Below are 55,797 nucleotides of genomic sequence, written 5' to 3'. Positions count from 1 at the left end.
GTGCGACTTTCACCGGCAGCGACGGTAACAAGGTCGAGCGCACGGTTTCAATCCACGCACCCGCGTGGGGTGCGACGTGACGGGAGCTGCCTTTCTGTTCCGCCACTGGCTGTTTCAATCCACGCACCCGCGTGGGGTGCGACGCAATGGCGACGTTTGCACAGATACAGGCGGAAATCGTTTCAATCCACGCACCCGCGTGGGGTGCGACAAACCGTCTCGATTTTTTGAGACAGCAGCTTATGAGTTTCAATCCACGCACCCGCGTGGGGTGCGACCCGCGTCGCCTGCTCCATGTACGAGCTGGTAGACGCGTTTCAATCCACGCACCCGCGTGGGGTGCGACGATACCGGGGGCGCATCGCAAACCGCATTGGCATCGTTTCAATCCACGCACCCGCGTGGGGTGCGACCGTTGCACGGGCGCTCTCGATCTCGGCAGGTGGAAGTTTCAATCCACGCACCCGCGTGGGGTGCGACTCGGTCAGCGGCGTGTCAGCCTTGTCCATGACCACCGTTTCAATCCACGCACCCGCGTGGGGTGCGACCCGCAGATGCGGCAGGGTTCGTTCTCGATCATAGCTAGTTTCAATCCACGCACCCGCGTGGGGTGCGACCCGAACCGCAAGCCGCGCATCCTGACCGATGAGGTTTCAATCCACGCACCCGCGTGGGGTGCGACCTCCTGTGATTGTCTTGGTTAGCGAACGTTCTTGCGTTTCAATCCACGCACCCGCGTGGGGTGCGACCGCGGACATTCATCCAGACGGCCAATGTGAGGGCGCAGGTTTCAATCCACGCACCCGCGTGGGGTGCGACGGTCATCGTACCCGGTATAAGGGTCAAGCGCAGACAGTTTCAATCCACGCACCCGCGTGGGGTGCGACTGTTTCCATGTTTTATCCAGTAGATTCCCGTGATTAGCAAATCCTTTTCGAGGATGAAAAAAGATTCAGGTCAAAGGCAGGACGTTTTTTCAAACTGGAAATATATTTTTTAATGATATCAATATATAACAGGCATCGATATCCTGCCGGGAAAAGACGCCCCATAGAGGTCCTCGATCAGAATATCAGCGGACCTTCCGGATCGTAGGCTGCCTTGACGCCGATATGCTCTATCTTGCTTCGCCAGTGGTTCCCCAAAAAATAGAAGCGCAAGCTGTCCCGTTCCGGGTCCATCTCGTCCAGGAGCTGCGCACGCAAGACCTGCCATTGGGCATTATCGAGCAGGCACTCAAAAACAGAAAACTGGACCCGCTGCCCCCAGCTGGTGCAAAGCCTGGCTATGCGGCGCAGCCTGCGCTTGCCTGCGGCATCCTGTGTATTCACGTCATAACTGACAAGGACGACCATGATCACCTCACGACAAAGGGGGGATAGGCTTCCAGATCATCACGAAGGGTCCTGGCCAGCAGGCGGGCCTGGATGAAAAAAACAAGGCCGACAGCCATGCGTTCATGGAGGAAGGGATGCTCCACGTCGTCCTTTTTTCTTTCCTGCCAGGCAACGATGACCTTTTTTCGGCTTTTTTCCTTCATGGTGACAGCTCCCGACGGTGCGCGGATGAAGTCCTTTGCCGTCAGCTGCTGTCGGTTGATGAGCGACAGGGCCAGCCTGTCCGCAAGATACGGACGAAATTCTTCCATGATGTCCAGCGCCAGGCTTGCCCGGCCGGGGCGTTCCCGATGGAGAAAGCCGACGGCCGGATCCAGGCCGACGCTTTCGCACGCGCTGCGGATATCATGGGCAAGCAGGGTATAGAGAAAGGAAAGGAGGCAGTTCACCTCGTTCATGGGAGGGCGCCTGCTCCTTTGTTCAAAGACCATGCCCCCGGCACGGCATTGGGGACGGATGAGCAGATCGAAGGCGCCGAAGTATGTCCGGGCAGCATCGCCTTCCAGCCCTCGCAGGGTCTCCAGGTCGTCTTCCCGGCGGAGCTGCCTGAGGGTATGGCCCAGGGATTCGATGGCGGCGGACAGGGCCGGAAGAGGGGCGTTGCGCGCTTGTCGCATGAGTATGGTCCTGCAGTTGGCCACCTTGCCTATCAGGAAGGAGCGCGCAAGGTCGGCCGTCTGCCGGGGGCTGTCGGTCGCGCGGTACTGGGCCCGACGCAAGAGCACGTTCCCCCTGGTCGGGCCCTGGACAGACGCCATGAAACGGCCGCTCTCGGAAAACCAGGAGACCGTGACGCCCAGTGCCGCACAATGTTCCAGAAGATACGGGCTGCAACTTACCCGGCCAAAGCAGGCGATGGACTGGAGTGTATGCAGGGGGATGGTCCCAAGGCTCTGTCCGTCATGGTGCAGCTCCACACATTCCCCCTGTTTGGAGAGCCAGGTATCCTGCGTGGTGACGAACAAGGTATTCAGATAGCGTTTCATCCCTCTTCCTCACACAGTTTGTCCAGATAGACGGAAACAGCAGGCGGCGAACCGGGCATGCAGCAGGCCGCAAGCGAGCAGGAAGAACAGACGGCGCTTTTTTGTGCGGAGGGCAGCCGGGCGCTTGCCAGCATCTCCCGCACGGCCGCGACGGTCCGCTCCGTTTTTTCCCGAAGCTCCGGGCTGAACCGCACCACCGTACGCCGGTGAGGCGTGCCGTAAAACAGGGCCCCTTCGGGGATGGACGTGGCAAACATCTCTTCCAGACACAGGGCTTGCCCGCAGAGCTGGATACTGTCCGCCAGACAGTCTCCATGGGGAGAGCCTTTTTTATATTCCACCGGGTAGGGCCGCCATCGTCTGCCGTCGCGGTGAAGCTCCACGGCATCAGATTTGCCGCGGAGCCCCAGCCGCGCGGAATGGAGTTCAAGGTCTGTGACGATCCTGACGCCGTCCCGCAGCCGGGTCTCCCCGCTGTGGACGGACTCGTGCAGCAGGCGTCCCGCGGCGGTGTGCTCGTTTTCCGTCCATATCTGTTCCATATGGATGAGCGCGCACTGCCGGGGACAGACCACATAATGCTGCAGGGCGGACAACAGGATGTCGTGCATGGCTACAGGCGTTCTTCCACACTGATGCCTTCAGGGCAGGTGCCTTCCAGCGTGACGGCATAATCCGCAAAGCCGCGGGCCGGGCCTTCACTGGTGCGGCGGCAGTGCACCATGTCGAAAAGCTTTTGTGCGGGCGCGTTGCCCATGCGTTTTTCATGCTTGAAGATGAACAGCTTGCGGGCGCCCATCTTGCCGCGTGCCGCTGAGCGGTCATGCTCGAACATGTTGCTGAGCGCCTCCCACAGCAGGTCCAGGTCGTCATCGGCAAAGCCGCTTTTTTCCGCCAGCGGGACGGAAACAAAGCCCTCCATACGATACAGGCCGTAAGGCACGATGAACTTGCGGCCCATGGTGCGCTCTTTTTCCAGGTCTTTTTCATTGGTCACGGCCATACGCGTGATGCTCACCTCGGCAGGGACGACGGGCTCCACGCTGCGGGCAAAGGTCAGCTGCACCGGGCCGCGTACCTGACCGCAGTTCACTTCCGTGCTCATGACAGCGCCGAAGGTACGGATGTCGAAAAAGTTCTCGCACATCCAGGCCGTGACGGCGCGGGCCTCGTCAGGCTTTTTGGGCAGCTTTTTGGATTCCGCCTTCAGCGACAGGGCCGTGTAGGCCTCCTGGTTCTTCTGGTTGAGCACGGCTTTTTCCTGCACATAGATCCGGTAGCCGGTGGCTCCTTCCTTGGCCAGCTCCACATAATTGCGCACCTTGCGCTTGAGGCAGACGTCCGTCACCAGCCCCAGGCCGGTCTCGGGGTCGATGCGGGGCATGTTGCCGGCGTCGGGATCGCCGTTGGGGTTGCCGTTCTCCACGTCGAAGAAAAGCACGAAGTCATAACGGTTCGTGATGGCAGGCATGGCAGTTCTCCTTAGTTTTCGGCGTCGTCAGCCGTCTTTTTCTGATAGAGTGCGTTGTTCTGATGATAGTAGCCCAGCATGAAGCGGCCCTGATTCTCCAGCGAGAGCACAGGCGGAAAGACCGTCATGCCGTCCATGATCTCGCTTACCAGACGGGAAAAGCGGATGTCGTAGCCGGGATGCTGCTTGGCACTTTTGGAGATGTGGAACTGGGCCGTCTTCAGCAGCTGCGGGAACACCAGGCAGGGCCGCGTCGAGGCCGCGCCGATGTAGCGTTCCCGGAGCGACGCGTTCACGCTGCCCAGCGCGTCGGTCTGGGCTTTTTCCAGGACCGCGAACAGGCGGCCCAGCCGGTAACCCTTGTTCTGTTCTTCCTTGTCCAGTGACATGGTGGCTCCTTTTGCTGTCGTATCGCAAAGATGGGCCTTGATGAGCGCGGCCCGGTAATAGGTGACGTTCTTGTCCGCGTGGATGCGCTGCAGGGCGGCAGTGTACATGCTTTGCGGCCAGGCGCGCCCCAGCAGGATGTTGCGCAGCAGCTGCCCGCCGAGCAGGGGCGGGATGTTTTCGGATTTTTGCAAGGGGGCAAGGTCCCGCAGCAGCTGCCACAGGGCGGGGTGCTCCTCTTCGCCGGGGTAGCGGCGTTCGATGGCCAGGTCGCGATACCAGCGGCCGAAGCGTTGCAGCAGATTGCCGAAGGTGTCCGTCACCCAGAGACGGACGCCCAGCCGGGCGGCATTGGGGGCAAGTCCGAGTACGAAAAAGCGCACGCTGGTGTCGATACCGTCATCTTCGCTGACGGGGCGGCCGCAGGCCATGGCCGTCAGCAGGGAGCGGACCTTGTGCAGCAGGGCGCTGTCCTGCGTCTGCTCGGTGGCGTCGAGACCGTCGAACAGGGCCCCGAGCAGGGATTCCTCCGCGCAGGCCCTGTCCGTCCAGAAGACGATGCTGTCTTCCCCCAGGCGTACGACCTGTTTGTGCTCCTTTTGGAGCAGGTAGTTCAGGGCCGCGGTATAGCCGCGGGCCGCGCGCGGGCTGACAGGGGCATTTTCGCTTTGTTCCTTGCCGAAGGACTGGAACGAGTTGCAGGTGAACGAGATGAGACGGGCCCCCGAGGTCTGGGCGCCTATGACGCCTTTGATGACGGGATGCACTTTCAGGATGGGGCCTTCCCTGCCCGTGACGAGGCACTGTCCCTGCGGGCATTCCTGTCCGTCGAGATTGTCCAGCCAGATCCGCTGCAGGGCGGGGTGTTCGTGCAGGAAGCCCTCTTCGCCCTGGAGCCGGAAGACCAGGTTGCTGTCCAGAAGGGCCTGACGTTCGGGCAGGCTTTGGAGCATCTCCGGCTGCCAGCGGTCCAGAAAGGCCAGCAGGGCGCGGGCGTGTTTGTCGTCCGCATCCTGCAGCAGTTTCCTGTGGAGCGCGTGGAAGGCCGCCGCGGTCTCCGGGCTGGGGCGTGTATCGTCCTTTCCGTCAACGCCCAGCACATACGCCGCGTCATCCCAGAGCATGTTCGGGAGCAGTTCCTTTTTCCGCCGCCGTGCCGCCGGGACGGACATCTTGCGCGGCTTGCCTTTACTGTCGCGCAGGTCGCGGACAGATCTCAGGCAGCCGTCTTCAGCGATGACCAGGGCAAAGGAGATCTCCGCGCTGCCCGTTGCCGGGCCTGCGTCCATGGCCGGTTCTTCGTGGAGGAAGCGGTCTTCGCCTTCAAGCTGGAAGACCAGGCGGCTGCCCAGCAGGGCCTGACGTTCGGGCAGGCTGTGGAGCATCTCCGGCCGCCAGTGATCCAGAAAGGCCAGCAGCGCTTTGGCGTGTCTGTCCGGGCAGGCATCGAAACGCTCATGATGCAGCGCCAGAAAGGCCTGTCGTTTTTCCGGGGAGGGGCAGGAATCGTCACGTCCGTCGATGCCGAGGACGTAGGAGGTCTTGTCCCACAGGAAGTTGGCGGCGACATTGCTTGATCGGCTGACCGCCGCCGGTACGAAACGGCGCAGCGGCTTGCCTTTGCTGTCGCGCAGGTCATGCACGCCTTTCAGGCTGCCGTCTTCGCCGATGACCAGGGCAAAGTGGATGGCTTCGGCGCTCATGCCTTCGGGCGGCATGCCGGACTGGGGATCCTGCGTCATGCGTTCGTAAAAACGGTACAGTTCTGTCAGATACATAGGGTTTCCCTTTTCCAGCGGGCCACGTCGATGATCCCCTGTTCCAGGCGCGGACGATAGAACAGGGGCTTCATGCCGTGGGCATAGTCGATGTCGTACAGCATATAGCCGAGATCGCGCGGCGCATCGTGGGCCAGGCTGGAGGCGGGCATCGCATCCTTTTCTTCCAGAAGGGAAAAATAGGCGGGGAACTCACGGCAACCCAGACAAGGCTGCTGGAAGCACTCGCCATTTCGTGCGCGGCGCCGAAAGATGTCGATGTGCTTGCCTTCGTTGTCCGACGGGCCGGCTTTGTCCGTCAGCTCGAAATGGGCCTCGATGACGTAATCCACATGCCGCAGCAGCAGGGTGGCCCGTTGCTGGCGGCATTCGTCGGCGAACAGGTACAGGGGCGTGCCGTTCTTTGCCGCATTTTTGACGCTTTTCACGCTGGGGCCCTTTTCCGAGACCTCGTTGCGCCGGATGCTGTCGAACACGATGGGGTTCAGGACGTGGATCCTGTCCACGAGCCAGCGTATGGCCGGTTTCCAGTGGATGGCTTCAAGGATGCCGCGCATCGCCGATGGTGTGGGGACATCATAGCTGCAGCGTTCCCCCTTGTTTTCCGGGCGGGTGAACAGGGCATAGTCGCCCCGGACCCGTAATCTGACTCCGATCATGGGAGCCTCCTTTCAGTTGCTGTCCTTGCCGGGATCTTCCCGGCCTGTCTGGCGGATCAGAAAACCAGATCTGCCGAGGAGATGCCGTCCGCCATCCGCACATCCAGTCCGGTGTCCTCCGCATAGCCCAGACCGCCGCTGAGCAGGTACACGCAGTCATGGAGGCACTCCAGCCGGCCGGCCTGTTCCATGGCTTCCCGTTCCCAGCGATAGACCTGGACGCTGTAGGATTGCAGCCTGCGGAATACCCGGGAGGGGAGGGCTTGCTCGTTGCGCAGGCAGGTGCGCAACTCTTCCGGGAGCTGGGATTCGATGACCACGCTATCCGTTTGAGATTCGATAAACTGGAATGTTCTGTCGATCTCCGCAAAATCCGCATCCAGCTTGGGGATGCGGTAAAAGCGCGGGTCCAGGGCGGCATTGGAGGAGGTGACGAGCTTCATCTTCCGGAGGATGGCGTGCTCATCGAGCAGTTCCGGGTGGCTGTACAGGGCCTGGAAATAACGCCGGATGGTCGCGGGCCCGAACAGGTCGTCCGCATCCTGGACAAGGGCACAGGCCTCGCGTCTGCGGTTCAGGTCGGCGGCCCGGAGGGGAACGGGCTGTTCGCCGTCAAAGACGCAGACCTGCCCAAGCTCCCGTTCTCCATGCCTGTTGCAGCGCCCGGCTGCCTGGGCAATGACATCGAGGCCGTTGCGTTCGCGGTAGACCACGGGAAAGCTGATATCCACGCCGCACTCGATGAGCGAGGTGCTGATGACACGGCAGGGAAGGCCGCTGGCCAGCCTTTCCCGTATGGTCTGCAAGGTGCGGCTGCGGTGGCAGGGCGTCATGTACGCGCTGAGATGGAAAAGATCCTCGTTTTTGCCGCATCGCTCGAACAGCGCGCGGGCATGGCGCCGTGAATTCAGGATGCAGAGCACCTGGCGCTCCGCCAGCAGGCGTGCGCCCAGTTCCGCATCAGTGAGCATGGGCTCAAAGGTCGTCCGCACGCGTTCAAAGATCCTGAACAGGGCCGGGAGGGTCGATTCGGGCACCAGGCTGCGGACTTCGTCCGCTTCGAACCCGCAAGGCAGGGCCGTGGAGCGCAGCAGGGCCGGCTGGGTGGCCGTGCAGAGGACGATGCTTGTCCCGTAGTGCCCGGCAAGGCTGCGCAGGGCCTCCACGCAGGGAGCGACAAAGGGCACGGGGATCATCTGGGCTTCGTCGAGGATGACCACACTGCGGGCGATGTTGTGCAGTTTGCGGCAGCGGGAAGGCTTGCAGGAAAACAGGGATTCGAAAAACTGGACGGACGTGGTGACGATGACGGCTGCTTCCCAGTTTTCCGTACTCAGCCGGTATTGCAGGCTGGCCGTGCTTTCGTCATCGCCTTCGTCGGGATGGACGAAATTGCTGTGGTGTTCCAGCACCACCTCATCGCCGAGCGCCTCGCGGAATATTTGGGCGCTCTGCTCGATGATGCTGGTGTAGGGCACCACAAAGATGATGCGGCGCAGATCGTGCCGGATGGCGTGCCGTATGGCGAAAGACAGCGAGGAGAGCGTCTTGCCCCCTCCGGTCGGGACTGTGAGCGAGAACAGGCCGGGAGCGGCGGCCGCAGCCTGTTCGCACTGTTCGCGGATGAAGGAGCGGGCCAGGGCGATGGCCTTTTGGCGTTCACTGCTGCCGCAGGGCGCGGCCGCACCTGCCTCAAGTTCTTCCGGGGCCACACGGCTTTCGTGCAGGAAACCTTTGCGATGCAGATAGTCTTCCAGACGGACGGCCAGCGGCGACAGGGCGGGGACCGCTGGCCGGAGCCGGTAGATGTCGGGGGTGCAGAAACGTTCCGTATCGAGATAGTCAGCATCCACAAGGCAGGAAAACAGCATGCGCAGGGCAAAGCAGATGCGGAAGGGATCAGGATGGCGTCCCTGCTTGCAGATGAGCGGGAGCATCTCCTGGTAGATGTCCATGGGAGAGGCCGGAAGCGGGATGGCCGCGGGGTCCCAGGAGGGGAGATTTTGGATATTGCCGGGAGCAAGGCGGTGGTCGAGACCGGTACCGTATTCGGATCCGGCGTCGGGCAGGCCGCCGTGATGTCCGAGGATGGGATAGGCCAGAAAACGGGACAGCATGGTGCCCAGGGCGGCGGTCTGCCGGGATGGAGACGCTTCCCAGCGTTGCCCGAGCAGTACGGCCCCTGCTGTGGAATGATCGACACGTGGGCCGCCTTCCAGCCTGCGCTGGAATCCTTCTGTGGCTTTTCCGGCATCGTGGTGGGTACCCAGCGTCGCCCCTGTCCTGGCGGCTCCGAACAAGGAGGCAAAGTCCGCTGCCAGCCTGCCGACGTTGTCCAGATGCTCCTGCAAGGTCTGCCAGTCTTTTTTCGGATGGCCGGCGAGCGTATGCGCGTACAGCATGCGTCCCTCCCGAGAGTATGGAAAAATATATGTGTCTTTATTGTATCATTTTATTTGTAATGGCTGCAATACGAACGCTGGAGAAAATCATGCCGGCTTTGTGATGTCTTGTTTTTCTTCTGTGATTCCAGATTATTGAAGGCTGTCGCGTTGTGTGTGAGGGGCTTGGAAGGGCGTCGTGCGTCACTGCTGCGCCGACAGGCTGGAAAGATTGCTGGATCGTCTGCCCTGCGCATGACGGAGAGGGAAAAAGTCCCGTCCCGCAGCTGCATCCGGCATAAAAAAAGCCCGGCATGGAGCATTCCATACCGGGCGTGCCTTGCAGGCGGATGCCGTCAGCCCGTCAGGCCGCGGCGGGGAGGTCCTTGCCGATTAGGCAAAGAACATCTTGGACAGGGTCATGGGATCGATGTACTTGCCGTCCTTGTAGACGCGCATGTTGCCGGAGGCGATCTCGTCGATGAGGATGACCTTGCCGTCGGCGTCATAGCCGTATTCGAACTTGATGTCGTACAGGACCAGGCCCTTTTCCTTCAGGTCGTCGGCCACGATCTGGGTGATCTTCTGGGTCATGTCCTTGATGTCGTCGTACTGCTTGTCGGTCATCACGCCCAGGGCCACCAGGGCGTCCTTGGTGACCAGGGGGTCGCCCAGGGCGTCGTTCTTGAAGGTGGTTTCCACATAGGCGGGCAGGTCGGCACCTTCTTCGATGTAATCACCGTAACGGCGGATGAAGCTGCCCACGGCCTTGTGGCGGCAGATCACTTCCAGGCCCTTGCCGAAGGGCTTGGCAGGCAGGACTTCCATGGTGGTGTCGGCCAGGTTGGCGCTCACATAGTGGGTCTTGATGCCGGCGGCATTGATCTTTTCGAAGAAGTAGATGGACATGCGCAGGTTCACGTCGCCCACGCCGTCGATGGTCAGGCCCACGGAGTTCTCGCCGGGATCGAAAACGCCGTCCTTGCCGGTGCAGTCATCTTTGAACTTCAGCAGATAGTTGCCGTTTTCCAGGGCATAGACGTTCTTCGTTTTGCCAGTGTAGATGAGCTCCATTTTCGATACCTCCGTGAAGCTATGGTGGGAGAAAAATTTTGCTTCGGCCCGGCAGGGCCGGTCAGAATCAAAAAATGTCCGGTATGCATATAATTATTATAGTGTGAAATCAAGCAGGGAATATGGGGGATATTTTTTACTGCATAAAGGCAATGCATTAAGAAAAAGAGTGAGTAAATTTTTTATTTTTTATCTAATTTTATAAAAAAATCCTGTGCGATGGATGAAAAAAAATTCCATAAATGGCATTATTATGTAGTGTTACATTTGTTTTTTCTGTTTTTTGTTGCAGTATGTTGAAAGCATGATGGCTGCATCGGGACCACGCTTTGATTCCCGTACGCTTTTTTCCCTGATGCATGGCCCTGCGGCTGCCTGCGAGGCCTTGAAAAAAAATGAAAAAAGTCCCCTGGCCACGATGGTCAGGGGACTTTTTGTTTCAGGCAGGGACCCTACTTGTTGTCAGCCAGGTTGGCCTGTTCGAATTCGTCCAGGGCCTTGCTCACGACCTTGGCCAGACCGATGAGGGCGATAAGGTTGGGGAAGGCCATGAGGCCGTTGAACATGTCGGCCAGTTCCCACACCAGGTTCACCTGCAGCAGGGAACCCATGACGATGAAGCACATCACCACCACGCGGTAGGGGGTCACGCCGCGGGTACCGAACAGATACTTGACGTTCTGCTCACCGAAGAAATACCAGCCCACGATGGTGGAGAAGGCGAAGAACAGCAGGCAGATGGCCACGAACTTGATACCAAAGGCACCCAGACCGGTGGAGAAGGCCTTCTGGGTCAGGGCGATACCGGTGGTGGTACCGTCCAGAGCGCCGGTGACGAAGATGACCAGGGCGGTCATGTTGAGCACGACGAAGGTATCGATGAACACGCTGACGATACCCATCAGGCCCTGCTGGGCGGGGTACTGCACCTTGGCCACGGCATGGGCGTGAGGCGTGGAACCCATACCGGCTTCGTTGGAGAACAAGCCGCGGGCCACACCGTAGCGGATGGCTTCCTTGACACCGGCACCGATGATGCCGCCGGTGGCGGCCGAAGGATCGAAGGCGCCCACAAAGATCATCTTGAAGGCGGGGATGATCTGGTCGGCATTGCTGAGGACCACGAACAGGCCGCCGATGACATACAGCAGGGCCATGAGGGGCACCATCTTTTCGGTCACGGCAGCGATGCGGCCGATGCCGCCGAAGAAGACGAAGGCACCGCAGGCGGCGATGATCAGGCCCATGACCAGGGGCGGCACGTCAAAAGCGGTCTTGAAGGCGTCGGCGATGGAGTTGGACTGCACCATATTGCCGATGCAACCCAGGGCGATGATGATGGAGACCGAGAAGAACACGGCCAGCTTGTGGCTGCCGAGACCTTTGGAGATGTAGTAGGCGGGGCCGCCGGTGATGTGGCCGGCGTCGTCGCGGGTGCGGTAGACCTGGGCCAGCACGGCTTCGGCAAAGATGGTGGCCATGCCGAAGAAGGCGGCGATCCACATCCAGAAGATGGCGCCGGGACCACCCATGGCGATGGCGGTGGCGGCACCGGCCAGGTTGCCGGTACCCACCTGGGCGGCGATGGCGGTGGCCACGGACTGGAAGGAGCTCATGCCGTGCTTGTCGGCGCGCTTGCCCTTCAGGGAAAGGTCACCGAAGAGCATGCGCACGGCCTGTCCGAACTTGCGGACCTGGATGAACTTCAGCCGGATGGTGAAGTATATGCCCACACCACACAGCAGCGGGATAAGGCAGTACATGCCCCAGATGAAGCTGTTGATGTTGGAGACAAGTTTCGTCAATTCTTCCATGGTTTCCCCCTCAGGCTATCCGGCCTGCATGTCATCCGGCAGGAGAACCCCGTGTCCGTCCGTCGTCTGGCAAGGCATGTCGAATATGGAATGATGGTGTCATGTTCCCGGCAACCTTCGCGAGATTCATGTATGGATGAATGATTTGCATCCATACGGGGCCAAAAAAACAGCGCGTCCTTTTTTCGTTCCGGGGCGGGCCCGGTACGGATGCCGGTACGGTGGTGTCCGGCGGGCAGGGGCGCTGTCGCTGTTCGCTATGGTTGTCGTCGATTTATCTATGCATGTGCGACATTAAACCGTAACGCGGAAAATGTCCATGCCGGAATTGATTGGGAATCATTTCCCAAGCATCGCGTGGAGAGCAAAAAAATATGCGTGATGCCGGCTTGTTGGCTGCCGTTTATGGAAAAAATCCTGCCCGGGATGAGCGGATGGGAGCGCCCTTGCTCTTGCGGTCCGGAGAGGGACATGCAGCCCGTCAGGGACGGGAAAGGCCGGGATCAGGGGCCGGGAGGGCGCGTGCCCTTGGTAGTGGCGGACGCCGCAAAAAAGATCGCCGTCAGGGGAAAGGCATGCCAGGGCAGGGGAAGAGAGGCGGACAAAAGGCGGACGGGGCTGGCGGATCCCGGTGATGGAAAAAATTGATCTGCATCCCGAAAAGGAAAATCAGCAAGGGAAAAAGAAAAAGGGACCGCACGGATGCAGTCCCTAATGGCATCAGTCCTCGTCCCGGACGCTGCTGCGGCGTCTGCGGCGGGGCTTTTCTTCTTCCACTTCTTCAGGCAGGTCGGGCGTGGAGAGCTGTTCCCGGATGCGGTCGCGCTCTTCCCGGGGCTTGGCCACCAGGCGCAACTGCTTGACCAGCACCTTGCCGATGACCAGCACTTCTTCCACATCGGCCAGCTGTTCGAAGTCCGGGGCATCGGGGCTGAAATCTTCGGGAGCGTCCCGCAGTTCTCCAGAAGTCATCCTGAAAATATACATGACGTGCCTCCGTGGCAGCAGTTTTGAGTTTTTCGTATCCAGCTGGACAAAGGGCGACGTGCGCAACAGGGCCAGCCGTTCTTCCGTCATGGCGCGACAGGGGAAATGCCGGCAGGCCAGACAGGCCAGCAGGGGCCGCTGATGCCCCTTGAGCGGGCAGCGGATGGCTTTTTCCGTGGGGTCTGCGTATCTTCCCATGACGAACACCTTTGCCTTGCTATAGCAAAGAGTGCCTTCCGGGCCTAGCCGGGAAGTGGGAAATTTTTTCGCCGTGCCCGGCCTCGGCGCGCGCGACGTGCCCGCCGGAAGATACGGAGGGCCGGAGTGCTGCCCGTCCTTTCCGTACAGGGTCGCCTGCGGGGAGAGGAGCCGGAAAAATTTTATCAAGATGTGTGCAGCTCGCGGGCGGCACACATCGCAGGCCTCGCGGGCGGCGGCGATGGCGTGTGCAGCAAGGGGAGCGGCGGTGCCCCTGGGCAGTGCCCTGCCGGCGCGGGAGGGCAGGGACGCCCGCTGCTGCTGGTTCCTCCGGCGGATCAGCCCCGGCGGGCCCAGGTACAGCGGTCCAGACCGGCCAGATCCTGCTCGGTGCGGGGCGCGCCGTAACCGGCCTCCATCAGCAGACGGCGCACGGCCTCGCCCTGGCGGTAACCGTGTTCCATGGCCATAAGGCCGCCCGGTCTCAGGGCCTGCTGTCCGGCACGGATGACGGCGTGCAGGTGGCGCAGACCGTCCTGCTCGGAAAAGAGTGCGCTGTGCGGTTCGTGGTGCAGGACTTCCGCCATGACCTCGCCTTCTTCCGCAGCGGCGATGTAGGGCGGATTGCTGACCAGAACGTCCAGCCCCTGCGGCAACAGCGGCGGCGTGAACATGTCCCCCCGTACCAGGGCCAGACGGTCAGCGGCCTGCAGGCTGCGGATGTTGCGGGCCGCCACGGGCAGGGCCCCGGCGCTGTATTCCAACAGCAGGCCCCGGCTGTGCGGCAGCTCCAGAGCCAGCGTGATGCCGATGCAGCCCGTGCCCGTGCCCAGATCCGCAAAGCGCACGTCCCCGTGCCCCTCGCATTCCCGCAGCACGATCTCCAGCAGCAGCTCGGTCTCCGGCCGGGGGATGAGGGTCTGCGGGCTGACCTCGAAATCGCGGCCGAAGAACTCGCGCCGCCCGGTGATGTGGGCCAGCGGTTCACCGGCGCAGCGGCGGGCGGTCAGGGCACGGATGGCGGCGGCCGCATCGTCCGCCACAGGGGAGGGCATGGCCAGCATCAGGCCGATGCGGTCAAGGTGCAGCACATGGCCTGCCAGCAGGCGGGCCTCCAGCGCGGGGGCATCCGTGCCTGCGGCGTGCAGGTCGCGGGTCAGCGAGGTCAGCAGTTCCTGAAGGGTCATATCCTTGTCCTGTGTGCGGCTGGGCAAAGCAAAAAGGCCCGGGGCAACGCCATGTCGTCCCGGGCCATCCGCGTCACCGCCTTGCAGGGGCGACAGCGGCGTTATTTCTTTTCCGTGGCCGGAGCGGCTTTCCTGGCACGCGCGGCCGTCTTTTTGACGGGTTCGAAGGCCAGGGCCAGCACATCGTCATAAGTGTGCGCGGGGTGGACCTTGATCTTTTTCAGCAGTTCCTTGGGGACCTCTTCCAGATCCTTGACGTTCTGGCTGGGGATGATGACATGCTTGAGCCCGCGTGCCACACCGGCCAGGATCTTTTCCTTGATGCCGCCCACGGGCAGCACCCGGCCCTGCAGGGTGATCTCGCCGGTCATGCAGGTATCGGCCCGCACGATGCGGCCGCTCAGGGCCGAGATCAGGGCCGAGGTCAGCGTGACACCGGCGGAGGGGCCGTCCTTGGGCACGGCACCGGCAGGCACATGGATGTGGATGTCCTGCGTATCGCTGAAGTCCGCGTCGATGCCCAGGCTGTCGGCCCGGCTGCGGATGTAGCTCATGGCGATGCGGGCGCTTTCCTTCATGACGTCGCCCAGCTGGCCCGTGAGCTGCAGGTTGCCCTTGCCCTTCATGCAGGCGCATTCGATGGTCAGCACCTCGCCGCCGGCCGGGGTCCAGGCCAGGCCCAGAGCCATGCCGGGCATGAGGCGCTTGTCCTTCTCGTCTTCGATGAAGCGCGGCGCGCCCAGCAGTTTTTCCACCATGGCGCTGTCCACGGTGAAGCTGCCCTTCTTGCCTTCGGCACGCTGGCGGGCCAGCTTGCGGCAGATGGAGCCCAGCTCCCGTTCCAGGTTGCGCAGGCCGGCTTCGCGGGTATAGCCGCGGATGACGGCGGTAAGGGCGGTATCGTCCATGATGACGTCACCTTCACGCAGGCCGTTCTCCGTCACCTTCTTGGGCAGCAGGTGGCGTTTGGCGATCTCCACCTTTTCCTGCATGGTGTAGCCGGGCAGGCTGATGACCTCCATACGGTCGCGCAGGGGAGCCGGGATGGTCTCCAGATGGTTGGCCGTACACAGGAACATGACCTTGGAAAGGTCGAAGGGCACGTTCAGGTAGTGGTCGCTGAAGGTGTGGTTCTGTTCGGGGTCCAGCACTTCCAGCAGAGCGGACGAGGGGTCGCCCCGGAAATCGGAACCCAGCTTGTCCACTTCGTCCAGCACGATGACCGGGTTGCGGGTACCGGCCTGCTTGATGGCCTGGATGATGCGGCCGGGCATGGCGCCGATATAGGTGCGGCGGTGGCCGCGGATCTCGGCCTCGTCATGCATGCCGCCCAGGGACAGGCGCTGGAAATGACGGCCCAGTGCCCGCGCGATGGAGCGGCCCAGCGAGGTCTTGCCCACGCCTGGAGGGCCGGCGAAGCAGAGGATGGGCCCCTTGGACTGGGGATTGAGCTTGCGCACGCTAAGGAATTCCAGGATGCGGTCCTTGATCTTGTCCAGACCGTAGTGGTCCTCATCCAGGATGGCCTTGGCATGGGCGATGTCCAGACGGTCGCGGGAAAGCTTCTTCCACGGCAGTTCCACCAGCCAGTCCAGATAGGTGCGCACCACGTTGGCCTCGGAAGAATCGGCGTGCATGCCGGACAGGCGGCGCAATTGCTTGTCCGCTTCCTTGCGCACGTCCTTGGGCAGACCGGCCTTGTCCAGGGCCTTGCGCAGCTCGTCCAGCTCTTCTTCGCCTTCGGAGGCCGCATCGCCCAGTTCGTGACGGATGGCCTTGATCTGTTCGCGCAGGAAGTATTCCTTCTGCGCCTTGTCCATGCCTTCGCGGGCCGTGCTCTGGATGTGGGCCTGCATGGTGGCCACTTCCACCTCGCGTTCGAGCTGGATATTGACCAGCATCAGGCGCTCCACGGGGTTCACGGCTTCGAGGATGCGCTGGGCCTCGGCGGTCTTCATGCGCAGGTTGGCGGCGATGAGGTCGGCCAGACGGCCCGGTTCCTCCACGCCCTGGAGCACGGCCAGGATGTCCGGGGAGGCCACGCCGCGCAGCTGGAGCACCTTTTCGCTCTGCTCGCGGGCGGAGCGCAGCAGGGCTTCTATCTTGGCGTCGCGCGGGGGCGTCTCTTCCTGCAGGACGGTGATGCGGGCTTCCAGATAGGGCTCCACACGGTGGTAGCCTTCCACCTTGGCCCGGCTGGCGCCCTGCACCAGGATCTTGATGCGGCCGTCGGGCATCTTGAGCATGCGCATGACCTGCACCACCGTACCGGCAGTGTAGAGGTCGTTGGGGCCGGGATCTTCGGTGGATTCTTCCTTCTGGGTGCAGACCAGCAGGTGGCGGCCCTTCTTGAGGGCGGCTTCCACGGCTTTGACGGATTTTTCGCGACCGATGAACAGCGGCAGGATCATGTAGTTGAACACTACGACATCCCGAACGGGCAGCACCGGCAGCAGGTCGGAGATCTGCTGTTCGCCGGGGGCCGACGCCTGTTCGTCGCCGCTCGTCCCCTGGTCCTGTCCGGCGGCATCCACCGCCTGGCTCAGGGCATCCTGCAACTGGGACAGCATGTCCTCCAGCGGATGGTCGTTCTTTTTCTGATCAGACATATATACTCCCGGACTGCTTACAGGTGTCTGCACTGGCAGATGCTGTAGCAGCCATTATCGGTGACGATCACATGGTCCAGAAAACGCAGCCCCATGTTGACGGCCAGCTCCCGCACGGTATTGGTGAAGATGAGGTCGGGCTGGGAGGGCCGGGTCTGGCCGCCCGGATGGTTGTGCACCAGGATGATGCCGCTGGCCTTGTAGCGCAGGGCAGGCTCCAGTACATCGCGGGGCAGCAAAGGGACGCTTTCCACATTGCCCTGGCGCAGGCGTTCCCAGGCCACGAGGCGGTTGCCCGCATTGACCATGGCCAGCCAGCATTCTTCCTGCTGGCTGCCGGCCAGACGGGCCCGGGCCATCTCGGCCACTGCCTGGGGCGTTGCCACTTCCACCCCCTGCAACAGGGGCGCGGCCGCATGGCGGGCCAGCACTTCGCGCAGCACCTGCCACATGGAGAGCAGGCCGGGGCCGAAACCCGGCACGGCCAGCAGCTGTTCCGGCGGAGCGTCCAGCACGCCGCGGATATTATGGAAGCGCAGCAGCAGTTCCCGGGCCAGCGGTTTGGTATCCTTGCGCGGCTGCCCGTAGCCCAGCAACAGTTCCAGGATCTCATAATCGGCCACAGCCAGAGGCTCGCGAGCCAGTCGTTGACGCAGGCGGCTGCGGTGACCGCTATGGGGAGAGGCAGAGGATACAGGCATTGCGGTCATAAGGTAAGATGCTTTTTGGCAAGCGCAAGGGGCAGAAAAGAGATTCATTGAGGGGAGGGGGACCCCTCATCTCTGCTGTCGATGCCCGTAAGGCTCCTTTGTCGCTAACGGGCACGGCCTGCGGCCGCCTTCGGTCGCTGCCGGCGCGAGAGGTGTCCCCCTCCCTTCAAATTCCCCCCCTCCCCAGCGCGCTTTACTGGAAGCCAAAGAGGACGCCCCGGGGAGCGTCCTCTTTGGCTTCGTGACCAGTCATAAGCTCGGAAGGGCTGATGATGCAGGCCCTCAACTGCCCGTGGCAGAGAGCCCTGTGACTGTCGTCTGTGATTTTTGGGGATAGAGTGCGCCCGGAGAATTGCAGGCGCCGTGTCATACGTCTTCTTGGAAAGTACGGTCCTTTTGAGTCGAAGGTCTGACCGTCATGCAAAAATTTTCCGGAAGAAAGCGCGTTTGGGGGAGGATGGGGGCTTGGGGGAAGGGACCCCTTTTCGCGCCAGCAAAAGGGGGTCCCTTCCCCCAATAAAAGCGACACGGGCCGAGCCCGTTGCAACGGAGAAAGCTGCGGGCGACAGCGGAACAAGGGGGGCTTCCCCCAAAAAATCAGTGTAGTTGCAAAAATCCCTAGCGCCGGGCAGCGGCGAAGAGTGCCACAAGATCGGTGGCCAGCTTGTCCAGGCTTTGCTCAGGCGTGCAGCGGCCGCTCTTGATGGCCAGCTCGGCGTCCATGATCATGCCCAGGCAGCGGGCCAGGGCGGCGGGGCCCAGACGGCGTGCCAGCTGCTGCTTGGCATTGGCTTCGGAGGGATGGAAGCGGACTTTCTCGCCCGCGCAGGCCTGCCAGAGCTGGCGGAACTCGCGGGCCAGCAGGGAGAGCAGGGGGAAAAGCAGGCCTTCCACGTCCTTGCGGCCCCGGGCCAGCTCTTTCCAGACAGCGGCCAGGTTGCCGGCTTCCATATGGCGGATGCAGGCGAAGATATTGCATTCCGGGGCCCAGGAGCTGGTGGCCAGCATGTCCGTGGTGACGGACCAGGGCATGGCCTGCCCGTCATCCGCCGGGCGCAGGAGCAGGAGTTTTTCCAGTTCGTTCTCCACGGCCTGGGCATCGGGGGGCACGGAGGTGCAGAACTGTTCGAAGGCGTCGGCCTCGAAGGGGATGCCCAGGGCCTGGGCGCGGTCGCGGACATATTTCTTGATGCTGCGCTCGCTCAGGCCTTCGCTGCGCCAGATCCAGCCCTGCTGGTCGGCAAAGCCCAGGCAGCGCAGCTTGGCGATGTGGGCAGGGATCTTGGGCTGGCCTTTTTCCCAGGCCACTTCCAGGCAGAAGAAAGGCCAGCACTGTTCCGAGGGCCGGGCCAGGGCGGCGGAGATTTTTTTCCAGACCGCGGCGGGCCAGAGATGGGCCTGACGCACCACCAGCAGGCGCGGCGTGCCGAACAGCCCCTGGAGGGTGAGCTGTTCCCAGAAGCGCGGCGAAGGCTCCTCGTCCCCCCAGTGGACGTGCCGTTCCCAGCGGCTGCTGTCGCCCTGGGCGCTCACAAGGGCTTCCAGACGGGCCTGCAAAAGGCGGCTGTCCGGGCAGACGAGAAAGGAAAAACCGGGTCTGGGCATGGTACGTCCTGGGTTCGGGATGGAAAACGACGTTGCGGGGAAAAAAGGCGGACGGCATGTCCGGGCCTTCTTCCCCCGCAACGGTTCAGTTCGGTATTGCGGAGCGGGGCTCCCTGCGGGCTAGTTGGCCACCACGTTGACCAGCTTGCCGGGCACCACCACGACCTTGCGGATGGTCAGGCCGCTGGTGTGACGCTGCACGGCGGCGTCGGCCAGGGCCACTTCTTCCATCCGGGCCTTGTCGGCACCGGCGGGCACTTCGATGGTACCGCGCAGCTTGCCGTTGACCTGCAGGGCGATGGTGACGGTATCCTGCACCAGGGCGCTTTCCTCGCACACGGGCCAGGCTTCTTCCTGCAGGGAAGAGGTGTGGCCCATGCGCTGCCACAGTTCCTCGCACAGGTGCGGGGTGATGGGCGAGAGCAGGGTCAGCACCGTGGCCATGGCCGAAGAGAAGACGCGGTTCTCGGCGTCGCTCTTGCCCAGCTTTTCACGGGACAGGTACATGGCGTTGACCAGTTCCATGACCGCGGAGATGGCGGTGTTGAACTGGAAGCGGTTGCCCATGTCCTCGGTGACCTTCTTGACCGTCAGGTGTTCGCGGCGGCGCAGGTCGCGGGCTTCGGGCGTGGTCACGTCGTCGGCACCGGCGCCGCAGGCCTTGACCGCGGACAGGCGCTCGGCCTCGTCCATGAACAGACGCCAGACGCGGTGCAGGAAGCGCGAGGAGCCTTCGATGCCGCTGTCGGACCAGTCGAAGTCACGCTCCGGCGGCGCGGCGAAGAGGCAGAACAGACGCACGGTGTCCGCGCCGTACTTGGCGATCATGGCCGTGGGGTCCACCACATTGCCCTTGGACTTGGACATCTTGCTGCCGTCCTTGAGCACCATGCCCTGGGTGAGCAGGTTGGTGAAGGGCTCGTCCAGGCCTTCGGGGTAGAAGCCCAGGTCGCGCAGGACCTTGGTGAAGAAGCGGGCGTAGAGCAGGTGCAGGATGGCGTGTTCCACACCGCCGATGTACTGGTCCACGGGCAGCCAGTACTTGAGGGCGTCCATATCGAAGGCGCTCTCGGTATTGCGGGCGCCGGTGTAGCGGGCAAAGTACCAGGAGGACTCCACGAAGGTGTCCAAGGTATCGGTCTCGCGACGGGCCTCGCCACCGCAGACGGGGCAGGTGCAGCGCACGAAGGAGTCGGTCTCGGGCAGGGGAGAGCGGCCGTCTTCACGCACATGGGCATCCAGGGGCAGGAGCACGGGCAGGTTCTCTTCCTTCTCGGGCACCACGCCGCACTTGTCGCAGTAGATGACCGGGATGGGGGCGCCCCAGTAACGCTGGCGCGAGATGTTCCAGTCACGCAGGCGGAACTGCGTGGTGGCCTTGCCCTTGCCTTCCTTTTCCAGACGTTCGGCCACGGCCTTCTTGCCGTCGGTGTTGGGCATGCCGTCGAAGTCGCCGGAATTGACCATCACGCCTTCGGTGGTGAAGGCGGCTTCCATGGTGGCGGGGTCGAGGACCTCGCCTTCGGGGCTGATGACCACCTTGACGGGCAGGCCGTACTTGCGGGCGAATTCGAAGTCACGCTGGTCGTGGGCGGGCACGCCCATGACGGCGCCGGTACCGTAGTCGGCCAGGACGAAGTTGCCCAGCCACACGGGCACCTGCCGGCCGGTGAAGGGATGGATCACATAGGCACCGGTGAAGATGCCTTCTTTTTCCAGATTGTCGGACTGGCGCTCCAGACGGTCCATGTTGCGGATGCGGGTCACGAAGGCGCGCACTTCGTCGGCCTTTTCGTAGCCTTCGATGAGCTTTTCCACCAGCGGATGTTCGGGGGCCAGGGTCAGGAAGGTCACGCCGAACACGGTGTCGGGACGGGTGGTGAAGACTTCCAGATGGTCGACGCCGTCCAGGGGGGCGGGCAGGCCGAAGCGCACGGCCGCACCGGTGGACTTGCCGATCCAGTTGCGCTGCATGGAGAGCACGCGGTCGGGCCAGCCGCCTTCCAGCTTCTGCAGGTCCTGCAGCAGTTCGTCACCGTAGGCGGTGATGCGCAGGAACCACTGGGTCAGGTCCTTCTGTTCCACATGGCTGTCGCAACGCCAGCACAGGCCGTCGATGACCTGTTCGTTGGCCAGCACGGTGTGGCAGGAGGGGCACCAGTTCTGGGGCGCCTTCTTGCGGTAGACCAGGCCCTTTTCCAGCAGGCGCAGGAAGAAGCTCTGCTCCCAGCGGTAGTACTCGGGGCGGCAGGTGGCCACTTCGCGGGACCAGTCATAGGAATAGCCCAGACGGCGCAGCTGCGCGCGCATGTTGTCTATGTTGGCATAGGTCCACTTGGCCGGATGGGTGTTGTGCTTGATGGCGGCATTTTCCGCGGGCAGGCCGAAGGCGTCCCAGCCCATGGGATGCAGCACGTTGAAGCCCTGCATGCGCTTGCAGCGGGCCACCACGTCACCGATGGAATAGTTGCGCACATGGCCCATGTGGATGTTGCCCGAGGGGTAGGGGAACATCTCCAGCACGTAATACTTGGGTTTGTCGCTGTGATGGTCGCAGGCAAAGGCATCCTGCTGCTGCCAGCGCTCCTGCCATTTCTGTTCGATGTCCTGCGGGGAATAACGATCTTGCGTCATGACACTTGTCTGCTTTTAGTTGGTGGAATCCTCTCCGGCGGAGAGGGAACCCTTTTCCAGAGCCTTGGCGGCGGCGTCCAGAATACCGTTGACAAAACTGGTGGCGTTGTCTTCGCCGAACTGGCGGGTCAGCTCCAGGGCCTCGTTGATGGCGACCTTGGCGGGGACGTCCTGGCGGTACAGCAGTTCGTACATGGCCAGGCGCAGCAGGGTCAGCTCCACGCGACCCATGCGGTCCACGCGCCAGTTGCGCGAGAAGCGGCTGATGGTCTTGTCCAGTTCATCGCGCCTGCTCCACACGCCCTGCACCAGATCCCAGGCAAAACCGGAAGGCAGCTCGCCTTCTTCGGTCTCCTGATGGTCGGGGGACTGCAGGAAGGCGCGGCGCACGTCTTCCAGCGAGGTGGCGTCGGCGAAGGACAGCCCGTACAGAACCTGAAAAGCCTGGGCGCGTTCGCCCCGGCGGCTGGCGGATTTACCCTTGCTCATGGATTACAGCTGCTCCAGCACGCGGATGGTTTCCAGCATGGCGGCGGCAGCTTCCACGCCCTTGTTGCCGCCCTTGGAACCGGCGCGTTCGATGGCCTGCTCGATGCTGTCGCAGGTCAGCAGGCCGAAGCCGATGGGGGTCTTGTACTGCAGCATCACCTGGGCGATGCCCTTGCTGGCTTCGTTGCACACGTAGTCGAAGTGGGGGGTGGCACCGCGGATCACGGCGCCCAGGGCCACGATGCCGTCATACTTGCCGCTGGCGGCCAGCTTCTGGCAGACCAGGGGCATCTCGAAAGCACCGGGGATGCGCACGATGGTGATGTTCTTGGCATCGAGGCCGTGGCGTTCCAGGTAGTCCAGGGCGCCGCCGGTCAGGCGGTCCACGATGAAGTCGTTGAAACGGGTGGCCAGGATGGCGATCTTGAGGCCTTTGGCATCAAGCATGCCGCTGATGGTAGTGGGATTGCTCATGGTCTGCTCCTAAAGAAAACCGTTTTGCAGTAAAAATTCCTTGTTGATGCCGCTGCTCTTCTGCGGCGTGGCGGGCCCGTCGGCCTGGCACTGCATGATGCGGCGCACGTACTTGCCGATGAGGTCCGTCTCCATGTTCACGCGGCTGCCCGGGCGCCAGTGCAGCATGGTGGTGCGTTTCTGGGTGTCCGGGATGACGTTGACGGTCAGGAAATCCTTGCCGCAGGCATTGATGGTCAGGCTGATGCCGTCCAGCGTGACGGAGCCTTTTTCGATGACTTCCGCCGCAAAGGCCGGCGGGAAGGCCAGCGTGCAGCGCAGGGAAGAACCGGCCTGTTCCACGGAACGCACCGTGGCCACGCAGTCCACATGGCCGCTGACCAGGTGCCCGCCCAGGCGGTCGCCCAGGGCCAGGGCCCGTTCCAGATTGACCAGGTCGCCCTTGCGCAGGTCGCCCAGGGTGGTGCGGGAAAGGCTCTCGCCCGAAGCATAGACAGTGAAGGTGGAACCGCTGTGCCGTTCCACGGACAGGCAGGCGCCGTTATGGGCGATGGACTCCCCGTCCACGATATTTTCCAGAGGGAAGAGGGGGCGCACTTCCATGCGGCACTCCTGGCCGCTGCGGCGCAGGCCCACGATCTCGCCCTGTCCCTGGATGATGCCGGTAAACATGGTCTACTCCTGAGGAATGGCCGGGCGCAGCTGCAGGTGGACGTCGCCGTCGCACAGGGAGGTGCGGCAGACGCGCAGGTCCAGGGCCTCGGCCATGGTGAGGGGGCTGCGGCCGTCGAACAGGGGCGCGGCCTCGTTGTCGCCCAGGATGCGCGGCGCCAGATGCAGCAGGAATTCGTCGGCAAAACCCGCTTCCAGCAGGGAAAGGGCCAGATGCCCGCCGCCTTCGCAAAGCACGTAGGGGCAGTGCAGGTCCTCGTACAGCATGTGGAACATGGCCGGAAAGTCCGGGCAGCCGCGCTGCCCGGGGCCAAGGGCCAGCACGCGCACGCCCATCTGGCGCAGGGCGTGGGCCGCCGTGGAGGCCGCCGCCGCAGGCGAGCAGAGGAAGACCGCCTGGTGGGGACGCTCCTTGAGCAGATGGATGTCGCCCGCGGGATTGGGCAGGCGCGAGGTCAGCACACAGGCCAGCGGCTGCTGTTCCACCGTCTCACCGGGGATGCGGGCCGTGAGGCAGGGGTTGTCGGCCCGGAAGGTGCCGCCGCCCACCAGCACGGCGCCCCCGGCACGGCCGATACCGGCACGCAGGCGATGCACCAGGGCGCGCGAACCTTCGCTGCTGACCCAGCGGGAGTGGCCGGTACGGGTGGCGATGCGCCCGTCCATGGTGGCGGCCATCTTGAGGATCACATAGGGGCGGCCCTGCTGCCAGGCCAGGAAGTCGGCCACCTGGTCGCGGCATTCCCGCTCGCAGACCGGGCCGATGACTTCCACACCGGCGGCACGCAGGCGTTCGGCACCGCCGGCCGCCTTGGGGGTGGGGTCGTACAGGCCGATGACCACGCGCTTGATGCCCGCGGCCAGCACGGCTTCGCTGCAGGGCGGGGTCTTGCCGTAATGGTTGCAGGGCTCCAGCGTGACCACTAGGGTGCACTGGGCGGGGTCGATGCCCTGACGCTGCGCGTCGCGCAGGCATTCCACCTCGGCGTGGGGCTGCCCGGCGGCATGGTGCCAGCCGCGCGCCACCACCTGACCGTCGCGCACCAGCACGGCGCCCACCGTGGGATTGGGACAGGCGCTCCAGCGGCCATTCTCGGCCAGGGCCAGGGCCTCACGCATGAAGGGGGCGAAAATGTTCTCAGACATGCTGCGGTCCTTTGAGCATGTCGGGCGAGAAGGGGATCTGCTCGAAGGTCACACCGGCCTCGCTGAGCATGGCCAGTCCCAGCTCGTCGGGATAATGCTCGCTGTACCAGATATGTTTGATGCCGCAATTGATGAGCATCTTGCTGCACATGGCGCAGGGGAAGGTGGTGCAGTACAGCTCCGCCCCGGCGATGCTCACGCCGTGCACGGCGGCCTGGATGATGACGTTCTGTTCGGCGTGCAGGCCGCGGCAGATCTCGTGGCGCTGCCCGGAAGGGATGCCCATCTGTTCGCGCAGGCAGCCCGTCTCCAGACAATGGCGCACGCCGGAGGGCGCACCGTTGTAACCGGTGGCCAGGATGTGCCTGTCCTTGACGGCGATGGCGCCCACCTTGCGGCGCAGGCAGGTGGAGCGCTCGCGCACCAGATAGGTGATGCTCATGAAATAATCGGGCCAGGGCATTCGTTGCATGACAGTACTCGCAATAAAAAGTTGGACTACCTTACACGCAGCCGGGGCAAAAGCCAAGCCCGCCGGTGGCGGGGACCACGGACGGAAAAGGCCGCCAGAGGCGGCCTTTCCAAAAGAGGGGCTTTCCGCAAGGCACCGTCAGCAGCAGCGACCGGCAGGTCGGGGCCGCCGGCAGGCGCGGCGGAAAAAAAGAGGGAGGGACCCCCATCCCGTACGGGGACGGGGCCTCCTCCCTCCTGTCGTGCATGGTTACCAGGTGAACAGGGGATAGGCGCGGGCGAATTCCTCCACGCGGCTGCGGATGGCGGCCAGGGAGGCAGGCTCGTTGCGCTTTTCGATGGCTTCCACGATGAAGGCCGCCACCTGGCGCATCTCGTCTTCCTTCATGCCGCGGGTGGTCAGGGCAGCGGTGCCCAGACGCACGCCGGAGGTCACGAAGGGCGAGCGGGTCTCGAAGGGGATGGTGTTCTTGTTGACCGTGATGCCGGCGGCATCGAGGGCATGTTCGGCATCCTTGCCGGTCACGTCCTTGTTGGTCAGGTCCACCAGCATGAGGTGGTTGTCCGTACCGCCGGACACCAGCCGGAAGTCCGCATCGGTCAGGCACTGGGCCAGCACGGCGGCGTTCTTGACGATCTGCTGGCTGTAGGTCTTGAAGCCGGGGCGCAGGGCCTCGCCAAAGGCCACGGCCTTGGCGGCGATGACGTGCATCAGCGGGCCGCCCTGGATGCCGGGGAAGATCTGGCTGTTGAGGCTCTTGCCGCGGGTCTCGTCGGAGAGGATCATGCCGCCGCGGGGACCGCGCAGGGTCTTGTGCGTGGTCGTGGTGGTGATGTGGGCGTACGGGATGGGGCTCTCGTGCAGACCGGCAGCCACCAGGCCCGCGATGTGGGCCATGTCCACCATGAGGACGGCACCCACTTCGTCGGCGATGGCGCGGAAGCGAGCGAAGTCGATCTTGCGGGGATAGGCGCTGGCACCGGCCACGATGGCGGCGGGCTTGTGCTCACGGGCGATACGGGCCACTTCGTCATAGTCGATGCAGCCGGTCTCGCGGTTCACGCCGTAGAAAACGTTGTTGAACAGCTTGCCCGAGAAGTTGACGGGGCTGCCGTGGGTCAGATGGCCGCCGTGGCTCAGATCCATGCCCAGGATGGTGTCGCCGGGCTTGAGGAAGGAGAAGTAGGCGCCCATGTTGGCCTGGGAACCGGAGTGGGGCTGCACGTTGGCGTATTCGCAGCCAAAGAGCTTCTTGGCGCGCTCGATGGCCAGGTTCTCGGCGATGTCCACGTATTCACAGCCGCCGTAGTAGCGCTTGCCCGGATAGCCTTCGGCATACTTGTGGGTCATCACGCTGCCCTGGGCCTCACGCACGGCCGGGGAAACAAAGTTTTCCGAAGCGATCAGTTCCAGTTTGGTGACCTGGCGCTGGGATTCCAGGATGATGGCCTGGGCCAGTTCCGGGTCCTGAAGCAAGATTTCATCCATTCTACCGCTCTCCCTTTGGGGCTAGTCGTTCCACTTCTTCAGGATCAGGCTGGCATTGGTGCCGCCGAAACCGAAGGAATTGCACATGGCGTATTCACAGGGGATATGGGCGGAACCGCCGGCCATGTAATCCAGATCGCAGTTGGGATCGGGATTTTCCAGATTGATGGTGCCGGGCAGCCAGCCGGTATGCAGGGCCATGGCGGTGAACACGCTCTCCACACCGCCCGCGGCACCCAGCAGGTGACCGGTCATGGACTTGGTGGCAGAGATCTTGATCTTGGAAGCGTGCTCGCCGAACACCAGTTTGATGCCCTTGGTCTCGGTCTTGTCGTTGAGCTGGGTGGAGGTGGCGTGGGCATTGATGTGCCCGATGGCCTCGGGGGCCAGACCGGCGTCGCGCAGGGCGTTCTGCATGGCGCGGGCCATGCCTTCGCCGGAATCGGCGGGAGCGGTCATGTGGAAAGCGTCGTCGGAGGCGCCGTAGCCCACCACTTCGGCGTAGATCTTGGCGCCGCGGGCCTTGGCGTGTTCCAGTTCTTCCAGCTGCAGCAGGCCGGCGCCTTCACCGATGACGAAGCCGTCGCGGTTGGCGTCGAAGGGACGGGAGGCCTTGGCAGGCTCATCATTGTAATGGCTGGAAAGGGCCTTCAGGGCCGTGAAGCCGGCCACGCCCAGAGGCGTCACCGTGGCTTCCACACCGCCGGTGATGGCCGTGCTGATGCGGCCCAGCAGGATCTCGCTGAAGGCGGTGCCGATGCCGTGGATGGCGGAGGCACAGGCGGTGGTGGTCACGATGTTGGGGCCTTTGGCGCCGGTGAAGATGGCGATCTGGCCGGGGCCCATGTTGGAGATGAGCATGGGGATCAGGAAGGGAGAAACCTTGCCGGGACCACCCTGCAGCAGCTTGGCGTGATAGGTCTCGATGGTCTTCAGGCCACCCAGGCCGATGCCCAGGATGACGCCCACGTCGTAGGCGTTGTCGTCATTGATGACCAGGCCGGAGTCTTTGAGGAGCTGCTGGGCGGCCACCACGGCGAACTGGGTGAAGCGGTCCATGCGGCGGGCCTGTTTGGCCGGGATGAAATCTTCGGCAACGAAGTCTTTCACTTCGCCGGCAACGCGCGAGTCATAGTCGGTGGCATCGAAAAGGGTGATGGGGCCGATACCGGATTCGCCGGCAAGCAGGCGCTTCCAGGTAGTTTCAAGGTCATTGCCCAGAGGGGTGATGGCGGAAAGACCAGTGATGACAACGCGCGGACGACTCATGGATACTCCTTGGACAGGCGGGGGCTTGTGCCTGGAAAAAATACTCGTGTTGAGGCCGGAAGGGGAAAAACGCACCGGGCAAGCCCGGTGCGTTCCAATTTTCCGGCAGACAGGGAAAAACTTAGCCCTGCTTGCTTTCGATGTAGCTGATGGCGTCCTGCACCTTCAGGATCTTCTGGGCGTCGTCATCGGCGATTTCGATGTCGAATTCTTCTTCCATGGCCATGATCAGTTCGGTCAGGTCCAGGGAGTCAGCGCCCAGGTCTTCCACGAAGGAAGCTTCGGGCTTCACTTCTTCAGCGCTCACACCCAGCTGGTCCACGATGATTTTGGTCACTTTGGCTGCAACTTCAGACATGGTTATCCTCCAACTCGCTTTGTGTTTTCCGGTAGCGGGAGCGGCAGCGTGCGCGGCCGCAGTTTTTAGCAGTACATGCCGCCGTTGACGGCCAGCACCTGGCCGGTGATGTAGGCAGCCTTGTCCGAAGCCAGGAAGGCCACGGCATCGGCGATCTCCTGGGCGGTGCCCATGCGTTTCAGCGGGATGGCGGCTTCATAGGAGGCGCGCACATCGTCGCTCAGGGCGGCGGTCATGTCGGTTTCGATAAATCCGGGGGCCACGGCATTGACCGTGATCTGGCGCGCGGCCAGTTCCTTGGCGCAGGACTTGGTCAGACCCAGCAGGCCGGCCTTGGCGGCGCTGTAGTTGGCCTGTCCGGCGTTGCCCATCTGGCCCACGACGGAAGAGATGTTCACGATGCGGCCGTGACGGGCCTTGGTCATGATCTTGGCGGCTTCGCGGGTGCAGATGAAGGCACCGCGCAGGTTGATGGTGATGACGCGGTCGAAGTCATCGTCCTTCATGCGGACCAGGAAGCCGTCCTTGGTGATGCCGGCATTGTTGACCAGCACGGCCAGATTGACCTTGCCTTTGATATGTTCGGCAAAAAAGGCAGCCACGGCTTCGCCGTCGCCCACGTTGAGGGGCAGGGCCAGGGCACGGCCGCCGGCAGCCTCGATCTCCGCCACGGTCTTCTCGGCTTCTTCGGGACGGCTCACGTAGGTGAGGATGACCTGATAGCCGTCACGGGCCAGGGTCAGGGCAACGGCGCGACCGATGCCGCGGGAACCGCCGGTAACCAGCGCGGTAGGAGTGGTGGAATCAAGATTGCTCATGATGCTGCCTCAATGGATTTTATGATATAGCAGAAAGGGGCCGAGTTCAACGCCGCGGCAGCCTAGAACTGCAGCAGGGCCGCGCCCCAGGTCAGGCCGCTGCCGAAGGCGGTCACCAGCACACGGTCCCCGGCCTTGATGCGGCCCTGGGCTATGGCTTCCACCAGGGCCAGCGGCACGGAGGCGGAAGAGGTGTTGCCGTATTCGGCCACGTTGGTGAACACGTGATCCAGACCGATCTTCAGGCGGCTGCCCACGGCCTCGATGATGCGCATGTTGGCCTGGTGGGGCACGAAAAGATCGACGTCAGCGGCCGTGAGGCCGTTGCGCTCCAGCAGTTCCTGGCAGATGCCGGACATCTGGCGCACGGCATGCTTGTAGACTTCACGGCCCTGCATGGAAATGAAAAAGTCGTCGCCCACGGGATCGCCGGGCTTGTACCGGCAGCTGGTGCCGCCGCCCACGATGATGAGGTCGTGCAGGCTGCCGTCGCTCTTGCAGATGCTGTCCTGCACGCGGGCCAGGGCGTTCTCGGGATCGCTGTTCAGGATGCAGGCGCCGGCGCCGTCGCCGAAGAGCACGCAGGTGCTGCGGTCGCTCCAGTTGACGCGGCGGGTAAGGGCCTCGGTGCAGACGAAAAGGATCTGGGAAGCCGGATCCTGGCAGAGCAGGGCGTCCGCCAGATGCAGGCCGTACAGGAAGCCGGAGCAGGCGGAGCCGAAGTCGAAGGACATGGCCGGGCCGGCACCGATGTTGCCGCCGATGATGCAGGAAAGCGAGGGGCTGAGATGGTCCGGCGTACAGGTGGCCGTGAGGATGTGGGTCAGCTTGGCAGCATCGAGACCGGCATCTTCCAGAGCCTTGCGGGCGGCATGGGTCCCGAGGTCGGAGGCATTCTCTTCCTGAGGCAGGCGGTGACGACGCTTGATGCCGGTACGGGTGGTGATCCACTCGTCGTTGGTCTCCACCAGTTTGCTCAGGTCATCGTTGGTCAGGACCTCGGCGGGAACGTAGCTGCTGAGGGCGTGCAGATAGCAGTTTGGCTTCATAGAAATACCCGTGGCTTAAATGGCGCGTGAGAAGCGGGTGAGTTCCTCGTTGGCCAGGATGGTTTCGGCAAGACGGTCGTTGGTGCCCTTGCGTACGAAGGTACCGGCCATCTTGATGGCGTTCTGCATGGCGCGGGCGCTGGAACGGCCGTGGCAGACGATGGCCAGGCCCTGCAGGCCCAGAAGGGGGGCGCCGCCGTATTCGGCGTAGTCGATGGTGGTGGCGAACTTTTTGAAGGCGCCCTTGGCCAGCATGCCGCCCAGGGCGGGCAGGAAACCGGAGGTGAACAGGCGCTTGAGCATGCGGACCAGGGCCGAGGCCAGGCCTTCGCTCATCTTGACCACCACGTTGCCCACAAAACCGTCGCAGACCACGACATCGATATCGCCCGTAAAGATGTCGCGGCCTTCGGCATTGCCCACGAAGTTGAGATTCTGGGCGAGTTTGAGCAGTTCGTAGGCTTCCTTGACCTGGCTGTTGCCCTTGCCTTCCTCTTCGCCGATGCTCAGCAGGCTGACACGCGGGGCCGCATAGCCCAGCAGGTCACGCGCGAAGGCGTCGCCCATGAGGCCGAACTGGAAAAGATGATAGGGCCGGCAGTCCACGTTGGCGCCGGCGTCCAGCACGACCACGGGATTCTTTTCCGTGGGCAGCAGGGCAGCCAGCGCCGGGCGTTCGACGCCCGGCAGCCGACCCATGATGAACATGCCGCACGCGACCGTGGCACCGGAATGACCGGCGCTGACCACGGCATCGGCCTTGCCGTCCTTGACGAGACGGCAGGCCACCTGGATAGAAGCGTTTTTCTTGCGGCGAAGGATGTCCGAAGGCTTTTCATTCATGTGCACCACATCATCAGCCTGGACGATGTCGAAATGCACGTTGGCAAGGTCGAGCTTGGCGAGTTCCGCTTCCACCTTGGGGGTATCCCCCACAAGGAGGACGTGCAAGTCATGAAGCCTGGCGGCGTCGATGGCGCCAGGAACAACCACGGAGGGGCCAAAGTCCCCTCCCATGGCATCAACGGCTATGATGGGGCGCGCGTTCATTACTCAGCTTCGGTCTTGGCGATCACCTGACGGCCCTTGTAAGCGCCGCAGTTGGGGCACACGCTATGGGGCACGGTGGGCTCGCCGCAGGAGCAGTAGATGACGGTGGGGGTGGCCACGCGGTCGTGGGAACGACGCATGCCCTTGCGGGAACGGGACTTTTTGTTTTGCTGGACAGCCATGATGTTCTCCTTCTCCGAGAGATCGGAAATGATATGCTTTTTGGGCGTGAGTGACCCTATGGGCCAAGCTCAAGAGGCAAGAGCCTAGCAGAAAAAAAATTTGATGTCTAGTTTTTGCGCAATTTCAGCCCGCGCAGGACGGCCATGCGCGGGTCGCCCTCTTCTGGGGCGCACTGGCAGGGGCCGTCATTGAGGTTGGCGCCGCACTGGGGGCACAGGCCTTTGCAGTCAGGGCGGCACAGGGGATTGACCGGCAGGGCCAGGACGAATTCTTCCCAGCAGATGGCGCCCAGATCGAGATACGACACGCCATTCTCTACGACGACGCGACTTTCCAGCAGGTCTTCACCGGTGGTCGCGGCCTCTTCGTCTTCGGGTTCGGCGGCGGTCTCCTCAAAATTTTCGAAATGAGAATCCACGGTCACGGTCACGTCTTCGGCGCAACGGTTGCAGGGCAACACCACGGTACCGGTGATGCTCCCGCGCACCAGATAGCCGCCTTCCAGGGGCATGATGCCGAGCTCGGCCTTCAGGGGATCGATGATGCGGCAGTCCATCTGGAACTCGGCCAGCGGTCCCTGCCAGATGGCGGGATCGTCCAGCGTCATGTCCTTGCCGGAAGGGGAAATCTCACTGAGCGGGATACGATAGTTCTGCATGGTCACCTCAATGCGGCCTTCTTACTCGGCGCTCAAGCCTGTGTCAAGCCCGGAAGGGGCGGCGTCACAGGCCTTTGCGCGGCTCAGGCCACGCAGGAAAAGATCAGCATCACGGCCAGGGCCACGAAGACCAGACCGGCCACGCGGTGCATGAGCATCTGGCCGCGCGGCGAGCTGTTGAACCAGTGGGCCAGGCGGCCGCCCAGGGCCGAGACGGCCGTGAAGACGAGGAAGGCCGCCAGCATGAAGAGCAGGCCCAGTTCCATGACCTGCAGGGCCACGCTGCCGCGTTCCGGCGCGCAGAACTGCGGCAGGAAGGCCAGGAAGAAGAGCGTCACCTTGGGGTTGGTGATGTTCATGATGACCCCGCGGCGGTACAGGCCCCAGTAGCCCAGGAACCGGCTTTCCTGCAGATGGGCCATGCTGGCCCCGGCCCGGAAGGAGAGCCAGGCCAGATAGAGCAGGTAGGCCGCCCCGACGACGGTCAGCAGGGTGAAGGCCAGCGGCGAGGTCATGAAGATGCCCGCCACGCCCACGGCTACTATTGTTGTATGGAAGCACAGGCCGGAGATGAGCCCCAGGGTGGTGGCCACACCGGCCCGCATGCCGTAAAGGGCGGACTGGGTGAGGACGAAGATGATGTCCGGTCCCGGGGCAAGGGCCAGCATGAGGGCAGTCACGAAAAACGTCAGGACAGTATCCAGGGGCAGCATTGGGGAAACTCTTTCAGGGCCTGTTCCTTGCGGGAGCGGGGCAGTCGTTTGATATGATATTCCAGGCGCAGGGCCTCCTGCCGGGACGTACAGGCCCGGGAGAGCAGCAGGGCCACGGGCCTGCGCGGGCGCGTATAGCGGGCCCCGCCGGCCAGGCGGCCGTTGTGCTGGGCCAGACGCCGGTCAAGGTCGGTGGTCACGCCGCAGTACAGGGTGTCATCGGCGCAGCGCAACAGATAGACATGCCATGTGGCATCACTGGAAGCCACCGGAGAGCCAGCCTACCAGCAAAAAGCTGATGGTCCAGCTGAGGATGCGGCCGGGCCACGGGTTGGGGGGATTGCCCGCCAGCATGGAGCGCATCTCGCGCATGGAGTTGAGGACAGAGCCGATGGCATGGAAGACCATGAAGCCGATACTGGCCAGCAGACCGAACTGGATCCCGGCGATGATGATCAGGGCCAGGGTGATGCCGGGCGCCAGACCGGCCTGCCGGCTGCTGCCCGAGGTCCAGATGGTCTGGAAATGGAGGCCGCCGTTCCAGGGGCTGCGGCTGCCGCGGAACTGTTCCTGGCCGTAACCGCCCCGACAGGAGCGGCCGTAAGGCCCCTGGCCCCTGCCGTCGTCACAGCCGTCGTGGATGATCTCGGCCTCGATGACGCGTTCGTCATCGCGGGACTGACCGCTGTCGCTCCGGGGAGAGGGGTATCTGTTCTGGGGATCGGGATTGAAGGGGGACATGATACTCCTGTATCAGGTAGAAAGGTTATAGCGGGCGGCCATGGCCCGCAGCACGCCCCTGCCCAGGCAGCGGGCGCGTGAGGAAACTTTGTCCAGGGGCACGTGGTCCAGCGGCTCGATGTCGCACACCTTGGCCCCTGCACGCACCGGAAGGCCGGAGCGCAACAGGCCGCGCAAACGGCCGGACAGGGGAGCCGGGACGGGAACACCGTCCACCCGGCCCACTTCCTGCCCCTGAAGGACATGGCTGCCCAGAGGCAGGGGGCTTGCGAAGATACCGGCACACGGGGCACGGCCCACGCGCTGTTCGGAGCGGCCATGCTCGCAGGGGATGCCGGTATTGGCCAGGGCCTGTCCCTGCCGGAGGCAGCGGCCCATGTCCGGGCCGAAGCTTTCGATGACGCAGTGGACGTCCCGCCCGGCTTCGATGCCCGGGCCAAGGGCGATGACAAGATCCGCCATGTCCGGGGAAAGGCCGCGGGCCTTCTTGCTCATGGTGGCGTCCACGAAGACCTGCGGACAGAGCTCGCGCAGGCTCGCACCGTCTTCGTCCACCAGCAGGGGCAGGGCCTCTCCGGTCTGCCAGAGGGCACGGCAGGCGGCCGCATCGGGGCACAGACGGGCTTCGAGTCCTTCCACCCGGGCCTTGCCTTCGAAGACCGCCTCGGAAAAGACCACCAGACGGCGGATGGCACGCGGCCGGGCGCACTCCAGCAGCACGAGCCTGTGCAGGCCCGCGTGCCACAGTTCCAGGGCCACACCGGTGCCCATGTCTCCGGCACCCCGGATGACGATAAGGGGACAGAATCCTTTTTGCATCATGACAAAAATGCATCTTGCCGGGCCAGTCGTCAAGGGCCGGGGACGCGCGGACAGGATGCTTGTGTCCCGCCCTGGGGCGGCGTATGGTGGCCTGCACGCGTGTCCCCGGTCTGATGCCGGAAGAGGAAACGACACGCAAGGAGAGATCATGAACAAGATACTCGCGACAGGCCTGCTGGGCCTTGCCCTGGTGAGCGCCATCCCTGCCGTGGCCGCGGACAGCAAGGCGGACAAGACCTGGCAGGAAGCCTGGACGGCCTACAATATCGGCCAGTACAAAAAAACGCTGCGCCTGCTGCAGCCCCTGGCCTCGGACGGCGATGCCCGCTCGCAGGTGCTGCTGGGCCGCTGCTACGAGAACGGCCTGGGCGTCCCGCAGGATCTGGCAACGGCTTTCAAATGGTATATGCTGGCGGCGGAACAGAACGATGCCGAAGCCCAGACCCTGGTGGCCTATATGCTGCGTTCCGGTGCGGGCGTGCCGCGCGACACCAATGGCTATCTGCAGTGGATGCAGCGTGCGGCCCAGAGCGGTTATGCCGAGGCCCAGTTCAACATGGCGCTGATCTGCGCCGACGGCGAACTGGTGACCAAGGACCCCGAACAGAGCTTCGACTGGGCCAAGCGTGCCGCCGAACAGGGCAATGGCCAGGCCCAGCGCTTCCTGGGCGCCTGCTATGAAGTGGGCTTCGGCGTGCCGCAGGATGCCACGGAGTCCGCCCTCTGGTATGCCAAGGCCGCCCAGCAGGGACTGGAACGGGACGGCAGCATCTTCTCGCATATCCGCCAGTATCCCAAGCCGTAGACCGTGCCTATCCGTTGCGGCACGTCCGGTACCGCATCTGACGGACAGATAAAAAAACAGGGCCAGTCTCCCTTGTGTGGGGACTGGCCCTGTTGCGCAGGCGGTCCAAAAAAACGATAGCCGGCAACATATCGTATGGTGCGCCGGAAGGGGGCCGCCCAAACTGTCCGGCCGTGTCGCGTAGGGCATCCCATGCGCGGCGGCAAGGCGACGCATCTCTTTCCGGGGCGCCCCCATTCTTTGCCTTCATGCCGGACCTTGTCTTTCTCCCGCATCATGCCGGGGGACGGTGAGTCGCGCACAGCCTGCGCGACACGAGACCTTGCCGGTGATCCGGTCAAAAGTTTTTGGCAGGGATGGGGGAGTTTGAGGGGGAAGGGGAGACCTTTTTCAAAAAGGGGCCCCCTTCCCCCTCATCCTTTTATTCCTGCTCTTCAGCTTCCATATCGGCCAGCAGCTGGCGGATGCCGTCCAGTCGGGCGGCCGCCGTGTCCTTGAGACCCGCATGGAGCTCATTGCCGACGATGCCTTCCAGGGTATCGGCCAGCCAGGGGAAGAGGCTGTCGGCCAGGGCTTCGGCCTGCGTCACCGAAGAAAGGCCGCTCAGGGCCTGACGCTGCATGCGGATGTAGATCTCTTCCGCCGTGGCCAGGTTACGATGACGGGCAGTGAACAGATCGCCCAGGCAGGGCGTGGTGCAATCCTGCGCGGCGGCTTCCAGCGACTGGCGCTGGGCCTGCATGGTCTGGCGGAAACCGTCTTCGGGCAGACCGTCCTTGTCTTTTTTGTTCTGGGCGTAGGTCTGGGCAGCGGCGGCATAGGCCTGGGCGTCACAGACCAGGGGCAGGAGCTCGGCGGCCTGTTCCAGGCTCTCGCGCTGGCGTTCCAGGCTGTGGATGATCTTGCGGGCAAAGGCGGCCATCTTGCAGGCTCCGGGCTGCCCGGCGGCGTGACCGGCCTCGGCGGCTTCGGCCTCCTGCATGGCCAGGTTCAGGTCTTCGGCCACATGCAGGATCTCCAGCCCCAGCATGGCCTGGAGGTTGTTCTCGGCACGGGCCTGCTCCAGCAGCAGGATGTCCAGACGGGTCTCCTGCTCCAGATCGAGATATTCGGGCGACATGCGGCAGACCTGATCCATGACCAGGGCCACGTGTTCTTCCCAGACCTGTTGCAGCACGCTCTGGTCAGGCTCCTTGGCGTGTTTCTGCTGGGCGGGCAGGGCGGCCACGTCGATGCCGTCCAGATTGAAATTCTCCAAGCCCTTGGGGCCGTAGCAGCGGGCCAGACGGGCGGCCAGGGCCTGATCCAGCGGGTACTGGCTGATGAGGGCGGTGATGGCGTTCTCGTCAGCGCCCACGCGCTGGGCCTGGGCGATGTCCTGCAGGACGCTTTCCTTGTACGCGGACAGCTCTTCGGGCTGCTTCATGACGAACTCCTGAAAAGCCGGATGATCCCGGCGTGTGATCTGTTGAAGGTGAGGGCGCGGCGCAGTCCCCTTGTCTCGTGAGGGGGGAGGGTGCCGCAGGCAGCCGTGGTCGCGGGCCTGTCCCGGACTGCCTGCCGGAGCAGGGATACGGGCGGGAGGGCCGGGCCGGACGGCGATGGCACGGGCGCGGGAAGCGCTCCCGGCGCTGCCGTCGGGGCTGCCGTGTTCAAAGGGTAAGCCTCAAATGGCATCTGTGAAGGATGCGGAAGGAAATTTCCGGGATTTTGTGGCCGCAGACAGGGCGCGCAGATATTGGTGATGCCATCCGCCCGGGGAGAAGAGGAGGTACGTCCCTGCACGGCGCGGCCCGGCGGTACCGCAGGGACATGGCTGACGGCAGCCTTGGGAGTGGCAGCAGGGCGATGGCTGCCCGGAACCTGCCGGCTGTGCGGGACGGCATCAGCTGGTGAAGAACGGAGATGCGTCCAGCGCTCCGCCAGAGGAGAAAGGAAAAGGGCCGCTTCCATACGGGAAGAAGGCCCTTCAACGATCCTTATCCGCGTGTGCTAGTCGACCACGGGCTGCCAGTCCTTGATGCCCACGTCGATGGAGGCCACGCCCCGGTAGTAGTCCAGGCGCGGCGTGTAGGCCACACGGATGCGCGAGCCCACGGAGGAGGGCGGGAAGGCCGTGGCCATGTTCCAGCCCTTGGCCATGAGGGTGATGCCGCTGGCGCTGTCCTTCAGGCGCAGGCGCACATGGTCGCCGCTGTAGCCCAGCGGGCTGCGGTCCACCACCGTGAGTTCCGGGGAGGCGAAGACCGGTTCGGCATTGCCTGCCCCAAAGGGCTGCATGAGTTCCAGCTCCTGCAAGAAGGCGGAATCCGAAGCCTGCTGGAAATCCAGCTCGCATTCCAGCAGCAGGGCCGGGGTCAGGGGCTGCTCGCCCAGCTCGTCCGCCACGACCCGTTCGAAGGCCTCGCGGAAGCGTTCCAGCTGGTTGGGTTCCAGGCGCACGCCCGCGGCCAGCTTGTGGCCGCCGAAGCCCGCCAGCACGTGGGCCGTCTTCTGGAGCCCGGCGTAAAGGTCGAACTCGCGGATGGAGCGGCCCGAGCCCTTCATCATATTGTTGTCGTCGCAAAGGATGATGGTGGGCCGGTAGAATTCTTCCACGATGCGCGAGGCCACGATGCCCACGATGCCGGGGTGCCAGTCGCCGCCGTAGAGCACCAGGGCCGGGCGCTGGCGCTGTTCCAGCTGGCGGTGGGCCTGCTCGCGGGCGGCGGCCCAGATGCGTTCCTCTTCCTCGCGGCGCTGGGTGTTGAGGGCATCCAGATGCTGGGCCAGGCGGAGGGCCTCCACATGGTCCTTGCTGCGCAACAGCTGGAGAGCGGTGTCGGCCGCGCCCATGCGTCCGGCGGCATTGATGCGCGGCGCCAGACGGAAGACTACCTGCCCGGCGTTGAGGCGGGCGGCCGCGTCGGAACCGCTCACGGTCTTGAGGGCGGCGATGCCGGGACGGGCGGCCTCGGCCAGCTTGTCCAGCCCGCCGCGCACGAGGATGCGGTTCTGCCCGCCCAGGCGCATGACGTCGGCCAGCGTGCCCAGGGCCACCAGATCCAGCACCTTGTCCATCTTGAAGCGGCGGCCCGTATGCGGGGCCAGGGCCGCGTTGACGGCGGCCATGAGGAAGAAGGCCACGCCCACACCGGCCAGATGGGGGCAGGGCATGTCGTCTTCCGGGCCCAGACGGGGATTGCAGATGGCGTCGGCCGGGGGCAGTTCCGGCGGCGGCAGGTGGTGGTCGGAGATGACCACGGTCATGCCCAGCTCGCGGGCGCGGGCCACGGCCGCCATGTCGGAGATGCCGCAGTCCACGGTGAGCAGGATGCCGCAGCCCTGCGCGGCCAGTTCTTCGATGGCCGGGATGTTCAGGCCGTAGCCTTCGCTGCGGCGGTCGGGCACATGCCACAGGGCTTCCAGGCCGTGGGCTTCCAGCACGTCCAGCACCAGTGTGGAGGACGTGATGCCGTCCACGTCGTAGTCGCCCCAGACGGCCAGCTTCTTGCCGTCCAGCAGGGCCTTGCTGATGACCTCGGCCGCCTGCGGGAACTGGGGCCAGCGGGACGGCGGCACCAGATCGGGCAGACGCGCGGAAAGATAGGCGTCCAGCTCCTCGGGGCTGTCCAGGCCGCGCCGCCAGAGGATGTCCAGCAGCAGGGGAGAGATGGAGAGCTCACGGGCCAGACCGCGCGGCGGCGAACCGGCAGGGGGCTCGCGGAACAGCCAGCGCTTCATGCCGCCACCTCCCTGACAGGCCCGCGACGCCGGATGCTGGGGCGACGGGGCATGCTTGAGGTGCGGAAAAGGGCAAGAGGGGCGCTGACTGTCATGCGGTCTCCTTTAGACGGCGGCTTTCATCTCGGCCTGGATGGCACGGGCGGCCTCGGCGGGCGAGGGGGCCTTGAGGATGGGACGTCCCACCACCAGGAAGTCGGCACCGGCCTGCACGGCACGGGCGGGCGTCATGATGCGCTGCTGGTCGTCGGTATCGGCACCCGCGGGACGGATGCCGGGGCACAGGCAGCGCAGGCCCTGACAGGAGGCCTTGATGCGGGCGGCCTCATGGCCGGAGCAGACCACGCCGTCCAGGCCCCAGCCGCGGGCCTTGCCGGCCAGCTCCAGGGCAAAGTCGGAAGGATCGGCGCTGATGCCGGGCATCTCGCCGGGGCCGAAGCTGGTCAGGGCCGTGACGCCGAAAAGCTGGGGCGCCTTGCTGCCGTAGCTGTCGGCGGCAATACGGGCCTCGCTGCACATGCGCTCGCCGCCTTGGCAGTGCAGGGTCAGCAGTTCCGCACCGGCGGCGGCAGCGGCCTTGACGGCCTGGGCCACGGTGTGGGGGATGTCGTAAAATTTCATGTCCAGGAAGACATGGAAGCCAAGGTCGTGCAGTTCGCGGATGATGTCCGGGCCGGCCAGGGTGAACAGTTCCATGCCCACCTTGCACCAGGGCACGGCGCCTTGCAGTTCGCGGGCCAGGACGAGAGCGTCTTCCTTGCGGGGCAGATCCAGAGCGACAATGAGTTGGGCAGCCATCGTTCTTCTTCCTTTAAAGGAGGTGTCCGTTGTTCAGGGCCTCCACCAGCCCGGGGCGGCAGTGGGGCGCCAGGGTCGCGGCCAGGTAGGCGGCGCGCAGGTGGTCGTAAGCCGTGTCCAGGTCGTCATTGACGATGAGGGCATCGTAGTGGGGCGCTTCCTGCATCTCGGCACGGGCATTGGCCAGGCGGCGCAGGATGACTTCCTCGCTGTCCAGGCCGCGGCCGCGCAGGCGGCGTTCCAGTTCTTCCATGGAGGGCGGCAGGATGAAGAGGAAGCGGGCATCGGGCATGTTCTTGCGCAGCTGGGCGGCGCCCTGCACGTCGATGTCGAACAGGATGTCCTGGCCTTTGGCCAGCATCTCGCGCACAGGGGGCAGGGGCGTGCCGTAGAAGTTGCCGTGCACCTCGGCCCATTCGGCAAAATGGCCCTGGTCGCGCAGCTCCACGAAGCGCTCGCGGCTCAGGAAATGATAGTCCTTGCCGTCCACTTCGCCCTCGCGGGGGGCGCGGGTGGTGCAGGAGATGGAATAGCCGAAGTTGGGGAATTCCTTGCGCAGGCGTTTGATGAGCGTGGTCTTCCCCGTGCCGGAGGGCGCGCTGATGACCAGCGCGATGCCGAGTCTGTTCATGATGTCAAAATCTCCTTCCGCAGGCAGGGCCCGCGGAGCTCAGTGCCGGACGACCGTGACGGGAACCCGCCGGCTATTCGAGGTTCTGTACCTGCTCGCGGCACTTTTCCAGTTCGTTCTTGAAATCGACCACCATGCGCGAAAGCTGCACATCGGGGATCTTGTTGCCGCAGGTGTTGATCTCGCGGAAGCATTCCTGCAGCGTGAAGTCCAGACGGCGGCCGGCATCCTTGCCCGCATCCAGCAGTTCGTGCAGGCGGGCAAGGTGGGTGTGCAGACGGGTCAGCTCTTCGGTGACGTCCAGACGGTCGGCCAGGATGGTGACCTCCTGCAGGAAGCGGTTCTCGTCCAGGCCGTTGACGGCTTCCAGCGCCTCGTTGAGGCGTTCGCGCATGACGGCGGCGCGCTCTTCCTTGATCTCGGGCGCGCGTTCGGCGATGAGGCCGGTCCATTCTTCCATGCGCAGGATGCGGGAATGCATGTCGCGGGCCAGGGCGCGGCCCTCGGCGGCGCGGGCGTCGTTCCAGTCTTCCAGGGCCAGGGACAGGCCTTCTTCCAGGGCCAGGGTCAGGCTCTCGTCCACTTCGTCACCGGCATCGCCCCACAGGCCGGGCAGGGCGAGCAGGGCGTTGTAGTCGGGGGTGAAGGGCTCGCCACGGCGGGCAGCCAGTTCTTTCAGGCTGTCCAGCATGGCTTCGGCCTGCATGGCGTCAAAGCGCGGCGCGGGGCCGGTGCCGCCGGTGTACTGGAGGGTCAGGCTGATGTCCACGCGACCGCGGGAGGCGAAGCGGCGCACCACTTTTTCCAGGCGCGGCTCAAGGCTGCGCACGCTCATGGGCAGGCGCCATTTGAGGTCCAGATGGCGGCTGTTGACGCTTTTGACTTCCCATTGCTGGGTGAAGCCTTCGCTCTCTACCAGGCAGCGGCCGAAGCCGGTCATACTGCGCAGCATAATATCCCCCTGAAGTGAAAATATTCCAAAAGAATAGGCCAAGCAGCTCCATAATGCAAGGAACGCGCCCGCGCGGCTGGATACATGCCGCGGAAGGCGCGTCCCCAAAATGAACGTATCCTGCCAGGATACGAGGAGCCTAGGCTCAGGAGAACTTGCCGTTGCCGCCGCAGGCGGAGCCGGAGCTGGGCGCGGCGGGGGTGCTGCCGCCGCAGCCGCCGGCCTGACCGCAACCGGCAAGGCCCTTGCCCATCTTGGAGGCCAGCGGATGCACCGGGCCGGGCTTGAAGGGGAAGGCGCCGGTCTTGAGCGGGCTGGGCACGCTCATCTGGCGCTGGGTCTCGGCATGGCCGCACTGGGGACAGGCGGGCGTCTCGTCACCGAACGCCAGCTCTTCGAACTGGGCCCCGCAGGCGGGGCAGACAAAATCATACAGGGGCATGGAGCACTCCTTGCCATGTTTTGGGCCGCAGCCGTGGCCGCGGGACAGTGGGGTGTATCGGCAGGCAGCCGCCGGGACGGAAAAGCTCCGGCCTGCCTCTTGTCTGTAACGTTCCGCTGCTTATATAAGCAGTATATGAGCGATGGCAAGAGCGGGCCCGGCTTCTTTGTTCCGGGCGGGCGCCTTGCCGCACAGGAGTATACGATGAAAAAGATTCTGCTGCTGGCCGGCGATTATGTGGAAGATTATGAAGTGATGGTGCCTTTCCAGATGCTGCTGATGCTGGGCTACGAAGTCCACGCCGTCTGCCCGGGCAAGAAGGCCGGTGATTTCGTGCGCACGGCCATCCATGACTTCGAGGGCGACCAGACCTACAGCGAGAAGCGCGGCCACAACTTCGCCATCAACTATGACTTCGACAAGGTCGATGTGGCCGACTACGCCGGTCTGGTGGTGCCCGGCGGACGCGCTCCCGAATACCTGCGCCTCAACGAGCGCGTGCTGGAGATCGTGCGTGAATTCGACGCCGCCGGCAAACCCATCGCCGCCATCTGCCACGGCCCCCAGCTGCTGGTGAGCGCGGGCATCCTCAAGGGCCGCACCTGCACCTGCTACGCTGCGGTCAAGCCCGATGTGGTGGCCGCGGGCGCCACCTGGCATGACTTCAACGCCACGGCCAGCAACGCGGTGGTGGACGGCAATCTGGTCACGGCTCCGGCCTGGCCTGCGCATCCGGCCTGGATCGCCGCCTTCGTCAAGCTGCTGGGCGCCCAGATCAGCATCTAGCCAGCGAATAACGATATCCCCTGACAGAAGAGGAGGGAGCCTGCCCTGCGGCACGGCTCCCTCTTTGTGTATGGATCCGTCTGTTGAGCCCCGAGGCGCGAAACCAAGGCATTCGCCATACGGGGGATGCGCGTATGCGTGAGGCCTGGGCGGCAGGCGCACAGGCGCCCCGGTCTTATCCGGCAGGGGCCTGCCCCGGTGGCCGACAGGAAGATCCTGGGCTGCCGGTGCGGGCCTGTCTTCTTTCTCCGGCGGGGAAGAGGGTTGCCTCTCTACCTCGTGCGGGCAAGGAAGACGGCGTCATTGCGGTAACGCACCGCAGGCTGCGTGGACGGGCCGCCCAGGTTCCCGCTGTTGTCCTCGGCAAAGATGCCGCGCTGGCCGATGCGCGAGACGAAGCCGGGATGCGCCTGGTAGTGGGGCTTTTCCGGCTGCTGGGGGATGGGCGTCACGCTCTGGAGCACGAGACATGCACCCACACGGCCCGCCTGGGCGGCGGCATCGTCGGCGGATGCGGGGACGGCGCTTTCCCATGTGGCCCGGCCCAGACGGACATAGCCGTCAGCAAGGGCCGCGGCAAGGCGTTTTTCCATAACGGATGCCGGGAGCTGTTCCACGCGGGGGACGCTACAGGATTCAAGGGTATCCACGGGGCGGACATGGTCGTCCGCCGCCTGATAATGACGGGAAAAACCGCCGGCACAGCCGGATGCCAGCAGGGTGAGGCCCAAAAGGGCGGGGAGAGCATAGCGGCAGGACATGGCCTTTCCTCTCTTGGTTACAGGGATGCGGCCGGAAAGGAGGGGAGGGAGAGCGTTCGCTCCAGTCATGCATGCCGTGGCACGGGGCGGTGGCGGGCAGATCTTGTTGTCGGGAGCGGGACTTTCCCGTCCGGCCGTTGGGACGGGGAGCAAGAAACATATTTTGTTGCTATGTTTTATTTCAGGAATCGGAACTTTTAGCAAGTTCTTTCCGGCAACCATCCCCCGTATCACGCGGTATCTTGAGAGGATGGAGCCGGAGAAGGCGCTGGCCGCTGCTGCCACTGTCCTGAGTACCCTGCGGGCATGCTCGGCAGGGCTTCGGACATCGACAGCGGCGGGACGGCAACGCCCCTCCCCGGGCTCCGGAACAACGAGACCTAGTCCGCCAGCGGCTCCACCAGCAGGCCCTTGTCCGTGACGGACAGGGGACGCACGGCCAGCAGTTCGCGACCGGGATGGGCCCCGGCGGGCAGGATGCAGGGCACATAGAATTCATTGACGCCCTTGATGGCTTTGCGACGGCGGGCAGGGGCCTGGTCGGGGGCGGGGCTGTCGGCGGCCAGCAGCATGTGCGGCAGGGCCAGCTGTGCCTGCCAGAAAGCCTGGCGGCGTTCTTCCACGGCGGCGCGGACGCGGGCGGCCCGCTCCTGCTTGACCTGCTGGGGCAGGTGGCCGTCAAAGCGGTCGGCGGCAGTGCCGGGGCGACGGGAATAGGGGAAGACGTGGGCATAGCTGAAGGGCGTCTCGCGCACGAAGTCCAGAAGGCAGGCCACATCTTCCTCACGCTCGCCCGGGAAGCCCGCGATGATGTCCGCCCCCAGCCCCATGACGGGCCAGTGGGCGTGCAGGCGTTCCACGGCACGCTGGAGCATTTCTGCCGTGTAGTGGCCGCGGCCCATGCGGCGCAGCACGGGCTGGCTGGCATGCTGCAGCGAGATGTGCAGCTGCGGGCAGAGCATGCGGCAGGCCATGAGGGTCTCCACCCCTTCGTCATCGAGCTGCGACGGCTCCAGGGAGCTGATGCGGAAGCGGCCGCGTCCGGCGAATTCCGGGGCCAGGGCGGCATCCAGACGGCGGAGCAGGCTCCAGAAATCACCAAAGTCAGCGTTGTCCCGGCCATACTGGCGCAGATTGATGCCGGAGATCATGATCTCGGCATGTCCGGCCAGCAGCAGGCGCCGGGCCTCGGCGATGACGTCTTCCGGCGGGCGGCTCAGGCAGCGGCCGCGGGTGAGGGGCACGATGCAGTAGGTGCAGCGGTGCTGGCAGCCGTCCTGCACCTTGAGCACGGGGCGGGCGCGCCGGAAGCCGCTGATGGCAAAGGGCGGGTAGGAAGGGGCCTGCGCTTCTCCTGCCGGAGCCTGGGCTTCTTCCGTCCAGGGCCCGGCCAGCAGCAGGCGCTTGTCGCCCTGGGGCAGGACGAGGTCCGGCTGCACGCAGTCCTCGTGGCCGTGCCGGCGAAAGTCCTCGAACAGGCGGGCCGCACAACCGGTCAGGATCAGGCGGGCAGCGGGGGCCGCACGGCGCAGACGGAACACGGCATTGCGGGCATCGCGTTCGCCACGGGCCGTGATGGCGCAACTGTTGACGCAGACCACGTCCGCCTGGGCGGGGTCGTCGCATTCCACGCCGCCACGGGCCTGCCAGGCCTCGCGCAGGGATTGCGTTTCGTACTGGTTCACCTTACAGCCAAAGGTAATGAAGTAGAATTTCCATGCTTGCATGGCTGCTATGTAGGGCAAAGGCCGTCCCCTTGACAAGAGGCGACCGGACCCGCTGGAGATGGATGATGAAAGGATGTGTGTGGCGGCATCCCTCCCGCTGGGGCGGGCTGCTGTTGTGGCTGTTGCTGCTGCCGCTGTGCTGTACGGCGGAGACGGCTGCCGGTGAACGTGGCGGCGAGCTGTCCGGGCTGTCCGCCGAGGACCGTATCAATCTGCTGTGCCTGCGTTCGGCCTATCCGCAGATCAGGGCGGTGGAATCCGGGCCTGACGGGATCTGGCTGCGCCTGGAAGGGGAGCGGCGGGTGCTCTATGCCTCGGCAGCGGAACTGGCGGCCCATCCTTATGATGATGCGACCCTGCTGGACAGGGAACAGCGCCTGGCCCGGCGTCTCGATCCCGCACGCATGGATGTCTCGCTGCGTGCCAGCATGCACTTGCCCTATCTGCCGGACCCGGAACGGGCTGCCACGCCGCGGGGCTATTCGCCCGGCCGCTGGCGCAGCTATGCCTTTTTGAAGGCCCTGTACGGTGCGGATGCGGCCACGGTCCGCCGGGGCCTGGGCGTGACGTCCCTGCAGGGGCGCAAGGTGCGGATGAGCGGGGCCGCCTGCGCGAGGCCGTGCGGCAGCGGCCGGAGCTCAAGCCCTGGCTGGTCTCGGCCGGAGGCTTTTTGTGGCGCCCCATTGCCGGAGAGCAGCGCCTGAGCCCGCATTCCTTCGGTATCGCCATCGACCTGAGCCCGCAGCGGGCGCCGTACTGGCGCTGGGCCAGGATGGAACGCCATCCCCTGCAACAGTCCTACGACAGCGAGATCGTCCGGGCCTTCGAGGCCGAGGGCTTCATCTGGGGCGGCAAATGGCACGAGTACGATCTGATGCACTTCGAATACCGGCCCGAGATCATGGCCAAGGCCCGTGTGCTGCACCAGCTGGAGACGGCGGGCGGGAGCGGGCTCGAAGGTCTTTCCGGCGGGGCCGAGCGGGACGGCGGGACAGTCGCGTCCCCTCATGACCTGTCGGGAGTGGGGGCGGCCGGGGGGAGCAACGGCTGAGAGGCATCTGTCCCGACGGCCGTCCCTGGCGGGCAGCGAGCCGGGGCGGGGATGATGTGTCGTCGCGAACGTGTCGGGCAGGCAGAACCCGCAAAAAAAGGAGGGGTCCCGGTGGGGCCCCTCCTTTGTCATTCGTATGGCGGGACGGCCTAGTCCTGACCGGTGGCCGCGGCCTCGTCCACGACCCAAATCAGGTCGCCCACGCTGGGGCGCACCATCTGGGCAGGCAGGGTGGGCTCGGCCAGCAGATCCAGCACCTGGCCCAGCACCTGATGCTTTTCCTTGCCCGTGACCAGGAACATGCAGCAGCGGGAGTTGTTGATGACCGGCAGGGTCAGGGTCAGGCGGTCGGCCTTGCGTTCGGGCACATACTGGTCGATGACCAGACGCTTGCGTTCGGCCAGGGCCGGAGAGTTGGGGAAGATGGAACCGGTGTGGCCGTCATCGCCCATGCCCAGGATCATGAAGTCGAAGCGGGGCAGGTCGTTGGGACCGATATTGAAGTCCTGACGGATCTGCTGCTCGTATTTGACGGCAGCTTCCACCGGGTCGATGTCGCCGCGCATGCGGTAGAAGTGGGTGGCAGGCACATGGCTCAGCAGTTCGCGGCGGGCAAGGCCGTAGTTGCTGTCAGGATGGTCGGGACCCACGCAACGTTCGTCCACCCAGAAAAAGTTCATCTTGTCCCAGGGCAGGCGGTCGGCCCAGTCACTGGCCGCCAGCAGACGGAACAGGGGGATGGGCGTCTGGCCGCCGGAAAGGGCGATGCGGAACACGCCGCGTTCGGCCACGGCTTCTTCACAGGCGGCGGCCAGGATATGGGCGGCGCGCTCGGCCATGGCGGCAGGATCTTTATGGATATGCACGGAAAGATGGATGGATCTGCTGCGCGCTTTCATGATGATCTCCTTATTGTGGACTGCGCAATAAAAACGGCGCGGCACAGGATACCGCCCGTGTTGCTGTCATTTCCTTCAGGACGTACCACCATAATGCAGGGCGGTGTCGGCGGCAAGCCCCCTGAGGCTTGTCTGCCGCTGCGGGCGGGAGAGGAATGCCGAAAATCCCCTGCGCTGTGGTCTCCGGGAACAGAAAAAATTTTTCCTGTGATTCAGGGATGCTGTTTTTGTGCCGGAGACTGGCCGGTGGTGCGCAGGGAGTCGTACTCCATGACGGGGCGGGCGGTATCCAGACGGGGGCGCAGACGCAGGGGCAGAGGGGTGCCCGTACGGCGGGGCGACATGTCCAGACGCAGGACGCACCAGGCCCCGAAGGGCAGGCGGGAAAGGGCCGCGGCATGGACGTGCGTCCCGTGATGCCAGCGGCAGGCGGGCCGCCAGAGGCAGCTTGCCGCGTGCAGTCGTCCCGGGCGGGCGGCAAGCAGTCGCCAGGCGGTCCAGAAGGGCAGGCAGTGCCCGGGCCAGGCATGGCGACGCCCGTGCAGCCGCCAGGTCAGCCAGGACAGGGAGGCGCTGTTCCAGAAGGTGAGGGCCAGACCGCAGGCTGCCACGCGGCAGGCCTCGCCCAAGGCCGCAGGCAGGGCGGCGGGAGGCAGTTCGTCGGCCCGCAGCAGTACCCAGTCGAAACTGTTGTCGGCAAAGGGCAGCCAGTCCGGGGACGCGGCTTCTATCTCCACGCCTTGCGGGGCCCTGCGCCGGGCCTGTTCCCGCAGGGCCGGAGAGGTTTCGCAGGCGCTCAGGTCAAAGCCGCTCTGCCAGAGCGGAGGCAGGACATGCCCCGCCCCGCAGCCGATGACCAGCAGTTCCCTGCCCCGGCGCGGCCAGGGGGCCAGCATGGAGAGCAGCAGGGCTGTCCTTTCCGGCAGGGCGATGTGCTGATGGAACGGGCTGGGGGGCTGGAGGGGCATGCAGGCTCCTTGAAGGTGAGGGTTCTCTATCCTGCTAATGTAGGGCCTGCCGGAGCGGCAGGCAAGAGGGATGCGGGATGAAGTCCCGATGCTCCAGGGGATGTGCGGCCTGCGGGAGCGGAAAAAAGGCGGGCAGACGGGCTCCGGGAGGGCTATGCGTCACCGCGGCGCGCGCAGGACCAGCAGCAGGATCTCGGAAGGCACGCCCAGGCGCAGGGGAAAACCGCCCCACAGGCCGCTGCCGGGGCCCACATACAGGCGGGCGTCGTCCCGGGCATACCAGCCGCGCACGAAACCGCCGTTGAACAAGGCCACGCCCTGATCCAGCAGCAGGGCCAGCCCGCCGTGGGTATGGCCGGAAAGCTGCAGGTCGATTTCCGGGGCCGTCTCATGGAAGAGCTCCGGCTTGTGGGCCATGAGGATGCGCGGTCGCGGCGTCCCCTCCAGGGCTCTGTGCGGATCGGGGCCGGGCAGGCCGAAGCGACCGGCCACATTGTCGGTGACACCGGCCACGGTCAGGTGGCTGCCCCGCACCGGCAGCACCACGGCCTCGTTCTCCAGCAGGGTGATGCCGTGAGCGCGCAGGACGGGCCGCCAGGCAGGCAGGTCGGAGTAATATTCATGGTTGCCCGGGCAGGCGAAGACGCCCAGCGGCGCCCGCAGGTCGGCCATGGGCGCGAAGTCCTCGCGCCGCAGGGCGGGGCTGCCGTCCATAAGGTCTCCCGTGAGCAGGATGATGTCCGGCCTGAGGGCATTGGTCCTGTCCACCACGGCCCGGGTCCACTCGGCGGGGAAGTTGCGGCTGATGTGCAGGTCCGTGAGCTGGGCCACGCGCAGGCCGTCCAGGGCGGGAGGCAGGCCGGGCAGGACAATCTCTTGCGTGCGGACATCGGGGATGCGCAGGGCCGCGGGCACGGCCATGACGGTCATCACCAGGGCCACCAGCAGCAGGGCGGCCATCTGCCGGTTGCTGCCGGGCAGGGCCGGAAGGCCCGGACGCAGGCGGCGCGCCAGCCACCAGATGAGGCAGACGCCGTCCCGGAGCAGCGAGAGCAGGGCCAGCAGGAAGAAGAGCACATGCGGCACGCCCGTGCTGACCAGTACCCAGCGCGGCAGCTCGGGATTGAAGGTGGCGTAGAGCAGGGAAAAAATGTGCAGGCGGAAGCCCACCAGCAGCACCAGCAGGGCCAGCAGAATCTTGAGCGGCCGCTTGCAGCGCAGGGGCAGCACGCAGCGGACCAGCATGTAGACGCAAAGGATGGTCGTGACGATCTTGAGCATAGGCAGGGAGCGGAGGAAGGCGCGGCTCCGGGACAGGCGGCAGGAAGCCGGCCGGGGGAACGCAGGGAGCCGGATGGAAAAAGGAGGGGCATCCCTTTGCAGGACGCCCCTCCCGGACAGGCTTAGAGGGCGGCGATGGCTTCCACTTCCACCTGGGCGCCCAGAGGCAGGCTCTTGATGGCCACGCAGGAACGGGCGGGGAAGGGTTCGCAGAAGTATTTCTTGTAGACTTCGTTGACCTTGGGGAAGTCGTTCATGTCGGCGATGAACACGGTGGTCTTGACCACGTTGGCGGTGGTCAGGCCCTGGGATTCCAGCAGGGCCACCACGTTCTTGCAGCACTGCTCGGCCTGGGCGCAGATGTCGCCTTCCACCAGCTTGCCGGTGGCGGGATCCAGCGGGATCTGGCCGGAGAGGAAGAAGATGTCGCCCACGCGGATGCCCTGGCTGTAGGGGCCCACGGCGGCAGGAGCGTTGGGGGTGCTGATGACGTCCTTGTTCATGAGGAACTCCTTGCGTATTGGCTGCTACTTGAAGACAGGCAGCAGGTTGAAGACATACAGGGTATGGCAGACGGCCACGATGATGCCGTAGACCAGCAGCAGGGGCACGGTGGTGGAACCGCCGGGCACGCGGTACAGGCTGGCCTGGAACTTGCGGCGGCTGGCGCGCAGCAGCAGGGCGGGCACGATGACCGACCAGATGGAGGCCGCCAGACCGGCCCAGCCGATGGCGGGCAGGAAGCCGTCGGGCCAGATGATGCCGCCGATCATGGGCGGCACGAAGGTGATGAGCATGGTCTTGGTGCGGCCCAGGCGGCTGTTGTCGAAGCCGCACAGGTCGGCCATGTAGTCGAACAGGCCAAGGCCCGCGCCCAGGAAGGACGTGGCGATGGCGAACAGGGCAAAGGCCTCCAGCATCTTGAGGATGATGCCGCCCAGGCTGGTACCGGAAGCGGCCACCAGATCGCCCACGTTGGTGATGTGCTTGAAGTCGTCACGCGGGATGATGCCGTCGGCGGCGGCGATCCAGACCACGTAGCAGAGCAGGGCGATGACCGTACCGATGCGCAGGCAGCTGTTGATGGTGCGGGCGTCCTTGCCCAGATATTTGATGAGGCTGGGCACCGAGGCGTGGAAGCAGAAGGAGGTCAGGTAGGTGGAGGCCGCGCCGAAGATGAAGATGAATTCGCCGCTCTGGCCGTCCAGGCCCAGCATGGAATCCAGGCGGGCCTGACCGATCATGCCGCCGATGGACAGCAGGAAGGTGATGACCATGCCGCCCATGAGGATGGCGGACAGGCGGTCCACAGCCTTGGAGCTCCACCAGACACAGGCCGTGAGCAGGATGGTGAAGATCAGGCTGGTGAGGACACGGGGCGGCGTGATGCCCCAGCTGGACTGCAGGGCATGCTGGACCACGGAGCCGCCGCTGCTGACGTAGGCATAGACCAGCGTGTAGAGCACGAAGGCCACGGAAAAGCCGTTGAGCACGCTCCAGAAGGAACCCAGCGTGTTCTGCACCAGGGTGTGCAGGCTGTCGCCGGGCTCGAACAGCAGGTTGACTTCAAGGATGGCCTGGCTGGCGCGCAGCATGCAGAACCAGGAAAGCAGCATGAGCACCATGGACCAGTTGAACCACATGCCGGCCGAGGTCATGGGCAGGGCCAGCATGCCCGCGCCGATGGCCGTACCGGCCACCATCATGGAACCGCCCAGAGTGCGTTGGAAACCCTCACCGAAAATGAACTTCATGAATCCTTCTCCCCGGAATCAGACGTTACGGGACGCGTTGCCCAGAAGTTGGAGAGCAGCGCGCCGGAAATGTTCTGCCAGACGCTGAACAGGGCGCCGGCAATGGCGGCGGCAGGCGTGAAGTGCGCCAGCGCCAGGGCTGTGGCCAGCCCGGAATTCTGTGTGCCTATCTCTATGGCCAGGGCGCGGCGGCGCGGCGGCGCAAAGCGCAGCCGGCAGGCGGCGAACCAGCCCACGGCCAGGCCAAGGAGGTTGTGGGCGATGACCGCCGCGAAGATGGCGGGCCCGGCCGAAAGGATGTTCTGCGCATTGACGGCGATGATGCCGGCGATGACCAGGGTGATGACCAGGGCCGAGGCCAGCGGCAGGAAGGGCATGAGCCTGTCCACCAGGCCGCGCTGGAAGTGGTGCAGCAGCAGACCCAGCAGCACGGGTACCAGCACGATCTTGACGATGGACCAGAAAAGGCCGCCCATGTCCACCGGCACCCACACACCGCCCAGCAGCCAGGTCAGCGGCGGGGTCAGCAGCAGCGAGACCAGGGTGGCCGCTGCCGTCATGGCTACGGAAAAAGCCACGTCGCCGCGGGCGATGAAGGTCAGCACGTTGGAGGCAGTCCCGCCCGGGGCCGTGCCCACCAGGATCATGCCCATGGCCAGTTCCGGCGGCAGGGCGAACACATGGCACAGGGCAAAGGCCAGCAGCGGCATACAGCCGAACTGCACCACCAGTCCCAGCCCCAGATCGCGGGGATGCCGCAGCACATGGCTGAAGTCCTGCCAGTGCAGGGTCATGCCCATGCCCAGCATGATGATGCCCAGCATGGCGGAAATATGCGGCGCCACCCAGGAAAAGATCCAGGGTTGCCACAGGGCCAGCGCCGAGAAGGCGATGATGATGACACCCATGAAGCGGGTCAGAACGACACTGAGCCTGCGCAGAACCGACAGCATACGGCCTCCTCCTTTGCGGACATGATGAACCATGCATCTTGGCAGACTCAGGGCGGCAAATCAAGCCGTTCATCCGGCCGCGGGAACAGACAAAATCCCCGGCCGGGGGCGTGGGCAAAGGGGCGTCGCTCACGCATCCCTGACGCCGGGCATGTTCCCGTGGCTGCGGCGCGTGCTTGAAATGTGGCGCAAGCCCGGCTAGACTGTACGCCCTGCCGGCCCGGCCGGCACACATCACTTTTGAGGATACTATGAGCAACGAACCGGACAAGATCATTTATTCCATGATCCGCGTGTCCAAGCGCCACGGCCAGAAAGAAGTGCTGAAGGACATCTCTCTTTCGTACTTCTACGGGGCCAAGATCGGCGTTTTGGGCCTCAACGGCGCGGGCAAGTCCAGCCTGCTGAAGATCCTGGCCGGTGTGGACGAAGCCTTTGACGGCAAGACCGTGCTGGCTCCCGGCTACACCATCGGCTACCTGGAACAGGAACCCCTGGCCGGGGAGACCCGTACCGTGCGCGAGGTGGTGGAAGAGGGTGTGAGCGAACTCATGGCCATCGCCAAGGAGTTCGAGGAAATCAATGCCCGTTTCGCCGAACCCATGGAACCTGAGGAGATGGACGCCCTCATCGAGCGTCAGGCCCAGGTGCAGGAACTGATGGACCACAAGGGCGTGTGGGATCTGGACGCCCGTCTGGAAATGGCCATGGACGCCCTGCGCTGCCCGCCGGCCGACATGACCGTGGACAAGATCTCCGGTGGCGAACGCCGCCGCGTGGCCCTGTGCCGCCTGCTGCTGCAGGCCCCGGACATCCTGCTGCTGGACGAACCCACCAACCATCTGGATGCCGAATCCGTGGCCTGGCTGGAGCGTTACCTCTCCACCTTCCCCGGTACGGTCATCGCCGTGACCCACGACCGCTACTTCCTGGACAACGTGGCCGGCTGGATCCTGGAACTGGACCGCGGCCGGGGCATCCCGTGGAAGGGCAACTACTCCTCCTGGCTGGAACAGAAGCAGAAGCGCCTGGCCAATGAGGAAAAGGCCGAAGCCGACCGCCAGAAGACCCTGGCCCGCGAACTGGAGTGGATCCGCATGTCGCCCAAGGGCCGCCACGCCAAGGGCAAGGCCCGCATCAACGCCTACGAGGCCATGCTCTCCCACGAGAGCGAGAAGCGCGCCCCGGATCTGGAGATCTACATTCCGCCGGGACCGCGTCTGGGCAAGAGCGTCATCGAGCTCACCGGCGTCAGCAAGAGCATGGGCGACCGTGTGCTGATGGAAGATGTCAACGCCATCATCCCGGCCGGTGCCATCGTGGGCATCATCGGCCCCAACGGCGCGGGCAAGACCACGCTCTTCAAGATGCTGGTGGGTCAGGAACAGCCCGATACCGGCACCGTGAAGGTGGGCGATACCGTGCAGTTCGCCTATGTGGACCAGGGCCGCGAGTCCCTGGAACCGGGCAAGAGCGTGTACGACATCATCAGCGAAGGCCACGACACCATCAAGCTGGGCAGCCGCGAAGTCAACGCCCGTGCCTACTGCACGCGCTTCAACTTCCACGGTGCCGACCAGCAGAAGAAGGTGGATGTGCTTTCCGGTGGTGAGCGCAACCGTCTGCACCTGGCCCGGATGCTGAAATCCGGCGCCAACGTGCTGCTGCTCGACGAACCCACCAACGATATCGACGTCAACACCATGCGCGCCCTGGAAGACGCCCTGGACAACTTCGCCGGCTGCGTGCTGGTGGTGAGCCACGACCGCTGGTTCCTGGACCGCATCGCCACGCACATCATGGCCTTCGAGGGCGACTCCAGCGTCATCTTCTTCGAGGGCAACTTCAGCGAATACGAGGAAGACCGCAAGAAGCGTCTGGGCAAGGAAGCGGAGACCCCGCACCGGCCCAAGTTCCGCAAGCTGACCCGCTGATGTTCGCCGCGGCTGTCCCGTCGCTCCGTGCCCTTGCCGGCATGGGCGCGACGGGGCGGCCCGGCCCCGCCTTTCCTGCCTGCCCCGGGACGACCCGGCAGGCAGGACTTTCCCGGAGGCACGGCATGGTGCCGTGTCCCCGTCCCGGCCGGGACGTCTTTCCCGGCTTTCCCCTACGCCTTCCTGTCCGGGGCGCCCGCCCCGGGATACTTTTCCTCTTCCCGGCCTGGGCACAGGCCACCTGCCGGTTCCGGACAGGGCGGTATTACTGACCTGAAAAGTCAGGAACAGGATGATGAAACAAAAGACAACTGGACACCGTCGTATCCCTTCCCGCCTGCTGGGAGTCTCGCTCCTGCTGGCGGGCATGAGCCTTGTCCCCGTATCCGGGCCGGTCTGGGCCCGCGAAGGCGCCACCGCGGCCACGTTCGGCCTGGTGGACGAAGCGCCGCATACCTTCCTGCGCCCGAAGCAGGTCTCCCTCTTCCCCACCCACGCGCTGGTGCAGGGGGAGGAAGAGCTGGAGGTCCGTGTGCGGGACGGCGTGGGGCGTGTGGAACTTTTCGTGCCCGAGAACGCCCGCAACCTGCAGTTCGACCTGGGGGACGTGCGTCTTGCCAGCTGGCGCAGCCGGGTGGCCCCGGCCGCCGTGGCCGATGGTGACGCCCGCCGCCGTCAGGATCTGCTGGCCCGCAAGCGTGCCGTGGAAGGGGAGCTGGAAGCCGTCTCGGCCCGCCTTGGCCTATGGACGGCCCATGCCGGGGAACGGAGCCTGGAAGCTCTGGAAAAGCTGGATGCCCGCATGGCCGAAGTCATCCCCCGCCTGCGTGAGCGTCAGGCCGCCCTGCAGCGCGAGCTGAAGACCATCAGCAATGTGCTGGCCAGCCTGCCGCGCGTGACGGAGAGCGGCCAGCTGGTGATCCTGCTGCTGGACGGCGCACCGGCCGGGAAGGTCCGCGTACGCTACGCCTACACGCTGGACAACAGCGGCTGGGATCCCGTCTACGATCTGGACGCCCGGCCGGAAGAAGGCACCGTCCGCGTGCTCCTGACGGCCCGGTTGCGCCAGAACTCGGGCATGGACTGGCGCGGGTGTGACCTGTCCATCGTCTGGCAGGACGCCCGTCCGCTGGATGCGCCCGCCCTGCCTGTCTGGCGGGTGGACGAGGGCCCGGTGCCGCGTCCTTACGCCCGGGCCGCTGCGGAATTCAAGGCCGCCCCTGTGGTGATGGCCGCCCGGGCCGACAGCGCGCCCAACGCTCCCGCCGCTCCTGTGCCGGTGCTGGACAAGGGCACCTATGCCCGCTGGGATCTGGGCCGCGTGACCCTGCCGCAGGGGCAGGAACGCCTTGTGCTGCGGCAGGAAGAATGGAAGGCCCCCTTGCAGTGGGTAGCCCGTCCTGACGAGCAGGGCAGCCCGGTGTGGCTGATGGTGGAACGGGCGCTGGACAGCACTCCCTGGCCTTCGGCCCAGGCCGAGTTCTCCGTGGACGGCCTGCCGGTGGGATCGGGGCGTTTCGTGCCCGAAGGCAATAAGGTGCGCCTCTATTTCGGGGTGGATCCCCGCGTGTCGGTGACCACCACCACGGACGACAAACGTCGCGGTGAGACCGGGATCATCGGCAAGCGCCAGACCTGGAGCTGGAACTGGACCTACACGGTGCACAACGCGCGTGCCCAGGCCGTGACGGTGCGTGTGGAGCGGCCCGAGCCCCTGCCCGTCAACAAGTCCGTGGAAGTGTCGCTGGACGGCACCCGGGCGCAGAAGGGCGAGGATCACAGCCTGTTCTGGAAGGTGGAGGTGCCCGCGGGCGAGAGCCGCAGCATCAGCCACGGTGTGAACGTCAGCGCACCGGCCGAGCTGGGCCTGAGCCCTGTGGCGCCGTAAAACGTTTTTTTGTTGTGAGGCCCCTTCCGTCGCCTGACGGCGGGAGGGACTGGAGGCCGGACAAGGGCGGGACATCCCGCCCTTTTTTCGTCTCTTCGCAGGCTGGTCGCCGGGCAGGGATGGCGGGAAGAAGAGACTCGGTACTTGTCTGAAGGTGGGGGCAGG

52 protein-coding genes and 1 CRISPR repeat array (1 of these 53 only partly in view) are annotated in these 55,797 nt (G+C 64.6%); of the genes, 6 read left to right on the top strand and 46 right to left on the bottom strand.

Annotation, left to right across the window (positions count from 1 at the left end):
- A CRISPR array of direct repeats spans positions 1–887; the repeat unit is 32 nt; unit sequence GTTTCAATCCACGCACCCGCGTGGGGTGCGAC; it reaches 898 nt to the left of the window's first position.
- Between the two features lie 177 nt (positions 888–1,064).
- The 32 genes from cas2 to yqeB form a co-directional block, all read right to left on the bottom strand.
- Positions 1,065–1,355, bottom strand: coding sequence for a CRISPR-associated endonuclease Cas2 (cas2, locus tag ACQRAG_RS04080; protein WP_168935437.1), 291 nt, complete (start codon positions 1,353–1,355; stop codon positions 1,065–1,067).
- A gap of 2 nt (positions 1,356–1,357) precedes the next feature.
- Positions 1,358–2,383: a type I-C CRISPR-associated endonuclease Cas1c gene (gene cas1c / locus ACQRAG_RS04075; protein ID WP_297138188.1), complete on the bottom strand. Its 1,026-nt coding sequence runs from the start codon at positions 2,381–2,383 to the stop codon at positions 1,358–1,360.
- Entirely contained in the window at positions 2,380–2,994 is a 615-nt protein-coding gene (gene cas4 / locus ACQRAG_RS04070) for a CRISPR-associated protein Cas4 (RefSeq protein WP_303876333.1), read from the bottom strand. The genes cas1c and cas4 overlap by 4 nt, the downstream gene beginning before the upstream one ends.
- Before the next feature lie 2 nt (positions 2,995–2,996).
- Complete coding sequence (gene cas7c / locus ACQRAG_RS04065; protein WP_303956179.1) at positions 2,997–3,854, bottom strand: type I-C CRISPR-associated protein Cas7/Csd2; 858 nt, start codon at positions 3,852–3,854, stop codon at positions 2,997–2,999.
- Between the two features lie 11 nt (positions 3,855–3,865).
- Positions 3,866–6,019, bottom strand: coding sequence for a type I-C CRISPR-associated protein Cas8c/Csd1 (cas8c, locus tag ACQRAG_RS04060; protein WP_427803630.1), 2,154 nt, complete (start codon positions 6,017–6,019; stop codon positions 3,866–3,868).
- Positions 6,010–6,678, bottom strand: coding sequence for a type I-C CRISPR-associated protein Cas5c (gene cas5c, locus ACQRAG_RS04055; RefSeq protein WP_304006120.1), 669 nt, complete (start codon positions 6,676–6,678; stop codon positions 6,010–6,012). Before cas5c ends, cas8c begins: the two co-directional genes overlap by 10 nt.
- 56 nt (positions 6,679–6,734) lie before the next feature.
- Entirely contained in the window at positions 6,735–9,080 is a 2,346-nt protein-coding gene (gene cas3, locus ACQRAG_RS04050; protein WP_427803629.1) for a CRISPR-associated helicase Cas3', read from the bottom strand.
- 372 nt (positions 9,081–9,452) lie between these two features.
- Complete coding sequence (locus ACQRAG_RS04045) at positions 9,453–10,133, bottom strand: phosphoribosylaminoimidazolesuccinocarboxamide synthase (RefSeq protein WP_006003800.1); 681 nt, start codon at positions 10,131–10,133, stop codon at positions 9,453–9,455.
- Positions 10,134–10,585: 452 nt separating this feature from the next.
- Positions 10,586–11,947, bottom strand: a complete 1,362-nt coding sequence (locus tag ACQRAG_RS04040) for an alanine/glycine:cation symporter family protein (protein ID WP_006003804.1) — start codon at positions 11,945–11,947, stop codon at positions 10,586–10,588.
- 720 nt (positions 11,948–12,667) lie between these two features.
- The gene (locus tag ACQRAG_RS04035) at positions 12,668–13,132 is read right to left on the bottom strand and encodes a hypothetical protein (protein WP_168935431.1); all 465 of its coding nucleotides are present in this window, start codon (positions 13,130–13,132) and stop codon (positions 12,668–12,670) included.
- Between the two features lie 338 nt (positions 13,133–13,470).
- A complete protein-coding gene (prmC, locus tag ACQRAG_RS04030; protein WP_427803628.1) occupies positions 13,471–14,319 on the bottom strand; it encodes a peptide chain release factor N(5)-glutamine methyltransferase in 849 nt (282 codons plus the stop codon).
- Between the two features lie 101 nt (positions 14,320–14,420).
- A complete protein-coding gene (lon, locus tag ACQRAG_RS04025; RefSeq protein ID WP_419008876.1) occupies positions 14,421–16,889 on the bottom strand; it encodes an endopeptidase La in 2,469 nt (822 codons plus the stop codon).
- A gap of 56 nt (positions 16,890–16,945) precedes the next feature.
- Positions 16,946–17,638 carry a JAB domain-containing protein gene (locus ACQRAG_RS04020; RefSeq protein WP_168935428.1) on the bottom strand — a complete coding sequence of 231 codons (693 nt, stop codon included), beginning with the start codon at positions 17,636–17,638 and terminating at the stop codon, positions 16,946–16,948.
- A gap of 618 nt (positions 17,639–18,256) precedes the next feature.
- On the bottom strand, positions 18,257–19,243 hold the full coding sequence (gene holA / locus ACQRAG_RS04015; protein ID WP_204673814.1) for a DNA polymerase III subunit delta: 987 nt from the start codon (positions 19,241–19,243) through the stop codon (positions 18,257–18,259).
- Positions 19,244–19,363: 120 nt separating this feature from the next.
- The gene (gene leuS / locus ACQRAG_RS04010) at positions 19,364–21,877 is read right to left on the bottom strand and encodes a leucine--tRNA ligase (RefSeq protein ID WP_304005628.1); all 2,514 of its coding nucleotides are present in this window, start codon (positions 21,875–21,877) and stop codon (positions 19,364–19,366) included.
- A gap of 15 nt (positions 21,878–21,892) precedes the next feature.
- Complete coding sequence (gene nusB / locus ACQRAG_RS04005) at positions 21,893–22,366, bottom strand: transcription antitermination factor NusB (RefSeq protein ID WP_168935425.1); 474 nt, start codon at positions 22,364–22,366, stop codon at positions 21,893–21,895.
- 3 nt (positions 22,367–22,369) lie between these two features.
- Complete coding sequence (ribH, locus tag ACQRAG_RS04000) at positions 22,370–22,840, bottom strand: 6,7-dimethyl-8-ribityllumazine synthase (protein ID WP_006003824.1); 471 nt, start codon at positions 22,838–22,840, stop codon at positions 22,370–22,372.
- Positions 22,841–22,849: 9 nt separating this feature from the next.
- Positions 22,850–23,512 (bottom strand): riboflavin synthase, encoded by a 663-nt coding sequence (locus tag ACQRAG_RS03995; protein WP_168935424.1) that lies wholly within the window; start codon positions 23,510–23,512, stop codon positions 22,850–22,852.
- Positions 23,513–23,515: 3 nt separating this feature from the next.
- Positions 23,516–24,658, bottom strand: coding sequence for a bifunctional diaminohydroxyphosphoribosylaminopyrimidine deaminase/5-amino-6-(5-phosphoribosylamino)uracil reductase RibD (gene ribD / locus ACQRAG_RS03990; RefSeq protein ID WP_204625031.1), 1,143 nt, complete (start codon positions 24,656–24,658; stop codon positions 23,516–23,518).
- Positions 24,651–25,130, bottom strand: a complete 480-nt coding sequence (locus tag ACQRAG_RS03985; protein WP_040368923.1) for a deoxycytidylate deaminase — start codon at positions 25,128–25,130, stop codon at positions 24,651–24,653. The genes ribD and ACQRAG_RS03985 overlap by 8 nt, the downstream gene beginning before the upstream one ends.
- Positions 25,131–25,379: 249 nt before the next feature.
- Positions 25,380–26,618: a serine hydroxymethyltransferase gene (glyA, locus tag ACQRAG_RS03980; RefSeq protein WP_168935421.1), complete on the bottom strand. Its 1,239-nt coding sequence runs from the start codon at positions 26,616–26,618 to the stop codon at positions 25,380–25,382.
- A gap of 21 nt (positions 26,619–26,639) precedes the next feature.
- Complete coding sequence (gene fabF / locus ACQRAG_RS03975; RefSeq protein WP_204625032.1) at positions 26,640–27,887, bottom strand: beta-ketoacyl-ACP synthase II; 1,248 nt, start codon at positions 27,885–27,887, stop codon at positions 26,640–26,642.
- 121 nt (positions 27,888–28,008) lie between these two features.
- Positions 28,009–28,245, bottom strand: a complete 237-nt coding sequence (acpP, locus tag ACQRAG_RS03970; RefSeq protein ID WP_006003837.1) for an acyl carrier protein — start codon at positions 28,243–28,245, stop codon at positions 28,009–28,011.
- 65 nt (positions 28,246–28,310) lie between these two features.
- Positions 28,311–29,063: a 3-oxoacyl-[acyl-carrier-protein] reductase gene (gene fabG, locus ACQRAG_RS03965; protein ID WP_304021499.1), complete on the bottom strand. Its 753-nt coding sequence runs from the start codon at positions 29,061–29,063 to the stop codon at positions 28,311–28,313.
- Between the two features lie 62 nt (positions 29,064–29,125).
- On the bottom strand, positions 29,126–30,112 hold the full coding sequence (locus ACQRAG_RS03960) for a beta-ketoacyl-ACP synthase III (RefSeq protein WP_427803627.1): 987 nt from the start codon (positions 30,110–30,112) through the stop codon (positions 29,126–29,128).
- A 15-nt stretch (positions 30,113–30,127) separates the two neighbouring features.
- Positions 30,128–31,162: a phosphate acyltransferase PlsX gene (plsX, locus tag ACQRAG_RS03955; protein ID WP_072334025.1), complete on the bottom strand. Its 1,035-nt coding sequence runs from the start codon at positions 31,160–31,162 to the stop codon at positions 30,128–30,130.
- Entirely contained in the window at positions 31,162–31,344 is a 183-nt protein-coding gene (gene rpmF / locus ACQRAG_RS03950) for a 50S ribosomal protein L32 (protein ID WP_006003844.1), read from the bottom strand. The genes plsX and rpmF overlap by 1 nt, the downstream gene beginning before the upstream one ends.
- Positions 31,345–31,451: 107 nt before the next feature.
- Positions 31,452–32,003 (bottom strand): YceD family protein, encoded by a 552-nt coding sequence (locus ACQRAG_RS03945; RefSeq protein WP_168935418.1) that lies wholly within the window; start codon positions 32,001–32,003, stop codon positions 31,452–31,454.
- Between the two features lie 83 nt (positions 32,004–32,086).
- On the bottom strand, positions 32,087–32,716 hold the full coding sequence (locus ACQRAG_RS03940) for a LysE family translocator (RefSeq protein ID WP_168935417.1): 630 nt from the start codon (positions 32,714–32,716) through the stop codon (positions 32,087–32,089).
- The gene (locus ACQRAG_RS03935) at positions 32,692–32,985 is read right to left on the bottom strand and encodes a GIY-YIG nuclease family protein (RefSeq protein ID WP_168935416.1); all 294 of its coding nucleotides are present in this window, start codon (positions 32,983–32,985) and stop codon (positions 32,692–32,694) included. Before ACQRAG_RS03935 ends, ACQRAG_RS03940 begins: the two co-directional genes overlap by 25 nt.
- Entirely contained in the window at positions 32,972–33,457 is a 486-nt protein-coding gene (locus ACQRAG_RS03930; RefSeq protein WP_168935415.1) for a hypothetical protein, read from the bottom strand. The genes ACQRAG_RS03935 and ACQRAG_RS03930 overlap by 14 nt, the downstream gene beginning before the upstream one ends.
- Before the next feature lie 12 nt (positions 33,458–33,469).
- Positions 33,470–34,279, bottom strand: a complete 810-nt coding sequence (yqeB, locus tag ACQRAG_RS03925) for a selenium-dependent molybdenum cofactor biosynthesis protein YqeB (RefSeq protein WP_427803626.1) — start codon at positions 34,277–34,279, stop codon at positions 33,470–33,472.
- Between the two features lie 148 nt (positions 34,280–34,427).
- Here yqeB and ACQRAG_RS03920 point away from each other — a divergent pair, with 148 nt between their 5' ends.
- Positions 34,428–35,084, top strand: a complete 657-nt coding sequence (locus ACQRAG_RS03920; RefSeq protein ID WP_168935413.1) for a tetratricopeptide repeat protein — start codon at positions 34,428–34,430, stop codon at positions 35,082–35,084.
- A gap of 421 nt (positions 35,085–35,505) precedes the next feature.
- Here the strand turns inward: ACQRAG_RS03920 and ACQRAG_RS03915 are convergent, their stop codons facing one another.
- The 6 genes from ACQRAG_RS03915 to ACQRAG_RS03890 all read right to left on the bottom strand — a co-directional run bounded on the left by ACQRAG_RS03915 (position 35,506) and on the right by ACQRAG_RS03890 (position 41,630).
- Positions 35,506–36,510: a hypothetical protein gene (locus tag ACQRAG_RS03915; RefSeq protein WP_168935412.1), complete on the bottom strand. Its 1,005-nt coding sequence runs from the start codon at positions 36,508–36,510 to the stop codon at positions 35,506–35,508.
- Between the two features lie 566 nt (positions 36,511–37,076).
- Positions 37,077–38,807, bottom strand: coding sequence for a single-stranded-DNA-specific exonuclease RecJ (recJ, locus tag ACQRAG_RS03910; protein ID WP_427803625.1), 1,731 nt, complete (start codon positions 38,805–38,807; stop codon positions 37,077–37,079).
- 105 nt (positions 38,808–38,912) lie between these two features.
- Positions 38,913–39,605 (bottom strand): orotidine-5'-phosphate decarboxylase, encoded by a 693-nt coding sequence (gene pyrF, locus ACQRAG_RS03905; RefSeq protein ID WP_006003862.1) that lies wholly within the window; start codon positions 39,603–39,605, stop codon positions 38,913–38,915.
- A 13-nt stretch (positions 39,606–39,618) separates the two neighbouring features.
- Entirely contained in the window at positions 39,619–40,236 is a 618-nt protein-coding gene (gene gmk, locus ACQRAG_RS03900; protein WP_006003864.1) for a guanylate kinase, read from the bottom strand.
- A 73-nt stretch (positions 40,237–40,309) separates the two neighbouring features.
- The gene (locus ACQRAG_RS03895; RefSeq protein WP_204674027.1) at positions 40,310–41,188 is read right to left on the bottom strand and encodes a YicC/YloC family endoribonuclease; all 879 of its coding nucleotides are present in this window, start codon (positions 41,186–41,188) and stop codon (positions 40,310–40,312) included.
- Between the two features lie 145 nt (positions 41,189–41,333).
- A complete protein-coding gene (locus ACQRAG_RS03890) occupies positions 41,334–41,630 on the bottom strand; it encodes an FmdB family zinc ribbon protein (RefSeq protein ID WP_168935407.1) in 297 nt (98 codons plus the stop codon).
- A gap of 204 nt (positions 41,631–41,834) precedes the next feature.
- On the opposite strand from ACQRAG_RS03890, the gene ACQRAG_RS03885 reads away from it, so the two are divergent.
- Positions 41,835–42,416, top strand: coding sequence for a DJ-1/PfpI family protein (locus ACQRAG_RS03885; protein WP_040368924.1), 582 nt, complete (start codon positions 41,835–41,837; stop codon positions 42,414–42,416).
- A gap of 272 nt (positions 42,417–42,688) precedes the next feature.
- Here ACQRAG_RS03885 and ACQRAG_RS03880 read toward each other — a convergent pair whose 3' ends face one another.
- Together ACQRAG_RS03880 and ACQRAG_RS03875 are read right to left on the bottom strand one after the other, a co-directional pair.
- The gene (locus ACQRAG_RS03880) at positions 42,689–43,177 is read right to left on the bottom strand and encodes a hypothetical protein (protein WP_427803624.1); all 489 of its coding nucleotides are present in this window, start codon (positions 43,175–43,177) and stop codon (positions 42,689–42,691) included.
- Positions 43,178–43,557: 380 nt separating this feature from the next.
- Positions 43,558–44,904, bottom strand: coding sequence for a MiaB/RimO family radical SAM methylthiotransferase (locus ACQRAG_RS03875; protein WP_204625043.1), 1,347 nt, complete (start codon positions 44,902–44,904; stop codon positions 43,558–43,560).
- Positions 44,905–44,966: 62 nt separating this feature from the next.
- On the opposite strand from ACQRAG_RS03875, the gene ACQRAG_RS03870 reads away from it, so the two are divergent.
- Both ACQRAG_RS03870 and ACQRAG_RS03865 read left to right on the top strand, forming a co-directional pair.
- Positions 44,967–45,608, top strand: a complete 642-nt coding sequence (locus tag ACQRAG_RS03870; RefSeq protein ID WP_427805282.1) for a hypothetical protein — start codon at positions 44,967–44,969, stop codon at positions 45,606–45,608.
- Positions 45,575–45,955 (top strand): M15 family metallopeptidase, encoded by a 381-nt coding sequence (locus ACQRAG_RS03865; RefSeq protein WP_427803622.1) that lies wholly within the window; start codon positions 45,575–45,577, stop codon positions 45,953–45,955. The genes ACQRAG_RS03870 and ACQRAG_RS03865 overlap by 34 nt, the downstream gene beginning before the upstream one ends.
- A 149-nt stretch (positions 45,956–46,104) precedes the next feature.
- Here ACQRAG_RS03865 and pgl read toward each other — a convergent pair whose 3' ends face one another.
- The 6 genes from pgl to ACQRAG_RS03835 all read right to left on the bottom strand — a co-directional run bounded on the left by pgl (position 46,105) and on the right by ACQRAG_RS03835 (position 51,810).
- Positions 46,105–46,854 carry a 6-phosphogluconolactonase gene (gene pgl, locus ACQRAG_RS03860; RefSeq protein ID WP_168935403.1) on the bottom strand — a complete coding sequence of 250 codons (750 nt, stop codon included), beginning with the start codon at positions 46,852–46,854 and terminating at the stop codon, positions 46,105–46,107.
- A 212-nt stretch (positions 46,855–47,066) separates the two neighbouring features.
- Positions 47,067–47,822, bottom strand: a complete 756-nt coding sequence (locus ACQRAG_RS03855; protein ID WP_427803621.1) for a class I SAM-dependent methyltransferase — start codon at positions 47,820–47,822, stop codon at positions 47,067–47,069.
- Positions 47,823–47,981: 159 nt separating this feature from the next.
- Entirely contained in the window at positions 47,982–49,103 is a 1,122-nt protein-coding gene (locus ACQRAG_RS03850) for a metallophosphoesterase (protein WP_304021513.1), read from the bottom strand.
- A 122-nt stretch (positions 49,104–49,225) separates the two neighbouring features.
- Positions 49,226–49,606, bottom strand: coding sequence for a RidA family protein (locus ACQRAG_RS03845; RefSeq protein WP_006003888.1), 381 nt, complete (start codon positions 49,604–49,606; stop codon positions 49,226–49,228).
- Between the two features lie 24 nt (positions 49,607–49,630).
- A complete protein-coding gene (locus tag ACQRAG_RS03840; RefSeq protein WP_006003889.1) occupies positions 49,631–50,857 on the bottom strand; it encodes an aromatic amino acid transporter in 1,227 nt (408 codons plus the stop codon).
- The gene (locus tag ACQRAG_RS03835; RefSeq protein WP_204674020.1) at positions 50,854–51,810 is read right to left on the bottom strand and encodes a bile acid:sodium symporter family protein; all 957 of its coding nucleotides are present in this window, start codon (positions 51,808–51,810) and stop codon (positions 50,854–50,856) included. Before ACQRAG_RS03835 ends, ACQRAG_RS03840 begins: the two co-directional genes overlap by 4 nt.
- A gap of 251 nt (positions 51,811–52,061) precedes the next feature.
- On the opposite strand from ACQRAG_RS03835, the gene ettA reads away from it, so the two are divergent.
- Together ettA and ACQRAG_RS03825 are read left to right on the top strand one after the other, a co-directional pair.
- Positions 52,062–53,744, top strand: coding sequence for an energy-dependent translational throttle protein EttA (gene ettA / locus ACQRAG_RS03830; RefSeq protein WP_006003892.1), 1,683 nt, complete (start codon positions 52,062–52,064; stop codon positions 53,742–53,744).
- 295 nt (positions 53,745–54,039) lie between these two features.
- Positions 54,040–55,632, top strand: a complete 1,593-nt coding sequence (locus ACQRAG_RS03825; protein WP_300705889.1) for a DUF4139 domain-containing protein — start codon at positions 54,040–54,042, stop codon at positions 55,630–55,632.
- Positions 55,633–55,797 lie beyond the last annotated feature (165 nt).

The organism is Desulfovibrio sp. SGI.230 (assembly GCF_050313065.1).
GTDB lineage: Bacteria > Desulfobacterota > Desulfovibrionia > Desulfovibrionales > Desulfovibrionaceae > Desulfovibrio.
Note: the sequence above shows the minus strand (reverse complement) of the source record. Positions and strands in the feature narration are given on the sequence as shown.

What these genes read in the sequence shown, in the direction of transcription:
- ettA (WP_006003892.1), top strand. Translation starts at nt 52,062, where the DNA reads ATGAGCAACGAACCGGACAAGATCATTTATTCCATGATCCGCGTGTCC.
- cas7c (WP_303956179.1), bottom strand. Translation starts at nt 3,854, where the DNA reads ATGCCTGCCATCACGAACCGTTATGACTTCGTGCTTTTCTTCGACGTG.
- acpP (WP_006003837.1), bottom strand. Translation starts at nt 28,245, where the DNA reads ATGTCTGAAGTTGCAGCCAAAGTGACCAAAATCATCGTGGACCAGCTG.
- fabG (WP_304021499.1), bottom strand. Translation starts at nt 29,063, where the DNA reads ATGAGCAATCTTGATTCCACCACTCCTACCGCGCTGGTTACCGGCGGT.
- ACQRAG_RS03945 (WP_168935418.1), bottom strand. Translation starts at nt 32,003, where the DNA reads ATGCAGAACTATCGTATCCCGCTCAGTGAGATTTCCCCTTCCGGCAAG.
- ACQRAG_RS03895 (WP_204674027.1), bottom strand. Translation starts at nt 41,188, where the DNA reads ATGCTGCGCAGTATGACCGGCTTCGGCCGCTGCCTGGTAGAGAGCGAA.
- ACQRAG_RS03875 (WP_204625043.1), bottom strand. Translation starts at nt 44,904, where the DNA reads ATGCAAGCATGGAAATTCTACTTCATTACCTTTGGCTGTAAGGTGAAC.
- pgl (WP_168935403.1), bottom strand. Translation starts at nt 46,854, where the DNA reads ATGAAAGCGCGCAGCAGATCCATCCATCTTTCCGTGCATATCCATAAA.
- cas4 (WP_303876333.1), bottom strand. Translation starts at nt 2,994, where the DNA reads ATGCACGACATCCTGTTGTCCGCCCTGCAGCATTATGTGGTCTGTCCC.
- ACQRAG_RS03870 (WP_427805282.1), top strand. Translation starts at nt 44,967, where the DNA reads ATGATGAAAGGATGTGTGTGGCGGCATCCCTCCCGCTGGGGCGGGCTG.
- ACQRAG_RS03855 (WP_427803621.1), bottom strand. Translation starts at nt 47,822, where the DNA reads ATGCCCCTCCAGCCCCCCAGCCCGTTCCATCAGCACATCGCCCTGCCG.
- ribD (WP_204625031.1), bottom strand. Translation starts at nt 24,658, where the DNA reads ATGTCTGAGAACATTTTCGCCCCCTTCATGCGTGAGGCCCTGGCCCTG.
- lon (WP_419008876.1), bottom strand. Translation starts at nt 16,889, where the DNA reads ATGCTGTCCCAGTTGCAGGATGCCCTGAGCCAGGCGGTGGATGCCGCC.
- ACQRAG_RS03890 (WP_168935407.1), bottom strand. Translation starts at nt 41,630, where the DNA reads ATGCCCCTGTATGATTTTGTCTGCCCCGCCTGCGGGGCCCAGTTCGAA.
- ACQRAG_RS03960 (WP_427803627.1), bottom strand. Translation starts at nt 30,112, where the DNA reads ATGAAGCCAAACTGCTATCTGCACGCCCTCAGCAGCTACGTTCCCGCC.
- ACQRAG_RS03915 (WP_168935412.1), bottom strand. Translation starts at nt 36,510, where the DNA reads ATGAAGCAGCCCGAAGAGCTGTCCGCGTACAAGGAAAGCGTCCTGCAG.
- ACQRAG_RS03840 (WP_006003889.1), bottom strand. Translation starts at nt 50,857, where the DNA reads ATGAAGTTCATTTTCGGTGAGGGTTTCCAACGCACTCTGGGCGGTTCC.
- ACQRAG_RS03835 (WP_204674020.1), bottom strand. Translation starts at nt 51,810, where the DNA reads ATGCTGTCGGTTCTGCGCAGGCTCAGTGTCGTTCTGACCCGCTTCATG.
- fabF (WP_204625032.1), bottom strand. Translation starts at nt 27,887, where the DNA reads ATGAGTCGTCCGCGCGTTGTCATCACTGGTCTTTCCGCCATCACCCCT.
- yqeB (WP_427803626.1), bottom strand. Translation starts at nt 34,279, where the DNA reads ATGATGCAAAAAGGATTCTGTCCCCTTATCGTCATCCGGGGTGCCGGA.
- leuS (WP_304005628.1), bottom strand. Translation starts at nt 21,877, where the DNA reads ATGACGCAAGATCGTTATTCCCCGCAGGACATCGAACAGAAATGGCAG.
- ACQRAG_RS03985 (WP_040368923.1), bottom strand. Translation starts at nt 25,130, where the DNA reads ATGCAACGAATGCCCTGGCCCGATTATTTCATGAGCATCACCTATCTG.
- ACQRAG_RS03845 (WP_006003888.1), bottom strand. Translation starts at nt 49,606, where the DNA reads ATGAACAAGGACGTCATCAGCACCCCCAACGCTCCTGCCGCCGTGGGC.
- cas3 (WP_427803629.1), bottom strand. Translation starts at nt 9,080, where the DNA reads ATGCTGTACGCGCATACGCTCGCCGGCCATCCGAAAAAAGACTGGCAG.
- recJ (WP_427803625.1), bottom strand. Translation starts at nt 38,807, where the DNA reads ATGAAGCGCTGGCTGTTCCGCGAGCCCCCTGCCGGTTCGCCGCCGCGC.
- cas1c (WP_297138188.1), bottom strand. Translation starts at nt 2,383, where the DNA reads ATGAAACGCTATCTGAATACCTTGTTCGTCACCACGCAGGATACCTGG.
- ACQRAG_RS04020 (WP_168935428.1), bottom strand. Translation starts at nt 17,638, where the DNA reads ATGACCGCAATGCCTGTATCCTCTGCCTCTCCCCATAGCGGTCACCGC.
- holA (WP_204673814.1), bottom strand. Translation starts at nt 19,243, where the DNA reads ATGCCCAGACCCGGTTTTTCCTTTCTCGTCTGCCCGGACAGCCGCCTT.
- rpmF (WP_006003844.1), bottom strand. Translation starts at nt 31,344, where the DNA reads ATGGCTGTCCAGCAAAACAAAAAGTCCCGTTCCCGCAAGGGCATGCGT.
- cas8c (WP_427803630.1), bottom strand. Translation starts at nt 6,019, where the DNA reads ATGTATCTGACAGAACTGTACCGTTTTTACGAACGCATGACGCAGGAT.
- ACQRAG_RS03885 (WP_040368924.1), top strand. Translation starts at nt 41,835, where the DNA reads ATGAAAAAGATTCTGCTGCTGGCCGGCGATTATGTGGAAGATTATGAA.
- nusB (WP_168935425.1), bottom strand. Translation starts at nt 22,366, where the DNA reads ATGAGCAAGGGTAAATCCGCCAGCCGCCGGGGCGAACGCGCCCAGGCT.
- pyrF (WP_006003862.1), bottom strand. Translation starts at nt 39,605, where the DNA reads ATGGCTGCCCAACTCATTGTCGCTCTGGATCTGCCCCGCAAGGAAGAC.
- prmC (WP_427803628.1), bottom strand. Translation starts at nt 14,319, where the DNA reads ATGACCCTTCAGGAACTGCTGACCTCGCTGACCCGCGACCTGCACGCC.
- ACQRAG_RS03995 (WP_168935424.1), bottom strand. Translation starts at nt 23,512, where the DNA reads ATGTTTACCGGCATCATCCAGGGACAGGGCGAGATCGTGGGCCTGCGC.
- ACQRAG_RS04045 (WP_006003800.1), bottom strand. Translation starts at nt 10,133, where the DNA reads ATGGAGCTCATCTACACTGGCAAAACGAAGAACGTCTATGCCCTGGAA.
- gmk (WP_006003864.1), bottom strand. Translation starts at nt 40,236, where the DNA reads ATGAACAGACTCGGCATCGCGCTGGTCATCAGCGCGCCCTCCGGCACG.
- ACQRAG_RS04035 (WP_168935431.1), bottom strand. Translation starts at nt 13,132, where the DNA reads ATGGGAAGATACGCAGACCCCACGGAAAAAGCCATCCGCTGCCCGCTC.
- ACQRAG_RS03920 (WP_168935413.1), top strand. Translation starts at nt 34,428, where the DNA reads ATGAACAAGATACTCGCGACAGGCCTGCTGGGCCTTGCCCTGGTGAGC.
- ACQRAG_RS04040 (WP_006003804.1), bottom strand. Translation starts at nt 11,947, where the DNA reads ATGGAAGAATTGACGAAACTTGTCTCCAACATCAACAGCTTCATCTGG.
- ACQRAG_RS03930 (WP_168935415.1), bottom strand. Translation starts at nt 33,457, where the DNA reads ATGTCCCCCTTCAATCCCGATCCCCAGAACAGATACCCCTCTCCCCGG.
- glyA (WP_168935421.1), bottom strand. Translation starts at nt 26,618, where the DNA reads ATGGATGAAATCTTGCTTCAGGACCCGGAACTGGCCCAGGCCATCATC.
- cas2 (WP_168935437.1), bottom strand. Translation starts at nt 1,355, where the DNA reads ATGGTCGTCCTTGTCAGTTATGACGTGAATACACAGGATGCCGCAGGC.
- plsX (WP_072334025.1), bottom strand. Translation starts at nt 31,162, where the DNA reads ATGAACGCGCGCCCCATCATAGCCGTTGATGCCATGGGAGGGGACTTT.
- ACQRAG_RS03940 (WP_168935417.1), bottom strand. Translation starts at nt 32,716, where the DNA reads ATGCTGCCCCTGGATACTGTCCTGACGTTTTTCGTGACTGCCCTCATG.
- ACQRAG_RS03850 (WP_304021513.1), bottom strand. Translation starts at nt 49,103, where the DNA reads ATGCTCAAGATCGTCACGACCATCCTTTGCGTCTACATGCTGGTCCGC.
- ACQRAG_RS03825 (WP_300705889.1), top strand. Translation starts at nt 54,040, where the DNA reads ATGAAACAAAAGACAACTGGACACCGTCGTATCCCTTCCCGCCTGCTG.
- ribH (WP_006003824.1), bottom strand. Translation starts at nt 22,840, where the DNA reads ATGAGCAATCCCACTACCATCAGCGGCATGCTTGATGCCAAAGGCCTC.
- cas5c (WP_304006120.1), bottom strand. Translation starts at nt 6,678, where the DNA reads ATGATCGGAGTCAGATTACGGGTCCGGGGCGACTATGCCCTGTTCACC.
- ACQRAG_RS03880 (WP_427803624.1), bottom strand. Translation starts at nt 43,177, where the DNA reads ATGTCCTGCCGCTATGCTCTCCCCGCCCTTTTGGGCCTCACCCTGCTG.